At 47.7% G+C, this 57,671-nt stretch carries 38 protein-coding genes and 1 riboswitch (1 of these 39 running past the window's edge); of the genes, 27 read left to right on the top strand and 11 right to left on the bottom strand.

The features are described from left to right. The 3 genes from LHF31_RS05075 to LHF31_RS05065 form a co-directional block, all read left to right on the top strand. Positions 1-1,080, top strand: the 3' portion of a protein-coding gene (locus tag LHF31_RS05075; RefSeq protein ID WP_298008152.1) for a thiolase domain-containing protein. Its footprint begins 78 nt before the window's first position; only the last 1,080 of its 1,158 coding nucleotides appear in the window; its start codon lies beyond the left edge, outside the window; it ends in the stop codon at positions 1,078-1,080. Between the two features lie 100 nt (positions 1,081-1,180). Further along, positions 1,181-2,044 (top strand): hypothetical protein, encoded by an 864-nt coding sequence (locus LHF31_RS05070; RefSeq protein WP_298008154.1) that lies wholly within the window; start codon positions 1,181-1,183, stop codon positions 2,042-2,044. A gap of 68 nt (positions 2,045-2,112) precedes the next feature. After that, positions 2,113-5,571, top strand: coding sequence for an alpha-amylase family glycosyl hydrolase (locus LHF31_RS05065; protein WP_298008156.1), 3,459 nt, complete (start codon positions 2,113-2,115; stop codon positions 5,569-5,571). On the opposite strand, the gene LHF31_RS05060 is transcribed toward LHF31_RS05065, so the two are convergent. Then, the gene (locus LHF31_RS05060; protein WP_298008158.1) at positions 5,568-6,989 is read right to left on the bottom strand and encodes a DUF3536 domain-containing protein; all 1,422 of its coding nucleotides are present in this window, start codon (positions 6,987-6,989) and stop codon (positions 5,568-5,570) included. The genes LHF31_RS05065 and LHF31_RS05060 overlap by 4 nt on opposite strands. Before the next feature lie 9 nt (positions 6,990-6,998). Then, entirely contained in the window at positions 6,999-7,895 is an 897-nt protein-coding gene (locus tag LHF31_RS05055) for an SDR family oxidoreductase (protein WP_298008161.1), read from the bottom strand. A gap of 91 nt (positions 7,896-7,986) precedes the next feature. On the opposite strand from LHF31_RS05055, the gene LHF31_RS05050 reads away from it, so the two are divergent. Genes LHF31_RS05050 through LHF31_RS05030 form a run of 5 tightly spaced genes read left to right on the top strand, consistent with a single transcriptional unit; the run spans position 7,987 to position 11,479 of the window. Continuing rightward, entirely contained in the window at positions 7,987-9,225 is a 1,239-nt protein-coding gene (locus LHF31_RS05050; protein ID WP_303773732.1) for a hypothetical protein, read from the top strand. 4 nt (positions 9,226-9,229) lie between these two features. Next, entirely contained in the window at positions 9,230-10,348 is a 1,119-nt protein-coding gene (gene ftsZ, locus LHF31_RS05045) for a cell division protein FtsZ (RefSeq protein ID WP_298008164.1), read from the top strand. 18 nt (positions 10,349-10,366) lie between these two features. Beyond that, complete coding sequence (locus tag LHF31_RS05040) at positions 10,367-10,582, top strand: hypothetical protein (RefSeq protein WP_298008166.1); 216 nt, start codon at positions 10,367-10,369, stop codon at positions 10,580-10,582. Between the two features lie 27 nt (positions 10,583-10,609). Beyond that, positions 10,610-10,819, top strand: coding sequence for a hypothetical protein (locus tag LHF31_RS05035; protein ID WP_298008168.1), 210 nt, complete (start codon positions 10,610-10,612; stop codon positions 10,817-10,819). Positions 10,820-10,831: 12 nt separating this feature from the next. Beyond that, positions 10,832-11,479: a hypothetical protein gene (locus LHF31_RS05030; protein WP_298008170.1), complete on the top strand. Its 648-nt coding sequence runs from the start codon at positions 10,832-10,834 to the stop codon at positions 11,477-11,479. Here LHF31_RS05030 and LHF31_RS05025 read toward each other — a convergent pair. After that, positions 11,469-12,485: a LacI family DNA-binding transcriptional regulator gene (locus LHF31_RS05025; RefSeq protein ID WP_298008173.1), complete on the bottom strand. Its 1,017-nt coding sequence runs from the start codon at positions 12,483-12,485 to the stop codon at positions 11,469-11,471. The genes LHF31_RS05030 and LHF31_RS05025 overlap by 11 nt on opposite strands. A gap of 117 nt (positions 12,486-12,602) precedes the next feature. Here LHF31_RS05025 and LHF31_RS05020 point away from each other — a divergent pair, with 117 nt between their 5' ends. Further along, positions 12,603-13,283, top strand: coding sequence for an HAD family phosphatase (locus LHF31_RS05020; protein WP_298008174.1), 681 nt, complete (start codon positions 12,603-12,605; stop codon positions 13,281-13,283). Here the strand turns inward: LHF31_RS05020 and LHF31_RS05015 are convergent. Next, positions 13,280-14,140: a DegV family protein gene (locus LHF31_RS05015; protein ID WP_298008176.1), complete on the bottom strand. Its 861-nt coding sequence runs from the start codon at positions 14,138-14,140 to the stop codon at positions 13,280-13,282. The two genes, LHF31_RS05020 and LHF31_RS05015, sit on opposite strands and share 4 nt — an antisense overlap. Positions 14,141-14,335: 195 nt before the next feature. Between LHF31_RS05015 and LHF31_RS05010 the strand changes: the two genes are divergently transcribed. The 3 genes from LHF31_RS05010 to LHF31_RS05000 all read left to right on the top strand — a co-directional run bounded on the left by LHF31_RS05010 (position 14,336) and on the right by LHF31_RS05000 (position 18,966). After that, complete coding sequence (locus LHF31_RS05010) at positions 14,336-14,992, top strand: hypothetical protein (RefSeq protein ID WP_298008178.1); 657 nt, start codon at positions 14,336-14,338, stop codon at positions 14,990-14,992. An 80-nt stretch (positions 14,993-15,072) separates the two neighbouring features. After that, a complete protein-coding gene (locus LHF31_RS05005; protein ID WP_298008180.1) occupies positions 15,073-16,488 on the top strand; it encodes an ABC transporter substrate-binding protein in 1,416 nt (471 codons plus the stop codon). A gap of 66 nt (positions 16,489-16,554) precedes the next feature. Next, positions 16,555-18,966: a hypothetical protein gene (locus tag LHF31_RS05000; RefSeq protein WP_298008182.1), complete on the top strand. Its 2,412-nt coding sequence runs from the start codon at positions 16,555-16,557 to the stop codon at positions 18,964-18,966. Between the two features lie 58 nt (positions 18,967-19,024). Here the strand turns inward: LHF31_RS05000 and LHF31_RS04995 are convergent, their stop codons facing one another. From LHF31_RS04995 to LHF31_RS04985, 3 genes are all read right to left on the bottom strand, one after another. Further along, on the bottom strand, positions 19,025-20,320 hold the full coding sequence (locus tag LHF31_RS04995; RefSeq protein WP_298008184.1) for an O-acetylhomoserine aminocarboxypropyltransferase/cysteine synthase family protein: 1,296 nt from the start codon (positions 20,318-20,320) through the stop codon (positions 19,025-19,027). 17 nt (positions 20,321-20,337) lie between these two features. Continuing rightward, the gene (gene metA, locus LHF31_RS04990) at positions 20,338-21,258 is read right to left on the bottom strand and encodes a homoserine O-succinyltransferase (RefSeq protein ID WP_298008186.1); all 921 of its coding nucleotides are present in this window, start codon (positions 21,256-21,258) and stop codon (positions 20,338-20,340) included. Positions 21,259-21,365: 107 nt separating this feature from the next. Continuing rightward, a riboswitch (SAM riboswitch) is annotated at positions 21,366-21,469 on the bottom strand. 74 nt (positions 21,470-21,543) lie between these two features. Further along, positions 21,544-21,918: a nitrous oxide-stimulated promoter family protein gene (locus LHF31_RS04985; protein WP_298008188.1), complete on the bottom strand. Its 375-nt coding sequence runs from the start codon at positions 21,916-21,918 to the stop codon at positions 21,544-21,546. Between the two features lie 150 nt (positions 21,919-22,068). Here LHF31_RS04985 and LHF31_RS04980 point away from each other — a divergent pair, with 150 nt between their 5' ends. Beyond that, complete coding sequence (locus tag LHF31_RS04980; RefSeq protein ID WP_298008191.1) at positions 22,069-23,649, top strand: PfaD family polyunsaturated fatty acid/polyketide biosynthesis protein; 1,581 nt, start codon at positions 22,069-22,071, stop codon at positions 23,647-23,649. 22 nt (positions 23,650-23,671) lie between these two features. Here LHF31_RS04980 and LHF31_RS04975 read toward each other — a convergent pair whose 3' ends face one another. The 4 genes from LHF31_RS04975 to LHF31_RS04960 all read right to left on the bottom strand — a co-directional run bounded on the left by LHF31_RS04975 (position 23,672) and on the right by LHF31_RS04960 (position 36,570). Beyond that, positions 23,672-24,412 carry a 4'-phosphopantetheinyl transferase superfamily protein gene (locus LHF31_RS04975; RefSeq protein WP_298008193.1) on the bottom strand — a complete coding sequence of 247 codons (741 nt, stop codon included), beginning with the start codon at positions 24,410-24,412 and terminating at the stop codon, positions 23,672-23,674. Beyond that, entirely contained in the window at positions 24,409-32,844 is an 8,436-nt protein-coding gene (locus tag LHF31_RS04970; protein WP_303773725.1) for a type I polyketide synthase, read from the bottom strand. The genes LHF31_RS04975 and LHF31_RS04970 overlap by 4 nt, the downstream gene beginning before the upstream one ends. Positions 32,845-33,113: 269 nt before the next feature. Beyond that, positions 33,114-33,533, bottom strand: a complete 420-nt coding sequence (locus LHF31_RS04965; protein ID WP_298009226.1) for an META domain-containing protein — start codon at positions 33,531-33,533, stop codon at positions 33,114-33,116. Positions 33,534-33,543: 10 nt separating this feature from the next. Further along, complete coding sequence (locus LHF31_RS04960; RefSeq protein WP_298009224.1) at positions 33,544-36,570, bottom strand: glycoside hydrolase family 38 C-terminal domain-containing protein; 3,027 nt, start codon at positions 36,568-36,570, stop codon at positions 33,544-33,546. A gap of 152 nt (positions 36,571-36,722) precedes the next feature. Here LHF31_RS04960 and LHF31_RS04955 point away from each other — a divergent pair, with 152 nt between their 5' ends. The 14 genes from LHF31_RS04955 (at position 36,723) to LHF31_RS14615 (ending at position 57,510) form a co-directional block, all read left to right on the top strand. Beyond that, positions 36,723-39,191 (top strand): glycoside hydrolase family 3 C-terminal domain-containing protein, encoded by a 2,469-nt coding sequence (locus LHF31_RS04955; protein WP_298009222.1) that lies wholly within the window; start codon positions 36,723-36,725, stop codon positions 39,189-39,191. Between the two features lie 235 nt (positions 39,192-39,426). Next, positions 39,427-40,227 carry a Nif3-like dinuclear metal center hexameric protein gene (locus LHF31_RS04950; RefSeq protein WP_298009220.1) on the top strand — a complete coding sequence of 267 codons (801 nt, stop codon included), beginning with the start codon at positions 39,427-39,429 and terminating at the stop codon, positions 40,225-40,227. Positions 40,228-40,471: 244 nt separating this feature from the next. Continuing rightward, positions 40,472-41,473 (top strand): DUF4007 family protein, encoded by a 1,002-nt coding sequence (locus tag LHF31_RS04945; RefSeq protein ID WP_298009217.1) that lies wholly within the window; start codon positions 40,472-40,474, stop codon positions 41,471-41,473. After that, entirely contained in the window at positions 41,463-44,777 is a 3,315-nt protein-coding gene (locus LHF31_RS04940; RefSeq protein ID WP_298009215.1) for a hypothetical protein, read from the top strand. The genes LHF31_RS04945 and LHF31_RS04940 overlap by 11 nt, the downstream gene beginning before the upstream one ends. A gap of 95 nt (positions 44,778-44,872) precedes the next feature. Next, complete coding sequence (locus LHF31_RS04935; protein WP_298009213.1) at positions 44,873-45,682, top strand: phosphoadenosine phosphosulfate reductase family protein; 810 nt, start codon at positions 44,873-44,875, stop codon at positions 45,680-45,682. Between the two features lie 13 nt (positions 45,683-45,695). After that, complete coding sequence (locus LHF31_RS04930) at positions 45,696-46,493, top strand: DUF4007 family protein (RefSeq protein ID WP_298009210.1); 798 nt, start codon at positions 45,696-45,698, stop codon at positions 46,491-46,493. A 24-nt stretch (positions 46,494-46,517) separates the two neighbouring features. Continuing rightward, entirely contained in the window at positions 46,518-46,982 is a 465-nt protein-coding gene (locus LHF31_RS04925) for a hypothetical protein (RefSeq protein ID WP_298009208.1), read from the top strand. A gap of 28 nt (positions 46,983-47,010) precedes the next feature. Further along, positions 47,011-51,210 carry a hypothetical protein gene (locus LHF31_RS04920; protein WP_298009206.1) on the top strand — a complete coding sequence of 1,400 codons (4,200 nt, stop codon included), beginning with the start codon at positions 47,011-47,013 and terminating at the stop codon, positions 51,208-51,210. Position 51,211: 1 nt separating this feature from the next. Continuing rightward, positions 51,212-53,368: a hypothetical protein gene (locus LHF31_RS04915; protein WP_298009204.1), complete on the top strand. Its 2,157-nt coding sequence runs from the start codon at positions 51,212-51,214 to the stop codon at positions 53,366-53,368. Further along, entirely contained in the window at positions 53,365-54,795 is a 1,431-nt protein-coding gene (gene brxL, locus LHF31_RS04910) for a BREX system Lon protease-like protein BrxL (RefSeq protein WP_298009201.1), read from the top strand. The genes LHF31_RS04915 and brxL overlap by 4 nt, the downstream gene beginning before the upstream one ends. Positions 54,796-54,806: 11 nt before the next feature. Beyond that, positions 54,807-55,937 carry a cysteine desulfurase family protein gene (locus LHF31_RS04905; protein ID WP_298009199.1) on the top strand — a complete coding sequence of 377 codons (1,131 nt, stop codon included), beginning with the start codon at positions 54,807-54,809 and terminating at the stop codon, positions 55,935-55,937. A gap of 299 nt (positions 55,938-56,236) precedes the next feature. After that, positions 56,237-56,947, top strand: a complete 711-nt coding sequence (locus LHF31_RS04900) for a transposase (RefSeq protein ID WP_298009197.1) — start codon at positions 56,237-56,239, stop codon at positions 56,945-56,947. Further along, positions 56,919-57,071 carry a transposase gene (locus LHF31_RS14620; RefSeq protein ID WP_363324792.1) on the top strand — a complete coding sequence of 51 codons (153 nt, stop codon included), beginning with the start codon at positions 56,919-56,921 and terminating at the stop codon, positions 57,069-57,071. The genes LHF31_RS04900 and LHF31_RS14620 overlap by 29 nt, the downstream gene beginning before the upstream one ends. A 103-nt stretch (positions 57,072-57,174) precedes the next feature. Further along, on the top strand, positions 57,175-57,510 hold the full coding sequence (locus LHF31_RS14615; RefSeq protein ID WP_363324791.1) for a transposase: 336 nt from the start codon (positions 57,175-57,177) through the stop codon (positions 57,508-57,510). Positions 57,511-57,671 lie beyond the last annotated feature (161 nt).

Here is a 57,671-nt window from a genome sequence, read left to right as displayed (position 1 = left end):
GGAGAAGCAGTTCTTGCCGCTATGCTGGATGCGGGTATTACCAGAGCAGATGCTCTGTATGTTGGAAATATGATGAGTGGCTCGGCAAATCACCAACAGCATTTGGGAACTTACATTGCCGATTGGGTAGGCATAAAAAACGCTGAAGCCCTGCATATAGAAGACGCTTGCAGTTCGGGTGCAGCGGCATTCCGCAGCGCAGTCATGGCAGTTGCCTCTGGAGCCGTTGATGTGGCAATAGCCGCCGGGGTAGAAAAAATGACGGACTCCCCGGGGAGTGAGATCACCGCTGAATTAGCCACAGCCGCCGATCAGGATTGGGAAGCCAGCCAGGGATTATCATTCGTCGCGCTGAATGCGCTGATCATGCGCCGTTATATGTATGAATACAAATGGGAACGGGATCACTTTGCGGGCTTTTCCATCAATGCGCATGCCAATGGAGCCCACAACCCCTTTGCCCGATTCCAGGAACCCATCAGTGAGGCTCAATATCGTAAGGCACCCATGATTGCTGAGCCGATTAATCTGTTAGATGCTTCTCCGATGGGCGATGGCGCTGCTGCTGCAGTTCTCGTGCCGGCTGAAATGCTGAGAAGAGGAAACGGCAGGAAAGTTATCCGCGTGGTAGGATCTGCTGCCGCAACAGATACCATTGCCATCCATCACCGGAAAGATCCTTTGTGGCTTTCTGCGGCTGAAAAATCAGCCAGACAGGCATACAGCCAGGCTCAAATTGAACCCAAAGATATTGATTTATTCGAAGCCCATGATGCCTTTACCATTATGGCTGCACTTTCTCTGGAAGCCTGCGGCTTTGCAGAAAGAGGGCAGGGACCACGCCTTGCCATGGAAGGGGAAATCCGTCCCAATGGAAGAATTCCAATAGCAACACGAGGTGGTTTGAAAGCCCGCGGGCATCCTGTAGGTGCAACAGGAATGTATCAGATTGTGGAGGTGGTTCAACAACTCCGCGGAGAAGCCGGAGCCACTCAGGTAGAAGGGGCACGGTACGGCATGGCTCAAAACATTGGCGGCAGTGGCTCGAACATCATTACCCATATCTTAATGTGCGAATAACTTTTTCCCATTCGCTGGAGCCGGCATGAGCATACTCTCAATGCCGGCGTTTTGTTTTCATCCCTCAAAAATTGGGTTATAAATACTTCTGGAGCGCAACATGAAGCAAATCACCCGGGCAGTCCTTCAGGAGTATCGTCAATACACTTTTCGGCTTCAACCAGATCATCGGTTAAAAAGCCCTGAGGTAGCGCTTGATTATATTCAGGAAAGAGGATATATCTTATTCTGGCCCTGCCGTGGAATTGAATTCCCCAGTCTGTGGACTGCAGTTGCGGGAAACCGTCCCGTTGCCGATGAACACGATGACCCGGGGCACATCACCTGGGGATGGAAGGATGAATGGCTGGGAAAACACCTCGTGTATTATGGCAGGGTGATCCGACGAAAAAACACTTTCATTTCTTTAGACCTTCTCCCTTATTTTTATGCTTTATCGCCAAACTATGGCAACCCGTATGAGGATTACCTGATTGACTACACTGCAGGAAAACTTTCCGCTGAAGCAAAAGCAGTATATGAAGCACTGATCAAAGAAGGTGCACTGGATACCCTATCCCTGAGAAAAGCCGCTCGCCTGGCAAGCCGTTCCAGCGACTCTGCCTTCAACCGCGCTCTTGAGGAACTCCAGATCACCTTTCGCATTGTTCCGGTTGGGGTCGCGCAGGCAGGTGCATGGAAATATGCCTTTATTTACGATCTAACCGCCCGGCATTTTCCAAATTTAATTGAGGATGCGCACCCTATTTCCGAATGGGATGCACGAAGAGTTATTGTGCAGAAAGCCATACAAAGTCTAGGTGCTGTCCAGTTGTCAGATCTGGGTCGACTTTTTCCCTGGGAAAAGCCCCTGCTGGAAAGGACCTGTCTCACTTTAGTAGAAAGAGATGTCATTGCAGGGCAAATTTCGATTGATGCGTCGCAACCCGATTATTTCTGTGTGCCAGATCTGTTGAAAATTTAATTCGGTTTCATGAAACTGCCCAGACAATTGAAAGGTATAATCAAATCAAACCTAAGAGAGGGATGGATATGGAATTTCATGTTTCCCGTCAGGCTCGTGATCGCTATCACTTTGACTTAAGTCTTTTCGGATATCATGGCAATGTCATTTTTGCCAATTTCCACGCTGCCCGTTTATTTGCTCAAAAGATTAATCAGCACCGGGACCTGGTCAATTACCCGGAGCAGGCAGTAAAAGCGGGGCAAATTAATGCCCTGGGGTTGATGGATGAAATTTTTCATCATGTTACAGCCCTTTACCAGCAGCAAAGGAATCCTCAGACTTTTACCAAAGCGCTCCAATTCCTCACAGAACAATTTGGAAGTTCTGAAGTAGAACATTTATTGCTCAATTTTATCCAGGAGTTTCCACCCCTCTCCGTCTATCTGGGGCAAGTGACTCCCGAGGAGTATTTAGAGGGGGAAACGGAAGGGGTTCCCAACCGGGAAGCCCTGGTTGAGGAACTGATGATGCTCTGGATCACCAACCAAAATCCGGCAACAAATCCTTTCGTGGAATTGTTTGATGACGACAGACTTGCATCTACCACAATTTACAAACCCTTTATCCAGTCTCTGCATCAGTTTTTTGAAACCCAACCTCCCTTTGGACCGGATCGTCAAAATTTGATAGATTTTTTACGCAGTCCAGCCATTGCTGTACCTTACTCATTGACCGGACAACTGGAGTACATCCGGGAGCGCTGGGCTGAACTTTTAGGCAGGTTCCTGTATCGTCTTTTATCCAGTCTGGACCTTGTAAAAGAAGAAGAAAAAGCCTCGTTTTTCGGTCCTGGTCCTACTCTGATTCCGGTTTATGACCGGTATCAAATGGGTGAACTTGAGGTTGAGGCGTTCAGCCCGGATCGAGAATGGATGCCTCGCCTTGTCTTACTGGCAAAGAACACATATGTATGGCTCTATCAACTCTCCCAAAAATATCAACGTCCGATTCAACGACTGGATGAAATTCCTGATGAAGAACTGGCAGAACTGGCAAGCTGGGGCTTTTCCGGGTTGTGGCTGATTGGATTATGGGAACGCAGTCGGGCATCCGCTCGAATCAAACAACTTTGTGGTAATCCCGATGCCATTGCCTCGGCTTATTCTCTCTATGACTATGAAATTGCCGCAGATTTGGGTGGAGAAAGTGCTTATCAAAATTTGAGAGACCGGGCATGGAAATATGGAATCCGGCTGGCATCGGATATGGTTCCTAACCACATGGGGATTGATTCGCGATGGGTTGTGAATCATCCCGACTGGTTTATCCAGCTGGATTACAGTCCGTTTCCCTCTTATACCTTCTCAGGTCCAGATTTATCGAGCGATCCTTCTGTAACCATTCAAATAGAAGATCATTACTACGACCGCACCGATGCCGCCGTGGTCTTCAAATACTACGATCATCGTGATGGACGCACCCGTTATATCTATCATGGAAATGATGGCACGAGCATGCCCTGGAATGACACTGCGCAGTTGAATTACCTCATCCCGGAAGTCCGGGAAGCCGTCATTCAAACCATCCTGCAGGTAGCCCGACGGTTCCCCATCATTCGATTTGATGCCGCAATGACCCTGGCAAAACGGCACTATCAGCGCCTCTGGTACCCGGAACCCGGCACAGGCGGCGCCATCCCATCCCGTGCTGAACATGGTTTGACTCGCGAACAATTCAATGTTGTATTTCCCAAAGAATTCTGGCGCGAAGTCGTTGACCGCGTTGCTCAGGAAGCGCCCGATACTCTTCTGCTTGCTGAAGCCTTCTGGTTGATGGAGGGATACTTTGTTCGCACGTTAGGAATGCACCGTGTTTATAACAGCGCTTTCATGAACATGCTTCGAAACGAGGAAAATAACAAGTATCGAGCATTGATTAAGAACACCCTGGAATTCGATCCGGAGATTCTGAAACGTTATGTTAATTTTATGAATAACCCCGACGAACGAACAGCGGTCGATCAATTCGGGAAGGGAGACAAATACTTTGGTATTTGCGTACTGATGTCCACTCTCCCCGGTCTGCCTATGTTTGGACATGGACAGTTGGAAGGGTATTCCGAGAAATATGGCATGGAATTCCGGAAACCGATGTGGAACGAACAACCCGATCAGGATCTGATGGAGCGTCACCGCCGGGAGATCGCACCTTTACTCCACCGTCGGGCATTGTTTGCAGGCATTGACAACTTCCTTTTCTATGATTTTGTCACCCCGAATGGATGGGTGGATGAAAATGTTTTTGCCTACACCAATGGAATTGGAAACCAGAGAGCCCTGGTGGTTGTGCATAACCGGTTTGCCAGCACCGAAGGATGGATCAGAACCTCCACCCCATTCCTGGTGAAAGGACAGGGAAACCGTCCTTTAGTCCAAAAGTCGCTTTCAGAAGGGCTTGGGCTTCATACAGAAGAGGGCTGGTATACCATCGCCAGAGATCAAGTAACCGGTCAGGAGTACCTCTTCTCAAACGCAGAAATTGCTCACAATGGCTTGCACCTCTCGCTGAACGCCTATGAATATCATGTGTTCATGGACTTTCAACAGGTGAAAGACGACGAATGGCAATCCTACAAACAACTATACGAATATTTGAATGGGAGAGGAGTACCCAATATTCAAGAAGCCATTCGCGAACTGGTTCTGCGACCCGTTTTAACAGCATTTCGTGAGATCATCCATCCGGGATATATCCGGTATCTGGTAGAGAGTCGTCTGAAAACTCCCCAGCAGACATTATCCGTTCATTTGTTAGAAGAAGCAGAAGGAAAATATAACCGTTTGCTGGATGGTGCATCGGCAATCAGCGGATATAACCTCAACCGAAAAGAAATGCTCTCCAGCATGAAGCTCACCCTCCAGACAGCGCTCTCCATCCAAATCTTAAGTAGCCGTTATCCATTACCAGGCTCGAAGAAATACGCTCAGGCAATGAGTTATCTGGGAAGCGGCATCTCTCAAAATCCCGATGCTCACTGGCTGACTCTGATTGGTTGGATCTTCACCGCGAATTTAGGGAAAATTGCCGGCGTTGAGGATGTATCGGGCTTGTCCCGTTCCTGGTTGGACGAATGGCGGCTTTCAAAAGCCATCTTTGACAGCGGGCTGGGACTTGGGCTCAACGAACAACAATCCTCACGGGCTGTTTCCATGGTACGGATCTTAATCGAACAGCAAAACTGGTTCGAGGAGAATCTGAAAATCCCGGTGCGTCAGCTCATGCAGAAATGGCTGGAAAACGATGAAATTCGCCGCTACCTTGGGGTAAATCGCTACAAAGAGATCCTCTGGTTTAATCAGGAGGCGTTTGAGGAATTTGTCTGGTGGATGTATCTGTTATCTGTATTTGAGACTCTACTCAGTCCCAATGCCAGCGCCGGATTCTTTACCGAACGAGCCATTTTAGGCTTTGAAGTTGTTCAGAAACTGTTGAAAGGATTGAAGGCTTCCCAATATCAAGTCGCCAAACTGCTCGAAGCACTTTAAACCTTCTCTTTCCAGAATTCCCGGGCGCGCTGGAGATGCCTGCTGAAAACCTCAGCGGCAGTTAATCCAGTGCGCCAGGATTTCACCTCTTTCAATTTTTTCAATACCACATCCGAAAGGTCTTTTTCACAAGCCATTTGGGTAAGCCAAATGGCTTGTGCGGCATAAGCCACATTGTTTTTCGGTTCGATTCGGTCAAAGTCATCAAAAAACCAGCCGCAGGATGTAAACATCCGCTGGCGTTCATACTGAGCCCGAAGGAGAAGGTGCAATTTTTCGCGTCCCACCGAATCCAGAGTCTTACCCGTAACCTGCTCGTATAACATGTCCAGATGCACTTCCCCAAAGACTACACGGATATACTGATGGCGGAGTTCCCAGGGATCTTTTCCATCATTCCCCACCCAATCCAGATATGCCTGGTCAACAACTTCAGCAATTTCATTGAAGGCTTCTCTTAATGGGGCTTTCCAGGATGCATGTGGCGTACAGGCACACTCTCCAGACCAGCGCAACACCCCATGATGACAGGACCAGGATGAGGGTTCAATGATTTCTACGGTGTCGGTAACTGGAAATTCTTTCAGCCAGCGAGCCGGGTACATCAGTTCAATGGGCTTATCCTGAATGGCACCATCTACTAAATAGGCTAAAAATTTATCTCGAAAGGCTTGATGATGCCCGTACAGTTCTCCATCGGATGCCAGCAAAGTTAATGCAGGCATGCCCCCATTTTGATTTACCCATTTCACTTTGGGAAGAAGAAATTCCTGCACAAAAGAATCGGCATTGACGGTTGCACCAGGGTCAAAACTCAAACGAGTGCTGATCAATTGGTCATAAAAGAAAATGGCTAACGATTTTCCGCCAGGTAATACTACCCTGTACGGGTGGGCAGGAGAAACCGGGATGCCTTTCCCCTGCCATGGAGCCAGAATGGTAAACTGAATGCCGTTTTCTGCCAGGACTTCGAGAGTTTCGATATCCACAGCCGTTTCTGGCAGCCACATCCCCTGAGGAGAATGTCCAAACCGCATTTCGAAATCGTAAATTCCCCAGCGTACCTGGGTGATTTTATCCGAACGGGTAGCCAGAGGCAAAATGGTGTGATTATAAGCCTGTGCCATTGCATTGCTGACCCCATAACGTTCTACATTTGATTGGGCCTGTTGAATGATACGTTTGAGGGTAATGGGGTCATAATCAAACATCCACTCCATCAGAGTAGGACCCATGTTGAATGAGATTTTTTCAAAATTATGCAGGATAGCATTGGGATAGTAACACTGAGCATGAATCCTTTCGTTCCAGTTACGAAAGGGAGCAGCCCCGGGTTCAACCGGAATCACCCCGGTCAAAGGATCTTCGCGTGGAGGCTGGTAGAAGTGAGCGTGAACACAAAAATATAATGGCTTCATGCCATTTGATTATCCTGCAGTTTTCAAATAATGTAAACGATGGGTAAAGCGTTCTGGCATGATACCCAGAAATCGAGGCAACGTATCCAGGGTAGTGATTCTATCCGTTGCCAGATAATCAAGCAAATACGTCGGTAAAAACATGGATGGTTTGTGTCTGGAATACCTCTGGGACAAAAGACGCAAAATACCCGGTGACATCGGCACAAACGTTCTTCGCAAGCCCAATACCTCTTTAATCGATTGACAAACCTCTCGAAAGGTCAAATATTCTGGTCCTCCCAGAGAAAACAACTGGTTTTCAGCGCGAGGATCTTCCAGGAAGAGGGGCAAAGCCATCACCAGATCACCAATCCATAAGGGTTGTACAGAAGTTCGGCCCTCTCCCGGAAGCAAGAAAAAACCCGGAGATTTTCTCATGGTTACCGCAATTGGCAGGGTGAAATGATCGCCCGCACCAAATATCATGCCAGATCGAATGATAGTAAATGGTATACCCGACCGCAAAATAACTTTTTCCACCAATCCTTTGGCTTTGAGGGAGGGGAAAGCAGATAAACGATCTGCTCCTAAATGACTCAAGTACATTACTCGTTGAACCTTAGCACGAGCAGCAGAATGGAATAGCACTTCAGCAAAAGTTTTCTCAAAGGATAAATGTGATTCTGGATTCTCTGAGTGTTCTGCACTTGCAAGATGAATGATCTGGGTAACCCCTTTCAGTGCAGACTGAATTCCCCTCTCATCGTCAGGATTACAAATAACCGTTTCCACAGAAACACCTTCCGGAAGAAGCGGGGTAAATGGGGATGGACGCAAAAGGATACGAACAGAATATCCCAGTTCGACCAGGTGCGGGACTAAATGACGGCCAATGAATCCTGTAGCGCCTGTAATCAGTAGCATCGAAAGAATTATAGCAGATCAGGTTCTGGCATGACTCTTGCTCCGAAATGAACCAGAAAGTCTTTCAAGTCCAGTGGAGGCAATTATCAGCATGGAATCCATTACAACAACCCCGCAACTTGGCGTTCACTACTTTCTTGATAATGAACATTACCGGCTACAAGATGCCATCACCTTCCTCCCCCTGATCAAGTCAGCAGGCAGTCACCTGTTGTTTTTGTCGGTTCATTCTACTACGGCCATTCCAGAATATTTTCTATCTCAATGTATAGCAGAAAATCTTTGCCCGGTTATTCATCTGCGATTATCCGTTGAAAATGCCTCCCAAAACAGAGACCTCTACCTGCTAATAGAAACATATGCAAAACAAGGGGTAAAGCATTTGATCTTTTTTGACCGGCCCAATATGCGCTCATCCTGGTCAGCGCCGGTCTGGGTGCTCCCGAATCTGGTCGAACGATTCGTAGATCAGGTTTTTCCTCTGTTTGAGTTTGCCAACCGATTCGATATCCTCCCAATCTTACCTCCCCTTGAACCCGGCGGAGATTACTGGGATACCCTCTTCCTGAAATCTACACTACAAGCCATGCAGCGGAGAAATCACGAGGTCCATTTTGGCATCAGCGCTTATGGATGGACCTGCGGACATCCTCTGAACTGGGGCACAGGTGGTCCAGAACGCTGGCCGCTTGTTTTGCCTTACCACCTGAACCCGGAGAATGAAGACCATCGGGGAGTGAACATTCACGAATGGTATTCCTCTATTGCCCGTTCGGTTGGTTTTGAGAACCTGCCATTGTTCATCCTTGAAACAGGGAAACCAGAGGAACCTTCAACAGATCTGGAAACATGGCAAGGACTGGAAATTCTCAAAGCCTTTTTCACCCCCAAAGAACAGAAAAATCAACCATCAGGCTCTCATTCGGTTCAGGCAATGGGATTGTGGATACCTGGTGAACCAGACAGCACAGCCTTTCAGCAAGCCCTCGAACAAATCAAAGCATGGACGGATACACATCAACCAAAACAGAGTTTCCAGAGCGTAAATCCCCCCGCCATGCCTGTCATCGCACATTATGTGCTGGTTGGCACCAGTCACCCAGCAATTACAGACTGGCGGGTGAGAGCCTCTTATCCCTTTGTCATAAAACACAAAGCCACCTTAGGCTTTTCCCTTCAAGAAGCAACACAAGCCAGACATGTGACGGTTCTTGCCACTGAGGAAGAAGTGCCAGAAGCAGATTTGAGTTATTTGCGTCACATGGGCATTCTTGTAGAACGGATCAGTGAGACTGGCACAGCCCTTGCAACAATCCTGAGAGAGAGGTGAAACCATGTTGACAAAACCTGCACAAAACAATTCCCATGTTCATCTTCCAAATCTCAAGGTTCTGGGGTTGGGAGGAGGCGGATCGAACGCAGTCAATCGGATGATTGAACTGGATCTGAAGGGGGTGGAATTCATTGCCGCCAACACCGATTTACAAGCCCTGAAACAATCCCTGGCACCCAAGAAAATCGTTCTGGGACCTCGCACCACTCGCGGGCTGGGTGCGGGCGGCAACCCCATTCAGGGAGAACTGGCGGCAGAAGAAAGTTTCAATGTGCTGTGCGACGCACTTCGCGGAGCGGATATGGTCTTCCTGACTGCCGGTATGGGAGGTGGAACCGGCACGGGCTCCATTCCTGTGGCTGCCAGAGCGGCGCGTTCGGTTGGTGCGGTGACCGTTGCCATTGTGACCATGCCTTTTGGGTTTGAGGTTGGAAAACGCCAAAAGAATGCCCGTGAAGGGTTGATGAAACTTCAACCTCATGCAGACACCTTAATTACTGTGCCTAACGATCAATTACTGAAGATTGCCTCTCCGAATTTACCGCTGGATATGGCTTTCCGCCTTGCAGATGATGTCCTCAGACAAGGGATTCAAGGAATTTCTGAATTAATCACCCAGCCTGGCCTGATCAATGTGGATTTTGCTCACATTCGGCAAGTGATGCAACACGGCGGTGGCTCGCTCATGGCAATTGGCATTGGCGAAGGCAATTCCAAAGCCCTGAAAGCCGTTGAACATGCCATTCACCATCCGCTTCTCGATTCCATCAGTCTCGATTCCGCCACGGGAATCATTGCCAACTTCACCGGAGGCGCCGACCTGACCTTCATGGAACTAATGGAAGCCATGCAATATCTTCAGGAACAAACTCATGGGCGGGCAGACATCATCCCGGGTGTGATTACGGATGAACGCATGAGAGACCGCGCTCAGGTCATCTTAATCGTCACAGGTGTAGGCGCAACCCCGGTGGAGGCCATCCAGAGAGTGACGCCCGTCCAGCAGGAAACCAGGTTCGAGAAACCTGTTCAACCGGTAGAGGTTCGCGAACCTCTACCTGCTGAGATTTCTTCAACGGATCTGGACATCCCGGCGTTCATGCGTCGAAGATTACACTAAATGAGGATTCGTGCGGCTATGGAAACTCACCTCCTGACGTCCATTTGTAAAGAAGTCTACCGGCAATTTCCGGAAGTGGCTGGGGTTTCGCCAAAAGTTACGAAACGCCCGGACGGTCATCTTTTGATCTTCAAAGCCAGCGTTAAAACCGCAGATGGGCATCCCCTTCCCAGAACTGTTCGGGCTGTTGTTGATCAAAATGGAAAAATCATCAAATTAACCACCTCAAAATAGCGTATTCATTGCCTCAGGAGAGCGTTTATGAAAGCCAATCTACACTACCACCTGGAATTAATGGCCTGTAATATCGCCATCACCGCATTAAGCCGTTCTTCTTTTGTCCGCGCTCTTGTCCGATCTACACTGACAGGTTCTTATCAGAGCAAAGAATGGTTATGGCTGGTGGGTCTCCTTTCATGCGGTTTCACCGGCTTCGTTTTAGGTTTCTGTCTGATCATTTTCCTTATTTGAGACACCAAGACTATGAACAAGCATCCATGGGCTATTTTCTTCATTGTCGCTTTTACCATCTCAGCATGGTTCGGTTTCCTGTTTGCCATTCGGGTGGAACAATTAGGGCTGTTGAACTTTTCTTCCCCGTCAGCGGTGCATATCAGCAACTCACAAGTGAATTACCTGGTCATTGAGGTGGATTCGCTTTCCTCCAGTAAACCATCTTTCCAATCTGCCTGGATGGTACTGCGTTACCAGTCTTCCAATCAATCGGCACTTCATTTGATGCGAATCGACACCTCAGAAGACCTGCATAAGGATTTACAGAGCAATTTCCAGATCAAGCAAGATAAACTGGCTCAAAAGTTTACCCGACAACTCAGCAAGAAAGGCTATCAGTGGGCATATTTTGTTGTCGTGGATCAAAAAGGGCTGGAAGAAATTAAATCGGCGTTTCCCAAAGAAATTTCCGACTCTACAGGCAAAGACTTAAAGGGGATATTGAGCGCCACCTGCCAGGTCTTAGGCAATCGCCCGATTCTGTCTTATCCTCTGAATGTTGATGCCCTGAAAGAGCACGTAAGCACCAACTGGTCAAAAGACCTTGCCATAAAAGAATGGGAGAGACTGACAGCCTCTCCCAAACCAACCCGGTGCGAGTGGTATCCTACCCATTAGCCTTACTGGTACTGGAACGAATGATCAGTTGAGGAGAGATGCGTTTATGCTCAATGGTGAAATCCTTCTTGTCAATCCGGTTAATTAAGTATTCAATTCCGATTTGTGCCTGTTCATCATAATCTTGTTTGACGGTTGTAAGTGGAGGTTCAAAGAAGGAGGAAATCAACTCATCATCGAACCCTACCACAGAAATATCATTTGGTACCCGGTACCCACATTCATGAATTGCGCGTAAAGCCCCTAAAGCCATCAAGTCATTGCCACATATGAGCGCCGTAAAGCGCTTACCATTTTTCTGAAGCAATTGACGGGTTAATCGGTAACCGCTGGGGACAGTGAAGTCACCTTCCAACCAGGCAACCAGTTCAAGCCCATATTCCCCCGCAATCGCTTCCACAGCGCGATGACGCATTCTGGCATCGTAGTTCACCATCAACCCGCTGATTTCGGCAATTTTGTGATGTCCTAATTGAGCCAGATGTCTAAGCACTGCACGCATTCCCTGTTCCTGATCAAACAGTACAGCAGGCACGTGATCTACTGGCTCACCACCCAACTGAATATAGGGTACGCCTCGACAAAAGCGGTTGAGTTCTTCTGCAGTATAAATTCCCTGAGGATCAATAAAGAGAAATCCGTCCACAATTCTGGAAGAAACTTCATTCAATAATCCCTGTAACTCTTCCCGAGAAACAGGTTCTTTGATCATGGAGAGTCCTACTCGATATCCATGAGAATCTGCATGTTGAATAATGGCAGGGAGCGGGGTCAGGAAACGAGGATTAAGGTGAACCAGGTAAAGGGTCTGGGAACGCCCTGTAATCAGGCTTCGCGCCGCTCGATTGGGGTGGTAATCCAGAATTCGAATGGCTTCTAAAACCCGCTCACGGGTATCATCGGCTACATTGGGGCTGTTGTTAATGACACGAGAAACCGTTTGATGGGATACATTCGCTAAACGCGCAACATCATGTAATGTTGGATGACGATTTGCCGCTACCACCAGAGTTCACCTCTGAGCCATAAATTTTTCTAATTATAATCCTACATTCTCATGCTGCTGTGAGGAATATTTTCTCAATTGATTTATAATCACACCATCTTTGGAACGGAGTAGAGAATGACCATTCAGGCATTAATATTTGATCTTGATGGATTACTCATCGACTCAGAACGGCTCTCTCAACGGTCATGGTCTGAAGTCATGGCTCATGCGGGTTACACTTTGAGCGAAGAAATTTACCATCAAATGATTGGTAGAACTGAACAGGATGTCAAAGCCATTCTTAGACAAGCCTATGGAATGGAATTTCCATTTGAGGAAATGTATCAAAAACGGGAAAAACGCTTCTTTGAAATCATCGAGCAGGAAGGTATGCCTACAAAGGCGGGATGGGAGAAGTTAGCCGCTCATATTTCCCGTACCGGTTTGAAAACCGCAGTTGCGTCTTCAACCTATTGCCGTCTGGCAGAGAAAAAATTGAAAGCCGCAGGACTGTCTAATTTCTTCCAAGTGATTGTCACAGGGGACGAAGTGGCACGTGGAAAGCCAGCGCCTGATCTATTCCTCACTGCGGCAAAAAAACTGGAAGTTTCTCCTTCCAGTTGTGTTGTGCTTGAGGACTCTGAAGCAGGAATCCAGGCAGCCTCCGCAGCGGGAATTCGATGCATTCACATTCCGGACATTCAACCCATTTCGCCACAGGCCTTAAGTCTGGTATGGCGTCAGGTAAACACCCTGGCGGATGTGGTTGAGATTCTGGAAAAGGAGTGTGACCGCTCCCCAATACATCCCGATTAATCCGGCTCCGAATAACCACATAGCGCAATTGCTTTGGGCCCGGTATGGGCTCCCAATACAGGGCTGACAATTGTGATGAAGAGTTCGGCAGGATGGAACGTCTCTTTTACCCGTTCAGCAAGAGCCTCTGCCTCGTCTCTGGCAGCGTTGTGTAAAACTGTAATATGCATCGGCTTGCTGGTATCCATGTGCTTAAAAAATTCCTTAAACAGTCCATCAATAGCGGCATTGCGAGAACGCGCTGGTATAGAAGGATGGACAACACCAGTGGCGGGATCTACATAAATTAAGGGTTTAATTTGTAATAATGACGCAAGAAATTTGGTTGCCTTCCCAATCCGTCCCCCTTTTTCAAGGTACTTCATGGTATTTAGGGACACATAGTAAACCATTTTTTCACGAACTTTTGTAGCCACCGCCATCATTTCCTGAGCATTTGCGCCTTTTTCACGCGCTCGCGCAGCAGCAATCACCTGCCAGCCCAATCCCATCGAGTTGTTTTTACTGTCCACAATGTGAATGGGTACAGGAAAATCCTGCGCGGCAAGGCGAGCCGACTCAATGGTTCCACTCATTGCGCTGGAAATAGTAAAAACAATGATTTCCTGCGCACCTTCGGCACGGACTTTCTGATATACATTCAAAAAATCCTGGGGAGATGGTTGGGATGTAGTTGGATGAACGGCTTCCCGTTCCAGCCTTTCGTAAAAGGCTTCAGGGGATAAGGTAACCCCATCCAGAAAAGTTTCATTCCCGAAGTGAATTGTTAGAGGAACAACGGAAATTTCGTTTTCTTCCCGCCAGGCTTGAGGGATGTCACAGGTGCTGTCGGTAATCAGTGCAATGGGGTATTTCATATATATATACGCGCTTTCTTTATTAGGAATTTTGGAAATATTATACTCTTCCCGATTTCACCTGAAGGGTGACTGCAGTCATATTTCCAGGCACATCTAAAAGGTTCACAAATTGGTTGTTTCCATAAAAACCCTTTGGGAACTTTTTATCCTTTAAACCGTCTGGTTTAGTAAGTAAAACAATTGGAGGTAAAAATGCCAAAATCCTGGATCATAATGATTATCATTTTTGGGCTACTCATTTCTGCATGTCAGCCACAGAGTTCATCTTCCGTTACACCCTCTCCTTATCCATCAGGAGATGTACCCAATGGATCCACAGAGCCCTATCCAGCACCCGATACAATCACTGAAGAAAAGGCAATGGAGAATACCCTTCAAAAGGCATCTGAAGTGCTCAATGTCCCCAGAGAGAAACTCAAAATCCAAGAAGTAGAAAAAAGAGAATGGGCTAATGCATGTCTTGAATTACCTCAACCCGATGAGGTTTGCGCTGAAATGATCGTCAGTGGTTACCGCATTCACCTCCTGGTTGATGGCAAAACCGTAGTGATTCATACCAATCAAGATGGCACAACCATACGAGTTGTTGGAGACGTCCCTATGGTAGATATATCCGAAAAAGTAAAAACATTTTTGATGGAATCCTTTGGCGCAAATGAAAGTCAGATTAACATCCTTCAAATTCAGGAAGTAGAATGGCCCGATTCCTGTCTGGGTATCTCCCAACCGGATCAAATGTGCCTGCAGGTGATTACGCCAGGATATCGTATTCTCGTCGAGGTTCAGGGAAAGAAAGTTACACTGCACACGAATCGAGATGGATCTCGAATCCTTCAAGCGAAAAGATAACCCCCGTTTCTAATAAGAAATTACACCAGAGAACCAACTGGCTCTGGTGTAATTTCTTCGTATCCAGTAAACTATCTCCTATGAACAGGGTTTACCCCAAAAGAATTCGTTTATTTCTGTTTATTGTGATTCTGGCAGTCATCTCTGGCTGTACAACTCCAACGGTCAATCCGCCCTCCATCACCCGGGAACCCAGCCCAGGAGCCATCACCCCTACCCCCCAACCAACCCCTACGTTTACCCCTGAAGTTCCGCTGGAGTACCGTGTCGATGTGAATACACTCAAGGGGAGTGAAATCCTGTTTTTACATCCCTTTACTGGGGCTCTTGCCGGGCAATATGAAGAATGGAGCATGCGGTTTAACCAGGAAAACCCCTTCGGGATGAAGGTCAGGGTTTTGAGTTCTGGCGGTATGGATTCATTGCCCGCTTTGATACAATCCGAGAACCCCCAGGTCATTTTAGCCCCACCGGAATACCTGTCTTTCGGACTGAATGTAGGATGGATTACACCATTAGATGGATATCTCTCTCTCCATGAGTGGGGACTTTCCGAAACAGAACAGCAGGAAATCCATGAAATGTTCTGGCTTCAGGATCGGTTTTCAGGAGCGCAAAGTGGTTTTCCGGCACTGCGAACTGTGTATGGGATGGTTTATAACCGCACCTGGGCAAATGAATTGGGCTATCCGGAAGCGCCCACAACCCCCCAGGAGTTGCTCGAGCAAGCCTGCGCTGCCGCGCGTCAGAACAATCGAAGCGTCTATCTGGAAAAACGAGGAACTGGAGGATGGTTGTTATCAACTGAACCATTCCATGACCTGGTATGGTGGTACGCATTCAATGCCAGAGTATTACCTGAGAAACCCGGTGAACCCATTCAATTTAATCAAACCGAAGTGAACGACACCCTCAAGTTCCTGCGAAACATGCAAGCCCAGGGATGCCTCTGGCAGGGGCTGAATCCTTCTCCTTACGGATATTTTTCAGACCGCTACACGTTGTTTTATATCGGTTCTCTTCAAGACCTTTCCTTTCAACAGGGATATCAACAGAGTACCGAAAGCAAAGATGAATGGTTATTGATCCCCTTTCCACAAGAGGATGGAAAACCGTTTTACCTGACCACCGGTTACTCATACGGTTTGTTGAAGAATGACCCTCACCTTCAAATGGCGGGATGGTTGTGGATACGATGGCTCACGGAAAATACCAGACAGATGGAAATCACCAGAGTTTATGGCGGTATTTCTTTGGAAAACCCATTCAAAGACTCTCTCCTTCTCCCAGAACTGCAAAAGCACTTTGAAGGAGAAGCCTCCCTTATTCCTTTACCTGGCAATCCGGATTGGCTGGTGATTCGTCGCCCGATTCAAGATGCATTCTGGCAAGTTTTTCACCTGGCAGAAGGTCAATCGGTTGAAGATGTCGTGGCTGAACTCAAAACGTTAGCAGAATATGAGCTTTTCCGCTCCCAGTCCACCCCCACTCCCTAGGTTGATACAGGCATTTGGATAACACCCCAAAAACCGCTATAATCCTGTACAGGATCAGAGTCAATCATGTTTGGGTCTTTAAATGTTCCCTTGCGTGGGAAATCGGAAGAATTCATCCGACTGTATCATCATACAGTTCAGGAGGTATTCCGATACTTCCTTGCCCGGTGTGGGGACTGGCAAGAGGCTCAAGAACTCACCCGATTTGTCTTTTTGCAGGCGGCAAGGGCGTGGAGCCATCGAAAGGACTCAAAGACATCCCATCAGGAATGGCTTTTTCAGATTGCTGTAGCCACTCTCAAACGGCATCCTGCTTATGAACCCCCTCCAGAGAATGGGCTTTCTTTACCCACACAACAACAATTGACCTTCTTTGCCCGCATCCAGGAGCATGCTGAGCAGTGGAAACAACTTCCTCGAAAATACGCAGATGGGCTGGCAATGGCTTTATTTACCTCACTGGAGGTAGATCAGATTGCGGCTGTGCTTGGCTGGCAACCCATTGATACGCAAGCCAATCTTTCCAGACTTATTTCTCAATATACCCATCTGCGCACACTTCAAGATTTATTAATGCCGGTAGGGTACTTCACCCAGCATCTGGAACAAGAAATTCGCTCCATCCTTGCCCAGAAACCCTCAAATGAATTTCTGTTCACTTTCAGGTTATTCTTCTGGCGAGTTGAGTACCTGCATGAAAAAATATTTGGTTTCCTCTCGAGGGCATTACCCATAATTCTTTTCGTAATTATTCTCTTCTGGACCATTTTGCGCTTAAGCGGTCCATCTGGAGCCTTTTCCCCCTTCAGCCCTGCATCCACACCAATTTTCATGAACGAAGTCACACCGACTGTTGAACCAGAAAAGTCTACCATTCCTCCAGCCGGGTCTTCAGAAGATCGAGTGCTTTACGTGGGATGGGATGGAAGCATTCGAATACTAGATCTCGCAACAGAAACAGAAACCGTTCTCACCGAGTCCGGTTTTTTTCAACCATCGGAGGAATTCACTCTCACCCCGCCAGTGCTTTCCCCAGATGGAAACTGGCTGGTTGTGAATTGTCCTCAAGATCAAACTTTGTGGCTGGTTGCTACCGATGGTAGTAAGACAACCATTCCCATTGCGTCTTCTCCAGTACCCCTTTCATGGTCAAAAGATGGAAAACACCTCTTCCTTGCGGGGATTGATGCTCCTCGCACCATCAGCGATTACTCTATTGAACGCGGTAACACGGTTCCATTTGCCAGACTCCCTGGTAAGGTTCTAAGTATATCCCTGTCTCCCAATGACAAATGGATGGCAGTGTTGTACCTGTCTCCCTCTGGTTTACCGTCAGGTGAAGTGTATTTGGGCTTATTAGATCGCAGCGGAACAAAACGGATTGTATTGACTTCAAAAAACGAAACAAAGAGCAATTCACTGCCTGTAATGGGTGATTACCGGTTACTGTGGACAACCCGGAGCGACCAACTGTGGGTGCCGAGATGGAAACTGGCTTATTCCATAGACGACACTCTCCTTGCCGAACTCGAGCCTTCTGAAAGTGAGATACCGGTTGGGAAATATGTCTCTTCCCGGGAAATGCCTTTATGGAGTCCTCCAACATTCCATGAAGAACAAACGCTTACCACCATGCTGGCTTTGTTTGGAAGCAGTTATCTGAATAAGGCTCCGGTTATCTCCCATCAAAACGAACGAATTTTCTTATCTCCTGATCATTACAGGGTACTGATTTCTCGCACTGTGCGAGAGGATCTCAAAGAGGGTTTTTTGATCCTGAAAGACACTACTGACTGGGAAAATAACCTCTGGACAACAGAGTTTCCCTCCATCCAGAAGGCTGATTGGACAGCAGAGCAAAATCTTTTGCTCCTCGGCGAAACGTTTCACACCCCCGGAAGAATCTGGAAATTGCCTGTGGAGGATCCACAGCAAGTTGAAGTGCTTGTTAATGATGGCATTCTTTTGGGGACCTTTTCATCCATTCAATCTCAGTCACAAAACCTTGCACCTGCTTTTCCGGTTGAAACCATTTTTGCCTCAAATCCGGTGCGGATCCCAGCCCCCGGAGTGCCACTGGGATCTTTTTTAGTGCCTTTTGGATGGCAAATCTGGATCTATGATACCCCAACTCCTACTTTGTCTATAACCAACTTTTACCGCTCTGGCCCGGTGGGTTGGATTGCACTGGATTCTTCAAAGGTCTTGATCAATATCCGTTACAGCGAATTTCTCATTTCCAGTCTTATCCAAAGTCCGCCTGCTGATTTTCAAACTGTTTCCGGAATTCCCGTGTATCACCTCACTACGTTCAAAGATACCGACCAGACAGTTCTCAGTGATACGTACTGGATCCATTTGAAGGAGGAGGGAAAAGCGCTCAGTATTGATTATTTGCCATCAAATACCCAGCAAAAAGCGTGGGTAGAAAAGATCATTCTCTCCTTCCAGATTGAAAAATCCCCTCAATCCCCATAATAAACAACCCTCTGATGTTAGATAGAATCAGAGGGTTGTCCTGATAGGGTACCACACCTTAATCAGACAGGGCTTGATCCAGATCCCAGAGAATATCTTCAATATCTTCTATCCCGATGCTCAACCGAATGAAATCAGGGGTGACCCCGGCACTTCGCTGGGCATCAGGGTTTAATTGACTGTGGGTGGTGCTGGCTGGATGAATCGCCAGGCTTTTGGCATCGCCTACATTTGCCAGATGACTGAATAATTGTAAGCGATCGATAAACCGCTTGCCGGCTTCCAGACCGCCATCAATTCCAAAACCAAGAATTGCCCCTGCTCCTTTTGGGAGATATTTCTTTGCACGATGGTAATCAGGATGATCGGGCAACCCCGGATAGGTTACCCACCGAACCTTTGGGTGTTGGGCTAAGAACTCCGCCGTTTTCTGAGCATTCTGTACATGACGGTCCATTCGCAGGCTGAGGGTTTCCACCCCTTGAAGGAACAACCATGAATTAAAGGGAGACTGGCACGCCCCAATATCTCTGAGAATCTGCACCCGCGCCTTAAGAATGAATGCCCCAAGACCAGTTTCTGCGTATACCAGTCCATGGTAACTCTCATCTGGCGTGTTGAAATTGGGGAAACGTGGATTACCTTTCCATTGGAAATTTCCCCCATCTACAATAATGCCACCAATGGAAGTGCCGTGCCCGCCAATAAATTTAGTGGTGGAATGGGTGACAATATTGGCACCCCATTCAATCGGTCGGCATAAATAAGGAGTAGCGAACGTGTTGTCAATCATCAGCGGAATCTGATATTCCCTTGCAATGGCAGAGACTTCTTCAAAAGGAAACACGTTGATACGTGGGTTTCCCAGAGTCTCTCCGTATATGATTTTTGTATTATCCCGAATGGCTCTTCGAAAGTTTTCAGGGTCAGATGGATCCACAAAGGTCACGTCTATTCCCAGACGCGGGAATGTATAGGCAAACTGGTTATAGGTTCCGCCATATAAAGTAGAAGCAGAAACGATATGATCCCCCTGCCCGCAAAGGGTGAGAATCGCCATGGTTTGAGCCGCATGGCCGGAACTGGCAGCCAGAGCCCCCACTCCCCCTTCCAGGTCCGCGATGCGTTGTTCCAGAACATCGGTGGTGGGATTCATAATCCGGGTATAAATGTTTCCGCTTTCCTGTAGGGAAAATAAACGAGCCGCATGGTCGGTATCCCGGAAGACATATGAAGTAGTCTGATACAAAGGTACAGCACGAGATCCGGTCACCGGATCAGGAACCTGAGCGGCGTGAACCTGACGGGTGGTAAATCCAAACTGACGACGACGCGATGACGTTTGTTGAGACATGTTTCCTCCTTTGGCAATTATCCGGCAAGGTCATCCAGATTAAATGGCGTGACCTGATAAACGTAGTAATTCAACCAGTTCGCAAACAGCAGATTGGAATGCCCTCTCCAGCGCACCACAGGCTGACGGGAAGGGTCATTGTCAGGATAATAATTCAAGGGAATATGAATCGGTTTTCCCAGGCGAACGTCCCGTTCATACTCGGCCTGTAAGGTCAGCGAGTCATATTCCGAATGACCGGTGACGAATATCTGGCGTCCATCCTTTCTCATCACAATGTAAATTCCCGCCAGAGGTGACTCTGCCACAATTTCCAGATCGGGAACTCGTTGAATATCCTCTCTGCGGATTTCGGTATGTCGGGAATGAGGTGCATAGAACACATCATCAAATCCTCTTAACAAAGGAATGTGACTTCTCAATACTTGATGTTCAAACACCCCAAACATCTTATGAGGCAAAGGATATTTAGGAATACTGAACTGATGATACAGCCCTGCCTGCGCTCCCCAACAGATAAAAAAGGTGCTGGTTACGTACGAACGGCTCCAGTCAATAATTTCTGTCAGTTCTTTCCAGTAATCAACCTCCTCAAAGTCAAGATGTTCCACAGGAGCCCCGGTGATGATCAAGCCGTCAAATTTCAGATGGCAGAGTTCATCAAACGTCTGATAGAATGCCAGCAAGTGCTCCTCAGGAGTGTTTTTTGATTGATGAGACGATGTTCGCATCAGAGTGATGTCCACCTGCAGAGGGGTATTCCCCAACAAACGCAATAACTGCGTTTCGGTGGCTATTTTTGTAGGCATAAGGTTAAGAATGGCAATTTTCAGCGGGCGAATATCCTGATGGTCGGCACGTTCTTCGTCCATCACAAAGACATTTTCTCGTAACAGAATCTCCCGAGCAGGGAGATTGACCGGAATTCGGATCGGCATCTCCAAAAACCTTTCTAGATTGGAATTGTGTCAAGTGGAGGTCTTTACCAGACAAAAAAAGACCTCTTCTGTCAGTAAGAAGAGGTTAGCAAGTCTGGCTAAATCTCCTCTTATCTTCCAGAAATACTTCTGCAGGAATTGGCACCATGCCGCATATCGGCTGGTTGTCGAGGTTTCATCGGGCCTGTCCCTCCACCTCTCTGGATAAGAGTGCTTTTATTTAATTGTTGGCGTTAATATACCATGTTTTGTCTTAATTTCAAGTCCCTAAAAACGGGTGATTTTTCAGCGCATACTGGTCTCATCAAGTACCCGTTTTGAAACAGATTTGACTTTGCCAGGCGGCAGAACTTTCTTTCTCCCATCCAGTAGATGCGCAACAGCCAGAATGGGATGCCGAAGGAGCATTCGGGGTCCTGCATACCGCATCATGGCTCTCACCCGTTCGCGCATTTCGGGTTTGTAGCAATGGATCGGACAATTGGCACAGGTAGGTTTGTTTTCCTGATAGGGACACTTCTCCAACCGGAAACAGGCATAATCTAACAATTCCTGACATGCTGAGCAAAGACTCCCATGAGGTAACCCATGGTGATCCCTGCAATAAATTCTGGACATTGCTGCTATGGTTTTTCTCTCTCGTTCAAGTCTCCGATGCATGCAATTCCTCCAACTCTTGGAATAATCATACCAGATAAGATCTCAAGAGGCTTTGTTCTACATCAATAAATCATCTTCACCCCCATTGCGCATCGGTCAGAGCCTCACAGGGTTATATTGAGTGTATTCCACCAAATTGATGAGGTTGGTATGATTCATCCCTCTTCACCGCACGAACACCCGAAATTAACCACATTGGATTCAACAACCGCGTTGAAATCCTATCTGGAATCCCTGGATACCCCATTCTGGATAATTCAGGAGTCAGGAACCTGGAAAATTGGCTCCGATACCCATCTACCGTCAGGTGAGCCTGGTGTTTTTGTCCCGGCAGTGCTTCCGGAATCCTTAGGAGACCCCGGTTTTAAGAAAACCTACGGGGTGAGACTGGCATATTACGCCGGTGCTATGGCAAACGCAATTGCCTCAGAACGCCTGGTCATTGCCCTGGGCAAGGAAAAGATACTGGCGTCTTTTGGGGCGGGCGGATGCTCACCTCAACGAGTCGAAAGTGCAATCCATGAAATCCAGCAAGCCCTCCCTCAGGGACCTTATGCCTTCAACCTGCTGAACAGCCCCAACGAGCCTTATCTCGAACGAAAAGTGGTTGAGTTGTATTTGAATTATGGAGTTCAGGTCATCGAGGCTTCCGCTTATCTCGATATCACTTACCCGCTGGTATGGTACCGATTAAGTGGATTATCACGGGATTCAAACGGCAAAATCAGGATTAAAAACCGCATCATTGCAAAGATATCGCGGAAAGAGGTGGCTACACGGTTTCTCTCTCCTGCTCCGGCAGATCTCGTAGCGCAACTATTGAGCGAAGGCAAAATCACCGATGAACAGGCACAACTGGCATCCAAAATCCCAATGGCGGATGATATTACTGTAGAGGCAGACTCCGGGGGACACACCGATAATCGCCCTCTGGTGGGATTGATCCCCACCATGATAGCCGTGCGGGACGACCTCCAGTCCAAATACCAGTATGAAACCCCTGTGCGTATTGGTGCTGCCGGCGGAATCAGCACCCCACAGTCAGTGCTTGCCGCATTCATGATGGGAGCCGCGTACGTTGTCACCGGATCGGTAAACCAATCTTGCGTGGAATCTGGAGCCTCGGAACACACCCGCAACCTGCTTGTCCAGGCGGATATGGCGGATGTTGCCATGGCTCCAGCGGCAGATATGTTTGAAATGGGGGTAAAAGTCCAGGTTCTCAAACGCGGTACCATGTTTGCCAGTCGTGCCTCCAAATTATATGAGTTGTATTCCCGGTATTCTCAATGGGAGGACATCCCCCAAACAGAAAGGACTCGCCTTGAAACCACCGTGTTCAAACGGAAGTTTGAAGAAATCTGGCAGGACACAGAAAAATTCTTTGCAGAAAGGGACCCCAGACAATTAGAACGAGCCCGGCAGGATCCCCATCACAAAATGGCTCTGGTATTCCGCTGGTACCTTGGGCTGTCTTCAAGATGGTCGAACACAGGCGAAAAAGGAAGGGAAATGGACTATCAAATCTGGTGCGGACCTGCCATGGGGACATTCAACGATTGGGTTCGTGGCAGTTATCTGGAAAAGCCGGAAAATCGTCATGTGGTCGATGTTGCCCTACACTTAATGAAAGGGGCAGCGTATCTGGCAAGGGTTCGCTTTATTGAGATCCAGGGAGGGCAGATCCCCCACTCCTTGAAGGATTATAAACCCGCAACCCCTCTGGCTTAAATCTGGCCCAATCAGAAAGGAATTAGAGCCTGATTTCTTGAAGCGAAACAGGCTCTTTTTGATTCACACAGCGACAAGCCAGAGTGATGATGAATTCCTCACGCTTTTGCCAGAAACCCACCCAGTTTCCATCCATCCCTGAGACCTGGCAGGAAAAGGCTAACCATCCGTATGGAGGTGGAGATGGGACCGTTTCACGTTCAAACTTTTGTGGAAAAACTTCTATTTTTTGCACATCTATGCGCAATCCAGTTTTAAGCGCTTTCACCACAGACTCTTTTGCACTCCAGAGAAGGGTAAAATATGCTTCCCTGGAAAGAGGGAAAAGTCTTTCACCCTCAATTTCCCGGTCTGAAAAGTAATCTGTGTAGAAAGCGAGTTCTCTCTTTTCCACCTTCTCGACATCTATGCCAATGTGGAAATTCCCACTGGACGAGAAAGCCACGCATGCCCAGCCCTCACGATGACTGATTGAAAGATCACCAGAGACTTCCTGATCCTGCGTCATAAATATCGGGGAACCATCCAGGAGATTATCAATGACCATGTCTGATAAAGGCAATGCTTGAAAAGAAGGACAAACCCGTTTCAACAGTTGTTTGGCAACCCAGCGTCCGTGCAACCATTCATTCCGTCTTTTCTGAAAACGTAGAGCAGTCAGGCGTTCTTTTTCTCGAGGAGAAAGCCAGGTATCAAACCCGGCTTCTTCCCAGAACGCCTGACTGTCCTCAATCGTATGGATCAGAACGTAGATGGTGCTCACCTCTCTGGCATCTGAACCCACTGGGTCAAAGTGGAGAGCAGTTCCGGTTCAACAGGATAAGGGAGCGGTTCAGTCTGGTAACCCTTCAATTCCAGATACACCTTTCCTTTACCATCTACAACGCGAGCATCAAACCTCATTGGATGATCCCCGATTTGAACAGGCTCAACCTCAGCAAATAAAGATGATTGTCTCGGTATAGAGGTACGGTAAATATCCAACCGTTCAATGGATCTTGGCAAGGCAAGTACTCCCGTCTTTCCAATCTCCCACACCCCGGCAGTTTGCAGACAAAGTTCAACAAGCATTGGCAAAGTAGCCCATTCGGTCATGGAATCTGCAACAGGGGGTAAATCTTTCCTCCACTTTCCAATCAATTTGCCATCTTTTCTCTGAACGCCCTCTATCACCTGGAAGGAAGGACCGTGGAAATACAACCGGTATACCTCTTCCGCAGATAATTGATGGGAACCGTTCCAGTAAGGTGGATTGCTCCGAATTTCACCCTTTCTTCCCTCATCTGGCACAAGGAATACCCGGGCAGTGAAATGCACCATGGTTTCCGGGTCTCTACCATAACGCTGAATGGTCGATTCCAGGCTCACATCCCCTACCAGTTGATTGTCATGATAGGTCAGTTGGGTTTTCCAAATCAACTTTCTTGCCTGATTCCGGTAAAACTTTAAGGGCATGAGGAAGTGAATGCTGGCAAGCGAAGCAATCCTATAGTCTCTATGATTGTAAGAAAACAGGTTCGCCATCTGTTGAGACACTACTGCCAGACCTTCGATTCCCATGACACCCGGCAACAAGGGAATTCCATTCAATGCATGATCATGCAAAAATGGATGCTGGCCAGGATCAAGTTCTCCCTCAAATGTCAGCCCCTCTCCCAATTTGAATCCTGTAATGCGCTCAAATAAGAAGTGTCTCCGGGCAGGATTTGCCAGCAATTGATTGGCTTGCTCAAGGTTCAGACATTCCTGTTCAAGCCTCTGGGTTTCCAATACACCCAGCGAACCGGCAACGACCACCTCACCTTTTTTCTTTTGTGCCAGCAGGTAACGGACTTGTGGAGCGGCAATCTCTGGGGAGAGCATTTCAATTCCGGCCCGTTTCATCAGTTCAGGCAAAAATCCCCGACTTGCCATGCCAACTTCTGCCCACGCTCCCCAATCTATACTCACACAATTCATCTGAGGGTATTCCAGTGAGAACACACCTGCCAGTTTTGAAAGAAAATCATTTGCCGCGCTGTAATCCGTCTGACCGGCGTTTCCAAATCGCCCGGCAACGGATGAAAAGAACACAACCTGGTGGGGTAAAACTCCCCTGGACTCAAAGGCTTTGAAGAGATTGTAAAAGCCATTGACTTTGACCGAAAGAATCTGGGCAAATTCCTCAAAGGGCTTGGTCTCAATTTTGCGACTTTTCTCAATCCCCGCGGCGTGAAGAATGACATCAATACTGGAAGTATCTTTCAAGATTTGATCAACCGCTTCTTTAACCGATTCAGGTTGGGTGACATCACAGGGGAGATAATGCACCTTTGCTCCCAAAGACCGCATTTCTTCAATGATTTTGATGGCTGCCAAACCCCTCTCCAACGCTGCAATTTTCTGCTCGACTGCGGATGGGGTAGCCCGTTCTCCCTGCTGATACAGTCGCTCAGCCAGGGCTTTTCGGAATGCATTGCGGTCCCGGGCAAGTGCCTCAAGATCAGGATCATTCGGATCGGGCAAAGAGGTACGGCTGAGCAAATAGAAAGTTCCCTGAGTATATTTCGCCAAATCCAGCAGGATGGGACCTACGATTCCACCGGAAGCACCGGTAACCACAAACGTATGAAGATGCTCCAGATTGTTCAGCGGGGCTGATTCGGCTTCTTTCAGGATGAAAGTAAAACGCTGATTTTCCTTCCAACCCACCTCACAGGTAGAAGCATCAAAGAGGGTTTCCTCAAGCAACCGTTCGGCAACCCAGTGGTTCTGTGCATCCTGCTCAAAATCCACTACCTTGATGAGCGCACTGGGACGTTCCATGCTCAAGGCTTTGATGAAACCCGAGGTTAATCCGCCAAAAGCGCCACCGGGCAGAACATCTTCCACACCATGAAGACCTCCCATCCGAGTGGCAGCAATGACGAAAGGTTCTCCATTCAACGAACGAATAAGGGTAAACAACCAGTGCGCATGGCTCTCCACCATTTCCTGCCATTTTTGAGGTTCGAAGGTAGCCAGAGATGGCTCGTGATCCAGCGCTGGCAGGAAATACACCCCGTGGACCTCCCCTTGAGAGGCAAATCTAGTCACTGCTTCGTTTATTTCGCGCATCGATTCAGGATGGAAACGATAGGTCTGAACGCCTTTGCTTTTAAGGAGTTCTTCCAGCGCTTCTCCTGCGCCTTCCTTTCCATCCAGAATCAGGATGCGGGCATTTTCATTCAATAGCACACCTGATGGAATGCTCAGCGCAGGATGAGGAATGAGAACCGGAACAGGGATGCGCACCTGAAGAACGGATTGTTGGGAAAGATCCTGTTTCTCGGCAGAGGGTTCCTCCGATTGAGGCATCTCCTGACCGTTCTCCGCAACCCCACAGAGAGAATCGGGGGACGACTGAGCAGGAAGTACTTTTTCCGCCCCCCCTGTATCGTTTTCCTCACTCCCATTTGACGGTTTTGATGCGCCTGACTGCTCTTCCAGTGCTTCTCGCATAAATGCGATGACTTTGGCAAGTGTGTTGTAATCCGATAGCCGCAAGTCCTCTCTCCGGGGAATGTTGTAGTGGGAACGGATGGTTGCAAACAGTTCAGCCTGTTTAACCGTATCTATCCCCAAATCGGCTTCCAGATCTAAATCCAGATCCAGCATTTCGATTGGATAGCCAGTTTTCTCGCTCACCACATTCAAAACAAACTGTTTTATGGACTCCTCATCCAGCAAAGAGGAACTGCCGGATTCCGGTCGCGGTTGGGCAGGCTGCTTCTCCTGATCTGGATCGGGTTGAAAATGCCCCTCGGACTGGAGGAGAGCCTCTTTCATGAATTGAATCACCTTTGCCAGGGTATTGTAATCAGCAAGGCGCAAATCTTCCCGTCTGGGAATGTTGTAATGTGTGCGGATGGTGGCAAAAAGTTCTGCCTGTTTGACGGTATCTATTCCAAGATCGGCTTCCAGGTCCAGGTCTAAATCCAGCATCTCCTGAGGATAGCCTGTTTTTTCGCTGACAACCGCCAATACAAACTGTTTAATTTCTTCTTCCAATCCCGGACGCGAACCTCTAGACTCTGAACCTGAGCCATAATCGGCTTGGGCTATTTCCGGCTCTGTCACCTTCTCCGGGACAGGATTCTGGATAAGCGGTTGTGGAATTGTCTGTGGGGAAGGAACCTGACTTTGTCCCGGAGATACTGCCCACATGGTAGGACCAAAGCCATACTGCCAGAGCGACTTTCGTGGGGGTTTTACCGGGGGACCGTCATGTCGGATACGCAAAGTGCGATGTTCTACTTCCAGCGTCACCTTTTCATAACCGCTAACTTCCCGCAACCAGTTAATGTAAGTCTCTTTTTCCACACGCTCCAAAACAGGGATCTTCCTCAACAATACCATTGCCAGTTGAGAGCCGAACCCTGCTCCAAGCCGGAGTGCATAGATGGGGTTGTATTGCCCTCCTTTGGACAGATTCAAATCGCCCAACTCAGGGTCTGGTTCAAAGTCATCATGAATGTTTGCAATGGGTGGAACCATTCCGGTTTCAAGGGACTTCACTGCCACCACATCCTCAATGCCAACCCCCATGGAGTGACCGGTGAAGCCCTTGGTGTTGGCAATGATGATCCGGGGGGCATCAGCACCGAAGACCTGCCTTAAAGCGCGTATTTCAGCCGAGGCACTTCCTCCACGTGCGGGGGTATAGGTCTCATGAGATACAAAAACCATTTGCTCTGCAAGATCCGTCCGCCGAACCCCAAAGCGTTGTTCAGCCTGCTGTATCAAGCGCTCCATCACGAAGGCAACATGCTCAACATCCAGGCGGGTGCCATGGTACGCACTGTTGGCAATTTGAGATGCCAGAATTTCCGCGATGCCATGCATACCACGTTCTCGAACAGCATCTTCGGATTCAATTACCAGCGCGGCGGCACCCATTCCCATAATCATGCCATTACGCCGGCGATCGAATGGCAAAATGGCTTTGCGAGGATCTCCCTCCACCGTTGCCGCACCGCTCGCCATCAGGCTGGTGCCAATCCATTCTGAGAGAGGCCCAGAGGTAACATCATCCCCAGCAATAATCACCACCCGCCGGGCTCTGCCGGAGCGAATCCAATCTTCCGCGATGGCAATGGCATGGGTTGTGGTTGCACAGGCAGCGTTGACATGGGTATTTGGTCCTCGAGCACCGATATACTCTGCAAACTGCGAGTGCCCCATGCTCAGTACCCGAAAGACAAACCTCCGGTCAAAATGATAATCCAGGGCATGGTATCTTGCTTTCAGCGTATCGATCCGGCGTTGAATCTCTTTATACGCATCAGAGTCGGGTGGCAAAAGGTTTTGCACATCCTGAAGTTGATTCATTTGCGCTTCCAGAGTCTGGACTTCATAGAATCGCTGTGCCTCTTCTGCCATTCGATCCAGACCGGGAAATGCAGATGCGAAGATCACTCCGGTTTCATCTGCAAGGGCTTCAGGAAGTTTCCAGCGATCCGGCAGATACGTTCCTTTACTGGTGCGGCGATATGCCATCACAAGTGGGATACCGGCGTCCCGCAGGGCTTCAATCCCTGCAGCGATTGCCAGTTGAGTGCTGATGTCAGTAGCCTCCACCCGGTCAGTCGGGACACCAAATTCCTCAATCAAATCAAACGTGCCCCGTTGTCCACCCAGTTTCACCGTCTGGTCTATCCGATCAATCACTTCCTGAATGGCGCCGGCTTCACTTTTCACCAGCCGGATCGCCCGTTTCTTTGCCATGCGCTCTCTCAGTTCTTCAGGAAGCGGTTCAATCCGAATCTCTCCCCGGAGGATGCTGGAAATGTTGGCATCATCGAAAACCCGACGGTTCTTACCGGGCAAACCTAAACCAGCCCCACTGATAACAACCGATCCGGTAAGCGGAAGCCTGCCATCCCCGCCTGAAGGAGTCGCAACCGTCTCCCGGGGGAATGCCCCCCTACTCATCTCAGGGAGAGAAATTTGTTTTTCTGCTTTTTGTTGAGCCACCGGGAAAGCCGCCTGGCTTTCCTTTTGCCCTTCAGACACCTGTGCCAGGGCTTCAGCCATAAAATCAATGACTTTTGCAAGGGTGTTGTAATCAGAAAGGCGCAAATCCTCCCGTCGGGGGATATTGTAGTGGGTACGAATCGTTGCAAAGAGTTCCGCCTGCTTGACCGTATCAATGCCCAGATCGGCTTCCAGGTCAAGGTCAAGATCCAGCATCTCCACAGGGTATCCGGTCTTTTCGCTCACCAGATTCAGGACGTACCGTTTTATCTCCTCTTTATTCTGTGGTTCGGACACCCGGGATAAAGACAGCGGCTGCGATTCAAACTTTTGGACTACAGATGCTTCTTGAACCGGTGCAGAGGAAATTACGGTCGAATCAGTATAAAAAGGTCGAGCGCCTTTTGGTTTGACCCCAGCCGCAAGGAGTCCGCAGAGTGCTTTGTTGAAACTGACCACCGCACCTTCCCGGGGATGATTGGTGGCTAAGATCGTCACATCCGGCTTGCCTTTGAGGATATCCATTGCCAGGGCATTCAAAACCCGTTTGGGACCCACTTCAATGAAAACCCTGGCGCCTTCGCGATACAGCGTTTCAATTCCCTTAATGAACTGGACAGGAGAAGCCACCTGTGCGGCAAGCAAGTCCAGTATTTCTTCTCTTGTGTTGGGGTAAACCTCTCCGGTTACGTTGGCAGCAACCGTGAGTTGAGGAGGCTGGATGTTCATACGAGCAATCACTTCCCGCAGTGGTTGACTGGCGGGAGCAACAATGCGGGTATGGAAGGCGTGAGAAACCGGAATTTTTGTTCCCTGATACCCTGCCTGCTGGAAGGCTTCCAGAGCCAGGTCCACTCCTCGAGTTGTCCCACCAATGACACACTGAAGAGGACTGTTAATGTTGGCAATGACCACATAATCGGGGATAGTCTCAAGAATTTTCTCCACTTTTTCAATAGGAGCAGAGACAGCCGCCATAGCGCCGTTATCTTCCATGGCTACCCGTTTCATCTCTCGCCCGCGGGCAGAAACCACCTCCAGAGCCTCTGCAAACGTCAACACCCCTGCAGCGACCAGCGCGGCATATTCACCCAGACTGTGACCTATCACCATATCGGGAGCAAAGCCAAATTTGTTGAGCAAGCGCATCATGGCAACGTTGGCTGTCAACATTGCCGGCTGGGTGATTTCAGTATTGCGCAGGGCTTTTTCGGCTTCCGCCAGAGAGGCTTCATCTCCTGAGACGTAAATATATTCTGTAAGAGGTTTGCCCAGGATTGGCTTCATGATTTGATCTGCTTCCGCAAAGGTTTGAGCGGCAACTGGTTCCACCTCACACAGGTCTTTGAGCATGTTCACGTATTGAGAGCCCTGTCCGGGGAACAGAAAAGCCACCTTTCCCGCCTGTCCACTGCCCCGGAAGACACCATGCGCTACAAGCGCCTGCCATGGATTGTTGTCCGAGGCGCTTTCAAAGCCTTTCAACGCACGCTCAGCGCGTTTGATGAACTCATCCCGATCACTGTAATCAATGGCAATACGCTCAGGCCGTTCCAGTTCTTCTACAGAAGGAATGCGGCTCTCGGGTAACATCCCTTGCTGAGCCTGACGAAGCGCTTTTTCCACTTCGTGTTTCAATCCTTCTCCCGTATCTGCGCTGGCAAAGTACAACCCACGATAAGGGGCTGGCAAACTCTCCTTAGCCAATGGAACCTCAACCGGGACCGACTCAGATCTGTAAGTTATATCCACCCCCGAGTACACTTTCTTTTCTGCCTGTAAAATTCCGGGAATATATTCATCCACAACCAGATGGAAATTTGTCCCTCCAAATCCAAAGGAACTGACCCCGGCACGTCGGACTTCACCCTGTTTAACTTCCCAAGCACGCAAGACAGTATTGGGATAGAACGGGATATGGGCAAAGTCAATATTGGGATTTGGACGTTCCACATTCAATGTAGGGGGAATTTCTTTGTGGTGTAAGGCTAAGACAGTTTTCATTAACCCAGCAGCGCCTGCGGCACTCTTCAAATGTCCAATGTTCGATTTTACAGAACCCAACGCCACACTACCGGGTTTCAAGTCAAACTGCCCAAAAATTGCGGTCAAACTGTTCACTTCAACAACATCTCCGACCCGCGTTGAAGTACCATGCCCTTCAATCATGCTCACAGTAGCCGGCGATACTCCGGCATTTTTCCAGGCGCGTTCAATGGCTTGCTGTTGTCCAGTCGGGTTGGGTGCTGTGATGCCCTTCCCCTTTCCGTCACTACTGCTTCCAACGCCACGAATGACAGCATAAATACGATCACCATCTTTTTCTGCATCTTCAAGCCGTTTGAGCAAGAAGATCGCTGCACCTTCCCCCTGAACAAAGCCGTTCGCGCCATCCGCATACGGGCGAGAACCATCAGGGCTTAATGCGCCAATCTTACTGAATTTCACATACCCTTCGATGCTCATACTCCGATCCACACCGCCAGTAAGGACAGCATCAAAGTGATAATTGTTCAATCCATCCACTGCTGCCTGAATTGCCGCCAGCGAGGAAGCACACGCCGCATCCGTAATAAAATTAGGACCCTGGAAATTAAAAACGTTTGCCACTCTACCCGCAATGATATTTCCCAATTCTCCGGGCATGGTATCTTCAGTAATATCTGGAACTGAAGCGCAGAATTGTTTCCGAATGCCCTCGAGAATGGCTTCCTGTACCGAAGGAGGCAAAGATTTGAATTCCGGCACTGCTGTCAGCGTCGCCTGGTACTCTGCAGCGCGAATACGCATACTGGTCAGGTAGTGTCTTTCTCCCCCTAATGCGTTTCCCAGTATCACCGCTACTCGCTGAGGGTCCAGAGGTCTCTGTGGGTAACCAAAATCCATTAATGCCTGCCGGGCAGCGGCAATTGCCCATTGCTGGGTCTGGTCCATTTGCTCAATCACACGCGGTGGAATGGCAATTCCCCATTTATACGGTTCGAATTGAAAGTGGCGAACAAATGCGCCAATTTTTGAGTAGGTTTTATCCGGTGCTTTTGGATCCGGGTCGTAATATAGATCAATTCGCCAGCGATCGGGTGGCACTTCACCGATGGAATATTTTCCCGACTTCAGGTTGTCCCAAAAAGTCGGTACATCTGGCGCATCTGGCAAAACCACCCCCAAACCAACTACCGCTACAGGTTTTGTGACCGTCATGATTCCTCCTGTTATTTTCAGTAATTTTTTAAAGGAATATCCCTCAATCGTAACGATTTAATTAGGTGTTAACCAAACAGGTTAATATGACAGGATTAGCCCTGATTGAAATTCTTCTGTGCCTGAAAACACCCCAGGAGGAATGGAGTTACGTAAAAAGCGGGTGATCTTTCCACATTTTTTCCTTTGTCGTCTTACCCCTTAAAAACTCAGGTGGAGGGCAACTTTCTCGCCCTCCACCTGAAACTCGTTTCACTAATTTTTCGAGATTAATAACGTCTCAAGATCATGAGCGTTTCCCCATACTCATCCAGCAACTCCAGCATATTCCCATCTGTACGATACGAGCGCGCCAGTTGCAAAGCATTCAAAAAAGCGTTTTCCTGAGCGTTTATAGCTGGCTCCTGACATGCCATCATTGTCATAGAAATATCCTTAAATTCAATTGTCTCTTTTTTAATACTGTATTTCCCGCTGAAATTGTTACATCCGGTATTGCCCTGGACTTCCCCATCACCGAAATCGATGATCACATCCACACCCGGATAAGCCGCCGATTCTCCCAGAGTTTCCAATGCCCATACCGTCCCCTTCAGCGGATTTTGTTCGCCAGAATTTCCGCTACAGGCAGAAAGAACAACACTGAGCAGGATAAGGCAAATCAAGCACAGTACAAATAGTTTTTTCATTGTGCATCTCCTATCTCATCTTCAGACGAAGGGTTTTAATTTCAAATGGACGGAATTCCAGAAGCAAGGTATTCCCCTGTTGCTTTACAGGATTCGCTCCTTCCTCCAGCAAATTCGTTTCTACAGCCGTATGGAAAGGAATATTCACCTCCACCTGACAACAAGTTCTGGTGCGCATGGCTTCATAAAACCGCAAAATGACATCTCCCGATCCGTCCTCTGCGAGTTTAACCGTTTCCAAAACCACATTTGAGCAACTGGTCTGAAGCAAAGAACCTTCACCAGCACTCCCTTTGATCACCATCACCGGTACATTCAGATCATAGGCTTCTTGAATCAACTCACTCTCCAGAAGGCTTCCATTCCAGAAATAGAGAGAATACGTGAAAGTCTGCAATCCCTTGTCAGCCAGCATATCCGGAGCGAGAGGGGATTTCAGGAGAGTCAAATTAATGCTGTTTCCCTTCACGCTGACGCCATATTTGCAGTCATTCAGCACAGCAACGCCACGCCCTTCTTCCGCCAGAGCCGTCCATTTATGTTGACTCACTTCAAACCGGTCAGCGTCAAATTGCCGTGAAGCATGATTGGGACGACGAATATGCCCAAATTGAATTTCGTGAATGGCTTCGTTTGAGTGAATGTTCACCGGGAAGTTTACCTTAAGCAGTTTATGACTTTCCTGCCACTCAATGCCGGTGAGGAAATCCATGCGTCGGCTTCCTTTTCTCAATCGGATGATTTGAATCAGTTCTGAATGATGAAGCGTTCGCCTGACCCGTAACGATGCCTCCAAAGGCGTGTTCGAGTAAACCTCAATGGTCGAAGGGCCATGAAGTTCAACAGGGATTTCTTCAGTCATGCTGTTTAAATCCCAGGCATCCCATACATCAGGAACGTCTTTATACATGCGGAAGACATTGGCTTTCCCAACAACCTGATCTCTACCAGTGGATTTATCGATGAGAGAAACAATCTCTCCCTGGGAATTAATTTCTGCGCGTAAATGTTCGTTTTCCAGGAAAGCCCCTCCTTGAGGAAACATTCCAGCCCGAACCCAAAGGGATTGATCAGCAGGAGTTACCCCTGGGCCCGTCACTGTAACCCATCCGCAAGGGGGTACTTCAACCTCAGTCAACTGTCCCTGTACCTCTACCCACGCCTTTCGCTTCCAGTTCAGTGAATTGAACACAGTTACTTCTTCATTGGAAGGCTGAACGAGTGTGGATAAGGCTCGCTCTGTCACAGAGTGAGACTCCTGCAAAACCTCACTGTAGAGGGCTTCTGCCTCTTCGTACACCCGGTGGATCGAAGAGCCGGGAAGGATATCATGAAACTGGTTCAGCAACACTTTCATCCATGCGTTGCGCAGAGTATCTGCCGTAAAATCATACCCCCGGAGAACGCGAGATACCGTACCCCAGAATTCCGCTTCTCGTAAGGCAATTTCGCTTTTCCGATTACCCTTTTTCGTCTTTGCCTGCGAGGTGTAGGTTCCACGATGAGCCTGAAAATACAGTTCACCAACATATTTCTGACGGGGTAACCCTCGCTTTTTCAAATCTTCAAAAAATTCTGCCGGGGAAGACATCTTTACTCTGGGGAGACCCTCCAGGTCCCTTTCGCGGCGAAGATACTCTAAATGATTCCGCTCCGGACCGCCACCACCATCCCCCCAGCCAAAAGAGAGAATCATGGTTTGAATTCCATTTTTCTGCAGGCGAGTGTTCCAGCGCTCAAAAATAAAACGAGGACTGGTTTGACTGTTGTATTCGGTAAAAATATGGGCAGGGATGGTTGTGCCATCAATTCCTTCCCACCAGAAGATATTGTAGGGGAAAGGTTCGCCACCTCCATATGCCCAAGTGATCTTCTGGGTAGCAAAACCTTTCATGCCACATCCATGCAGAATTTGTGGCAAAGCCCCCGAGTATCCGAACACATCTGGAAGCCACAAAATATCACTTTTAACCCCTAACTCTTGCTCAAAGAATTGTTTGCCGTACAGAATCTGCCGAATCAGGCTTTCTCCACCGCTAATGTTAGTATCGGCTTCCACCCACATTCCACCATCGGCAATAACGCGCTTCTGTCGAACGGCTTCTTTAAAACGCTCATAGAGTTCTGGATAATGTGTTTTCAACATTTGATACAACTGAGGTTGACTTTGAAGGAAACGATACTCAGGATATTCCTCAATCAACTTCAACTGGTTAATTGCCGTGCGGGCAATTTTTCGTTCCGTTTCCTGAAGGGGCCAGAGCCAGGCAACATCAATATGGGCATGTCCAAATGCATGCAATTCCGGAGCAGTATCTCCATTACGGCAATCCAATAGCGGTTTCAAAACAGCGCGGGTCTTACGAACCGATTCCAGGAGTTCCTCTTCTGGTAATTCAAGGTCCAGGATGCGGGTGGCTTCCATCAATCCCTCATCCACTTCAGAAGCCCGTAGAGACAATGGATCCAACCCATCCCTGAGTTCTCTGAGGGTGGTGAAATCCAGTGCTAATTGATAAATATCTTCACGCCAGACTCCCAATGTGCTTTGGCCAACTTTTGTCTGCGTTGCCGGAGGTTCCGGCACGGTTTGTACTCCCCAGAGATTGGGTCCATCGCCTACTGTAATTCTGCCATGACCCGCATACGCCTCAATGAGAATATCATACGCTGCTCCTTTCTGAGCAGAGGCGGCAAGTGTAAACTGTGGATGCCCCCATCCAATAGAGGCTTCAATTCTTCCATTGACCCATACGAGACTTTCTCCCCCGGGATCGAGCCGCAGGACAACCCGTTTGCCATGGAGGGACTCGGGAATGGTCACTTTTGTTCGAAACCAGCCGTATTCCCACTTGGCTCCCCAGGGAGTTCCAGAAGGCATAGGGGTAAATGGACCTTGAACAGCCTCCTCATAGGTCAACCGTAAGGTGGTCGTAAATCCTTCGAGAGGAACTTCCTCAACCGGCAAATAAATTGCATCCCAGAGAGTACGCTCCCAGGATTTAATACGATGTTCCCATTCTGGTGTAAGCGCCATTTTTTCTTTCTCCTTCGAGGTTTGTTGTGTTTGAATTGGAAAAATTTATCCTGGTTCAGAAAAATGATGAGAGATTCTTATGAGGCAAATTTTCTCACATGTGATATGATAACCCTAAATTTCCCTCTCGTCACTTTTTTCAGGAGTAAAATATGAACGTTCACAATCAAGATCCCATTGAGCAGAAAATTTCCGATCTGATAGCCCAAATGACATTGTCCGAAAAGGTATCACTTCTCTCTGGAAAAGATGCTTGGCGGACCATGCCCATTCCCCGATTAGGCATTCCTTCCATCACCATGACGGACGGTCCTCACGGCGTGAGAGCAAGTTATCCGGACGCCGGACGAAAAGCCGGTCCTACTACATGTTTCCCGACCGGGGTAAGTATGGCGGCAACATGGAACACAGAATTGATTGAGAAAGTCGGAATGGCACTGGCAGAAGAAACCCGTGCCATGGATTGTGATATTCTGTTAGGACCCTGTGTGAATATTGTGCGCCATCCTTTAGCAGGGCGGAATTTTGAATCGTATTCAGAGGATCCCTATCTCAATGGAAAGATGGGCATAGCATGGGTCAAGGGATTACAAAGCAAGAAGGTGGGAGCATCCCTAAAACACTTTGCCGCTAACAATCAGGAATTTGAACGGCATCGTGGTTCTTCGGAAATCGATGAACGCACACTCAGGGAAATTTATCTCCCCCATTTTGAGATGGTGGTGAAAGAAGCCAAGCCGTTCACGGTGATGTGTTCCTACAACCGCATTAACGGGGTATATGCATCTCAAAACCGGCACCTCCTTCGAGATATTTTGAAAGAGGAATGGGGGTTTGACGGTGTAGTGGTTTCGGACTGGGGAGCCAATCACACAATCTTCGAATCGGTCGAAAATGGTCTGGATCTGGAAATGCCCGGTCCCGCCCGGTATTACGGGAGATTCCTAGAAGACGCTGTAAACACCTGGCAAATTGAGGAAAGCGTCATTGATGATGCCGTTCGCCGAATCTTGCGCATCCTGTTCCGTGCGGGGAAGTTCGATGATCCTGCAACTCTCCCACCCGGCTCTGTCAATACGCCCGAACACCAGGCTCTGGCACTTGAGGTTGCCGAAGAAGCGATAACCCTCTTAAAGAATGAAGGCGACCTGTTGCCGCTGGATGCAGAGAAAATTCAATCCATTGCTGTGATTGGACCCAACGCGGCAGAGGATCGCATTGGAGGTGGCGGTTCTTCTTACGTAGATCCTCCGTATCGGGTTTCTCCATTGCAAGCACTGCGCGCTCGATTAGGTAATCGGGTACGTATTGAATATGAACAAGGATGCGATAATTATCACCAACCGCCCGTCCTGGGTGCTGACTGGTTGGGAGAGAAGGGGTTGAAAATTGATTTCTTTGACAACCCGTCTCTGGAAGGTCAACCAGCCGACACCATCATGGTCCCAAAGGCTGAAATGTGGATGTGGGCAAACTCCCTGCCGGCTCCGCATGTGACTTCGTCACGCTTTTCTTTCCGCGCCCAGGGCACATTTACGCCCCTGGAAAGTGGGACGTTCACCCTGTTCCTTTACAATACCAGCGCCTGCCGCGTCTTCATCAATGGTGAAAAAGTCTTTGATCAGGTCTCAAAACCGCGAGAACATCGCGCAGAGGGAGAAGCACAATGTCAGATGGATCTGGAAGCAGGCAAATCGTATGACCTGGTGATTGAATATTTGAAAGATAACGAGGATGAATTTGCCTACTGGAAACTGGCATGGATGCGCTTCTTTGCTCCAGGAGAAGATCATCGCCTTCAGAAAGCCGTGGAATTAGCCGCCAGGAGCGATGCGGCACTGGTGTTTGTTGGGATGCCAGAGGGATTTGAAAGCGAAGGTTACGACCGTCCCCACATGCGTCTGCCGGGGGCACAGGATGAACTGGTTCAGGCAGTGTTGAAAGCCAACCCCAATACTGTGGTGATTCTCAACACCGGCTCACCAGTTGAGATGCCATGGGCAGATGAAGTCCCCGCAATCCTGGAAGCCTATTATCCCGGACAGGAAGGCGGCAATGCGATCGCTAAAATTCTCTTCGGGGAAATCAATCCCTCCGGAAAACTAACCGTCACTTTCCCCCGCCGTCTGGAGGATACACCCGCATTCATCAATTATCCGGGGGACCGCAAGGTGTATTATGGTGAGGGCATTTTTGTCGGATATCGCTATTACGACAAGAAGAAAATGGAACCCCTCTTCCCCTTTGGGCACGGGCTTTCCTATACCACCTTTGCGTATGAAAACCTGACCGTTCCAACGGAAGCCACAGTGGGGCAACCTGTTCGCGTACAGGTAACTGTGAAAAACACCGGAAAACGCGTCGGTAAGGAAGTGGTGCAGATTTACGTGAGTGACCTTCAATCCTCACTGCCGCGTCCGCCAAAAGAACTGAAGGGATTTGCCAAAGTGGAACTCCAGCCCGGTGAAGCCAAAACGCTTTCGTTTGAGTTAAACGAAAGAGCCTTTGCTTATTACGATCCCTATCAATCTCGATGGGTGGTCGAGCCCGGTGAATTCCAGATTCTGGCAGGCTCTTCGTCCAGGGATATACGGGCAACGGCATTAATCCGACTGGTGTAACCTCAAAAAACCTGAAGCCTATCTTTGAGGTTGACATGGGGGGCATCCACCAAACAGATCTGAAAATTTCTCCTTTTCGGGAGGATTTACGAAATCTGTTTGACGGGGGATGTCCCCCAATCTTTTCCGGAGGTGGGGAAAAATCGGCTGAATCCTGGCAATTCAAGAGCAAATTCACTATTCTGGGAAACACTGGCAATGAGAAAGTGTGGCATTTTGTCAAAGGGAGTAAACCATGAATGTCAGAGATGTAGTTGAAGCCATCATCCAAAAGTGTCAGATCCCGCCTTTTGAGAAAACCTGCGATCAATTGATTGCCGGGGATTGGTATCGGGAAGTGACAGGCATTGTCACAACTTTCATGGCTACTGTTGATGTCATTCAGGAAACTGCTCAAAGAGGCGCGAATCTGATCATCACTCACGAGCCTACTTTTTTCAATGGTCCGGATGAAACCGGCTGGCTTGCAGAGGATCCTGTCTATGCGAAAAAGATGAGTCTTATTCATAACCAGGGCGTCAATATCTGGCGATTTCACGACCACATGCACAGAACCCAACCTGACCTGATATATGCCGGGTTAATCAGAGAACTGGGATGGGAGAACTATCAGGATCCAGATGAAAAACATTGCTTTACCATTCCTCAAATTCCTGTGATGGATCTGGCAAAATTCCTGAAAGAAAGACTGGGGGTGGAAATATGCCGTCTGGTAGGTGCTGTAAATGGACAGGTAGAGCGAACTGGTGTTCTGGTTGGCGGGGGCAGTCTGGGTTTAGGCAGAGAAGAAATGCCGATGGAACTCATACATCGAAAAAACCTGGATACCATCATTTGCGGGGAAATTCTGGAATGGACTTTGCCAGCCTATGTGCGTGACGCCGCCCAACTGGGGATGAACAAATCTCTAATTATTTTGGGCCACAATCGTACTGAAGAGATTGGGATGAAATACCTGGTAGACTGGCTGCAACCTTTATTTCCCACAATGCCGATACAGTTTATCGAATCGGGAGATCCTTTTATTTATCACTAGCGTGATTTCAGGGATTGAATTCAGGAAGAGCCCATTAAGAACCGCCTCAGGAGGTAAATTTTTGGTGTATTATTAATCCTTAAGCCCAGCCGGTGGATGCAGCGAGGCTGGAAAGGCTACACGTACACGGTGCTGGCGCGTTGCGGCAAATTGAGCATAGCGAACTTTTACTCCTGGGCGAAAGGGAACTGTCAGTCTTATTCGTTTTTTTTATAAAACGCATTTCATTAAGGGACAACAAAATATGCCTCTTTACAAACGTCACCGCCGTCACATTAGCAATTTGCCCGATCATGGGCAAGACCTACCCATTGACTACAACACATCTCCTTCCCATCAGAGTACAAAGAGTCTTTCTCGCTTTTCTTTTGGTGGACATGAGAAATTTACTTTTCGAGACGGTTGGCTCAAGAAGGCAATCGATGCTATCCTGGAAGACCCCTTTATCTTTAGCCGAGATGATGCATTTATCATTCTTGGTGTTGGGAAGAATATGGCCACCTCAATTCGCTACTGGGGATTGAGATTAGGTTTGTTTAAGCCTGCTGATGACAATCCACGTGCCATGACGACATCCAAACTGGGGGTTGCACTGCTCGCTGATAATGGTTGGGATCCGTATCTGGAAGATATTGGATCACTATGGTTGTTACACTGGCTGCTCTCCAGCGATCAAGAACGCGGAATAGTATGGCACCTGATATTCTCTCGTTACCATGATGTTGAATTTCGCAAGTCGACGATGTTGGAATTTCTTAATACCCAGTTGACCCAGCGAGGTATAAATACGACTGAAGGAATGATTGAACGTGAATTTGATGTTTTCATTCACACCTATGTTCCGCCACAAGTTAAAAAAGGGGAAAGCGAAGAAACGTTGAACTGCCCATTGGTAGATTTGAACCTGATTCGCTTGACGCCAAGCGATAGTGTATATCGTTTTAATGTTGGGGCAAAGACATCTCTTCCGGTTGCCGTTTTTGGATATGCATTACTGGAATTTCTAGTAGAGAAAATGGCTCATCAGCGAACCGTTACACTTGACGAATGTGTCTATTCGCCCGGAAGTCCAGGTCAGATTTTTAAACTGGATGAGAACAGTGTAATGGCATATTTAGAAGAATTGGAAACAATTACGAGTGATGCTATAGCCATCCAGGAGACTGCTGGCCAGCGCCAAGTGTACTTGCATGCTGCATCGCCAGAGTTAGGCTGGGATTTATTAAGAGGGTATTATGCAGACTGAACTACTGCTGAACAATATTGTCCGAGTTCGCTCTAATCGATTGCGTGCAGTACGTTTGGAAGATTATTCATCAAATGGCAACTCGCTTAGCGGATATACCCTAACTGCTCAGGCTCTGGTAGCACTGGGGCGCATTGTGGACGGTCTGACCACCAATAGCAAAGCATGGACACTAACAGGCCCTTATGGTTCTGGAAAATCATTCTTTGGTTTGTTTCTTGCGCACTTATTAGATAAGCAGCATCCAGGCCATCCGATAGCCTTGGAAATACTTACAAAGGCTGATCCTGAACTGGCAAAGCGCCTGGGTCAAGTAATTGGAGAACGCGGGTGGTTTGAAGTCGTGACTGTCACAGGAACACGCGCTTCTCTTCAACAATGTCTGGTTCGCGGTTTCTCTCGTGCAATGGAAGCCAAAGAATTTCCCAACTCCTTGAAGGAAGAATTAAGAACACTCAGCGAAGTAGACAGCCGTATTTTCTTGAAGTGGGTAGAAAAGTTTCTCGAAACGGCTAGCAGACTTGGGTACGGTAAAGCTGGCACACTAATCATTTTTGACGAAATGGGCAAATCTCTGGAATTTGCATCCTTCCACCCTCAAGAAAGCGACGTTTATCTACTACAAGAGTTGGCTGAATTTTCTGCACAAAATAAAACCCCTTCTCTCGTCTTCATCGGAATCCTGCACCAATCTTTTGAAGGGTATGCTGCTCTATTGGATCGAGCAACCCAGCGTGAATGGGCAAAAGTTCAAGGGCGTTTTGAAGATATCCCCTTTCAGGAACCACCTATCCAACAAATGCGTCTGCTGGCAAGCACATTTGTTGATATTGACCCTCAGATTGTTTCTGATTTAACCGTATCAAGGGAATCCTTGCAGAAATGGTGTCCTGCGATAATAAGTATTGAAGAATTTGAAGCCCTTAGCCGTAGAGTTTATCCGTTACATCCTAGTGTCTTTGTTTCTCTCCCCTATATTTTTCGTCGCCTAGCACAAAACGAGCGCTCGCTTTTTGCGTATCTCTCCTCACAGGAACCCTTTGGCTTTCAGGAATATTTAGCCACTCACTCATTGGGTGAGATGTTGTGTTTGCCTTATATTTTTGACTATCTTGTAGCCAACTATCAAAACATTATCTACGCCACAGGCCGAGCACGTCCAATTACGGAAACACTGGAACGACTAGAAAATGCCCCCCACCTAAAGAAAAGTGAACAAGATATTTTGAAAACCATTGGGCTTTTGAACTGGTTGGGAGAGATTAGTCCCCTCCAGGCAAGAGAGAACCTAATCTTGAGTGCGCTATCACCAATTTATGATGAGAATGAATTACGCAATGGTCTGAAGTCGCTTCAGCATCGCTCTTTTATTGTATACCGCCGTTTTAATGATATGTATGCCGTATGGCAAGGTAGCGATGTGGACATTGAAGAGCGTTTACAGGCTGCCCGTGCTACTCTGGAAACAACTATCAGTGTGGCTGAGGTCTTGCAAAAGTACCTGCCTCCACGTCCCTTAATGGCGAGACGTCACAGTTATATAACGGGTGCTCAACGATTTTTTGATGTTCGTTATGTTGATACGCATAACCGAGAATCTGTTTCTTTGACTCCATCAGAAAGTGCCAGCGGAGTGGTTCTACTTTGCCTGCCAGGAACATTGGGAGATCTAGAAGTTTTCGAACAATGGGCACAGAGCGAAGCTCTGGCTTCTCGGTCCAACGTGGTAACCGGTGTGGCTGGGCGTGCTATTCGTTTGAAGGAACTGGCGCAGGAATTTCGTGGCCTTCATTGGGTATATGAAAACACTCCCGAATTACGGGATGATCCCGTCGCGCGACGCGAATGGCGAACTCGTCTCGCAGCCATTGAACAAGCCATACGCGTTGAACTGGATGAGGCTTTCAATCTATATCAAATATCCTCCTTGCGTGCCTGTAAGTGGTTTTATGGTGGCACAGACATTTCCCACAAAGTCCAGCATGGTCTATCGTCTCTCCTTTCAGAGATCTGCGACGCTCTCTACCGGGACTCGCCATTATTGCGAAATGAAATGCTCAACCGTCGCGAATTGACCTCACAAGCAGCAGCAGCACGCCGCACTCTCATTGAAGGCATTCTCACCCGAGCAGACCAGCCCTTACTGGGTATTCAAAAATTTCCGCCTGAGCGCAGTATGTACGAGACATTCCTGCGCCGTGGAGGATTGCATCAGCAAAATGAAGAAACATGGGTTATTGTCCCACCACCAGAAAATGATCCTCTTAAATTAAACCCTGTTTGGAAGGCAATGACAGAATTCGTTTTTGAAGGACTGCCCGAGCCACGACCTTTGCCAGACCTCTATGCCCGTCTGTTTGCGCCTCCATACGGTGTTACAGCAGGATTGGCTCCCGTTCTCCTTGCGGTTTTCTACAAGGTTCATCAAAACGAAATGACATTGTATAAAGAAGGAACATTGCTGGTTGATCCCACCATCGCGGATTGGGAAGTGCTGTTGCGCCGTCCAGAATTATTCGCGATAGCCGGTTGCCGAGTAACCGGCCTGCGTGCAGCAGTGATTCAACGAATGGCACGGGGATTACAGGTTGTGCCTTATGTCATGCCAGTGGTTCGCTCTTTGATTGGCCGCTTGAAAGCCCTCCCGGAATATGCCTGGCGAACGCGCAAATTACCAGAATCCGCCCTCAACCTGCGCCGCGCTGTAGATACAGCACGCTCACCAGAACGTTTTCTTTTCGTTGAGGTCCCCGAAGCGCTTGGAATGCCTCCCTTCGATACTGAAGAATTCGATTCCCAACGATTTGACCTCTTTTTTGAACGATTGAATCAGGCGCTAGATGCTCTCGCCCAGGCGACTCCGCGCCTGATGATGTGGGCACGCGATACATGGCTTATTGCCTGTGGATTGCAACCGGATGAAACCGGCTGGCAGTATTTCTGTCAGCAATCCAGTAACCTTATCCACCGGGTGACCCATCCCCATCTGCTTCCTTTACTCAAGCGGGCTGCTGAAGCCCCAGATTCGCGCGCTGCTCTGGAAAGCGTTCTTGCTTATATAGCGAATCGACCTTTACGGTCATGGACTGATTCTGACGCGGAGCGTTTTCAGGCTCAAGCCAACTATTTGGCTACTCTATTGAGAGAAGAAGCAGATCTTTCCGACCCTTCTACTCTTCCGGATGATGTCCTAAAAAAGGCTCAAAAATTAGCAGAAGACCTGGAAGTTTCGCTTAAAGCAGGCGGGGTTTCCCCTGAAATAGTCAAAGTTGCTTTACGCCTTTTGCTTACAAAATTGAAATGAGAAAACGTTGAGACTTTTCAATGAAATGAATACAATACTTAAAGTGTGGGGGGCTTTCTTTGTCTTATTTGGTACAGTCGTTAATGGAGGTCTTTATGTCTAATAACGAGCAACCTGCTCGCCATATTGTCTCGCTTTCCGGCGGCAAAGATAGCACGGCTCTGGCAATTTACCTGCGCGATCGTATCCCTAACCTGGAATACGTTTTCTGCGATACTGGTGAGGAATTGAGAGAAACTTACAGTTACTTGGATAGGCTTGAGGTTTTTCTAGGTAAGGAAATCAAAAGACTTAAGGCCCGTCAGTCCTTTGATGATATGCTCAAGGCGCGTGGTGGTTTTCTACCTTCAGGACAAGTTCGTTGGTGTACAGAATATCTTAAAATAAAACCCTTTGAAGAATATATAGGTGACAGCATTTGCCATAATTACATCGGAATCCGGGCAGATGAAACTTACCGAAAAGGGTATATCTCCACAAAACCAAACATCATCGCACATTATCCTTTTATTGAAGAGGGTATACGAAAAGAAGATGTTATACGAATATTAGAAGAGAGCGGTCTAGGATTACCTGAATACTACCAATGGCGTTCGAGGTCTGGATGTTATTTCTGCTTTTTCCAACAAAAAATTGAATGGCTTGGTTTACTAGAACATCATCCTGATTTATATGAGAAGGCAGAAAGTTACGAAAAGGAAAATCCAGAAACTGGCGAACGTTATACATGGTCACAAAAAGAAAGTCTCAAAGAGTTACGCTCTCCAGAGCGCAGAAAAGCAATTTTAGAAGAGTATGAGCGACGCAAGGATCACCCTTTGAAATCAAGGGGTAACTTAACTCTGGCAAATATCTTCACCCCAGAGGAATCTGAGGATGAAAGTTGCTTGATATGTCATCTGTGAAAGGAATTGAGAAATGAGCTTAACTTTCCATCGAACCTTTTCCTTATCGCGTTCTTCTATTACAAAAGTTCTGTTTGTAGCTCAAGAAAAGCCAGAGTTTAACCAGTCTGATATTGCCAATAAAACTGATTTAGGCACAGTTTATCAGGAAGCCATGCCACGTTATGCCTATCGGGCGGGTTTGTTGGACGAGAAAAAACATCTTACTCTATTCGGGCGTTTTGTTGCCGAGCATGACCCCAATCTGGAAAAAACGGGTACCCAGTGGTTGCTGCATTATCACCTGGCTGCGCCACATGGTCCTACGGCTTTCTGGCATTATTTGGTGACTCACTGGTTTGTACCGGGCAACACTTTCACGGCAGATCAACTTGCTGATGATTTGGCTGGGTTTTTACAGCGAGAGAAGGGTAAAGCCCCTTCTCCACATTCAATCCGAAGCACCATCACAATCTTTACCGGCACCTATCTTAAAAGAGACGGATTGAGTCGACTGGGTTTGCTCGAGGAGATTGAAAAAAATACTTATCATGTACAGAGAGTGTCCCAGCCTCCGATCTGGGCGCTGGGGTATGCACTGGCAGATTACTGGCAAGCGCACTATGGGGAGCGGTTAACGGTTAACCTGGATGACCTGAGCGGAGACCGGTTTGCCGGGCTCTTTCTGCTTGGAGAAAGTGGCTTCACCGAATTGCTGCTACAACTGAAGCAGGAAGGTATGATTGACCTCTACCGGATTGCGCACCCCTATCAAGTTGTGCTGCTCCAGCCTAGCCTAGAATACGCTTTGGACAAACTGTACGCTATTTAATTCTTGGACTAAAGAATACAGGGGATGGATATCTACGATTTGCTTCAAAAGATACGTCAACCTGGTGCCCGGTTGGGCATAGGGATTTGGTTACTACCCAGGCATTTATTAGGACAAGAAGAAATCCTTGCCTTGCGTTTAGATATGCAAGCCATAGATGCGCGCCAGTTTTTCTTACAAAGCCTGCCACAAGGTGCCCGTTTTTCTGGCCTTACCCGGCAGAATGGTCATTTCAAATTGGTTGAAATGGTGCGTCAATTAACCGAGAGGGATTTCAAGCGTTCTTGCCTGCTAGTGCACACTCTTGATTTGCTTCTTTTGGGGATGGAAGTAGATGAACGCAAACGTTTTTGGCTAACCGTTCTTGAGGGTATACCGTATCCGAATACAAAACTGGTGCTGACTATTCCAGAAGGTGCCAATGAATTGTTACCTCTTGAGCTTAAACACCACTATGCGATGTATATAGCCGAAGGTGGAATCAAATAGTTTTTTACCATTGGGAGGATTTAGCATAATGAAGATCGAAGACCTGGTCAAAATGGATTTCGAAGGAGAATTTCGCTCTGATGTTCAACTGAGCGATTATGAAAAACCTGACCTCAACAAACAATTGCTCCGAAACTACATTTTCACCACTCATGCTCCCACCACAATCGGTTATGCCCAAAGGGATTACTCCGCCAAAGAAGTGCTGGATCTTTTGAAAACTGTTTACTCAGTAGATAGGTTTGAAAATCGCTTTGTCCTGACAGCGAATTATGGACACGGGAAAAGCCACCTGGCGTTGACGTTGGCTAATTTCTTTTCTCGGCCGGCCGATTCAGAAGAGGTTCGAATTATCCTGTCTCGTCTTGAACAGGCGCTTAACAATCCCTCACAGCTGGCTGGGTATCGGGAGTTTAAAAAAAGCAAAGGCGAATTCCTTGTTATTCGCTTACAGGGAGATGTCATTAATGATTTACAGGAGGGTTTCATCCTTGCATTGGAAAAAGCCCTTTCCGAACACGAAGCCACTCGCTCTATCCAAATTCCACTTTGGACCCATGCGGCTGAAAAATGGCTCAGAGGGCTCGAAGGATTAATGCGAGAACGCGCTGAAGAATTCCTGGCGCAAGAAAACACCGATTTACCTTCTCTAATTGAATCACTAAAACGGGAAGGATCACATGAACTAACCCTGGAACTCTTCAAGCATCTTAATGGCGTCTATCCCAACTTTGGCCGTGAAATAAATTTAAAAGACCTGGTCATTTGGGCTGTGAACGAGGTTTGCAAGCCCAAAGGATTTGGCGGCTTGCTGATCTTGTTTGATGAATTTAGCCTGTTTCTACGCAAGTACATCCAGAGCCGTTCATCGGGCAAATTACAGGAATTGCTCAACGGCATCAGTGATTGCCCTGGCAAAAGCGCATTTGTGGCTTTTTCTCAGCATGATGTGGAGACTATCTCAAGTACCTACGCAACGGGACAACAACTTGAGGATGTAAGGAGAGAATTACAACGTTTGCCTAGAGACAGACGAGGGCGGCTCTTCTCGCTCATGGAAAGTGTTTTGGACGCTTACTTGAAACAGGACGAAGTTGCGTGGGAAAAATTTCAGGAACAACAATCGGTGAGAAGTGCATTTGCCCAGGCACGGGAAATTGTTTTGGAGCATTTTGGGAACCATTATTCTCAGGAATTGCATTGGGATGTGGGATCTTTTGGAGAAAAAGTAATTAAGGGTTGTTTTCCTCTCCACCCGTTAACCACCGCTATCTTATCCATCCATCATTTTGAAGCAGGGGCAAGCGAAAATCCTCGTACTGCACTGCAATTTGTGCGTGAGTCTTGGTCTCGCCTGCGCACACAGCCTGCCCAGATAGATGGAAGGCCAAACTTTATCTATCCTATTGCTCTGGCTGATTTCTTTGGCGAGCAATTGTCTAAAAAATGGTACCAGGCTTACCACAATGCACTTCAAACTGCACCTCAGGCACTGGACGATGAACACCAAAAAGTATTACAAGCCTTGTATGTTCAAGCAGCAGTTAACTTGAGGGCAAATGCGGGAGCACAAATTGAACTTTTACATCATATTAGCGGTGTGGACCGAGAAAGGATCAAGCAGATTCTTAAAGAATTGGCTAACGCCAGAGTTATTCGTTACGACCCTGTAAACAGAATATCTTCCCTCTGGCCCGCCAGCAGCCGTCCGCAGGAAGTGGAAGAAATCTTGCAGCGTGCCATAGAACAAACGCCTGTTGATGATGACTTGATGGAACTTATTGTTTCGATTTTTGTTCGCGAGCCAATGGAGTTGAACCTTGGATTTGGACATGCTGCTGATTGGACTCCCTATCATACCGCTATGACAGCGGAGATGTTTAACACGGAAGCACTTCGGTCACTAATTCAACCTTATCGAGCAAGTCTTAATAGTATTGAGGAAGGAAAACGTGGAGTTGTTATTTGGCTAATTGCGCAAACTGAACAAGAAAAGGAAACTTTAAGGCATACCGCTCAATCAATTTTAGAGGAAGCACTGGAAGGCTCCAAATTTCCTATTCCGGTAGTTATTGTGCTTCCAAAGAGACCTGTGCCTGACCTCATTTTAACTGCACGCCGCCTGAAGGCGCTTAAAAACATGAATAATACCGACCGTGAAAAAATCGGCTCAATGATGTATGAGCAGGAAAAAAATTTGGCCGAAGCCAATTTTTCTCACGCAATTACTGGTTTGGTCGAAGATATTCAAAATTATGCTGATCTGCCCGTTCATCTATCGGATTACGCCATTCCATCAGTTTATCGCCCTTCGATCCAGGCACTCAGACGTTTATCCCTCAAATCCATCATAACAGAGTGTTACCGCCAGGCATATGCGTACCGAGTGGAATTTTATACGCAGTATCAGGTAATCGGGAAAGGTAACAATCAATTACGCAATGCGGTTCAAAATGTAATGCTCGGGTTACTAAGCAATGAAATCGCTGGAAGTCTACCTACTCTCCGAAACAGAGATATCCAGTATCAATTAATCACCCATTACCTAATCCAAAAGTGGGGGTTGCTTTCTGCGGAAGATTACATTATTCAGCCTCCCACCAATAACGCCTTAAGAAACGCCTGGGAAGCCCTTAACCAGGCTTTTCCTCCCGGTTGCAATGAGGTTCGCGTTCAGGAAGTTTTGTTGCAATTGTTTAATCCTCCTTATGGACATGATTACAACACTTTAGCGCTGTTGTTCGCGTCATGGATGGGTTATCACCGCCATGAATTCTCACGCATTTCATTAGGCGGAAGAGTAGTTTCATTCAGCGAGCTAAGAAATATTTTGAATCAGAACAACTCTCTCCTAAAATTCTTCACTTATATCACTATCTCAACGCCCCTTGCTATCAGTCGCGTTAAAGCCGATGAAATATATCATCAAACAGATCTCGTTTTAGATCAGATTCGCCAGGGGAAACCTTTCACATTGATTGAAGCACACGACGCCCTAAACACTTTGGCACAAACATTGAGTTACCCGCGACTACCCGATAGCAAACGAGAAGAAATTGAGCGATTGAAATCTCGCCTGGAGGAGGAAGTGAAAATAGCCCAAACTTATGATCACCAGGTAACCGAATGGTTAAAAGAACTCGAAAGAAGCGATTTTGATGGTCTGTTACGTTTACAAAACACTCTCAAAGAACTTCAATCCCCATCACTGGTACAACCAGGGCAAGCGACCATTCACGATCTAAAAAACCACTGGGAAACGACTTTGCAACAATCTCTTACACAGTTTTGCAACAAATATTCAAAATTGGAGGATCTGGCAGACTATAGATCTCACGAAGATCACCTCAAACGTGCCCGCAAGAGCCTGTCCGACTATCCTGCTTTGGCAAAAGAAGTGGATAAAGCACTTGAAACTCTCAATCGTCGGCGCGAGGAGTTGAAACAGCGAGAGAGTGAAAAGAGTATCATTGAGCAAATTATCCAAATGAGTCCTTCAGCAGGGTTAGCAGACCTTTATAAATACCAGGACCGTCTGGGCGAATTTAAGAATCTTTCCCCACAAACCGAAAAACTTCGGATGGAAAAAATTCATCAGATTGAGGCGAAAATCAGTCAATATGAGACGATAGCAAAATCACTCCCTGAAGCAATTGCTGAGGCAAAGTCATTGTCCGATTTACGCAACAAACGAGATACGCTATTACGCAACCTGAATGCTTTCCAAGGAACGCAATTTGAGGCCATTTTGCTCGAATGTCAGCAAAAGATCGAACAACTTGAGGCATTCTTTGAAGCCCTTCAATCGCTTAGCCAGTTACCCAGCAATAGCCCTAAGGATTTGGAATATTTTGAAGCAGAGCTTGAAGCGATAGAAAATCGTTTCAATTCCTGCCTCAACTTAGCGCAGAAAGATTTGTTACGCTCAAAACGAGAAGAAATTATCCGGTTACGGCAAAACAAAATCTCAGAGGCTCATGCTTGGCTAGATGATCTTGCAAGACGTTATAAAATCGGTGAACCCCCTGCTAAATTGCTTCAAATTCTGGAAAATCCACCCGCTTTTTTATCAGAAGAGGATCTATATCGCGTTTATCAACTCAAACAAGCACTGCAACAGCGGATGGAGGAAGACCTTGTCGCCCAAATTGAAGAACGTTTTATGCGCATAAGTGATCTTGCTACTCGCCGTCGATGTTTGGAACGATTACAAAAACTGGTAGATTGAGATGAATGGCAAGAAGATTTTCCTTGATCGTCAAGGCAATTTGCCTGCTACCCCCAATGTCCATATTATAAAAACTGAGGTAGATTTTTTGCAATGGGCTACCGATGATACCCCTATTCTGATTCAGGGTGAAAAATTATGTGCTTGGGCGGAAGCGTTTTACCGTCTGCGTGGCCAATCGTTTGAATATCTTGAATCGTCCAGCGATGCACTTCGCAAAGTGTTCCCCGGGCTTACTAGTTTACAGGCAAAGGAACTGACAGAGAAATTAGAGCAAACGACAATTTCACCTGATCAAATTACACCCGTCTTTATTCTCAATCACTGCTATCCTGACGATTTGTGGCTTTGGAAATATGAGCCTTCGCCTGAACACGCCGCGCGCTGGCTGATCTGGTTGCTGGAACACACCCCCACCGAAGCCGAAGCCGTCATTTTAAAAAAATTTGCTTCCGATATGGAAATGCAAGCAGGCGAAGCACCTATCAAAGAACTATATCGTGCTACCAATGCCGCACAGGCAGAAACACTGCTCTTGCGCTGGCTTGGCGCGGAGGAAGGTGCAGATCATGCCTGGGATGAATTCCCGCTCGAACTGCCCGCTCGCTGGCTAAGTGTGGTGAGAGAAGTCTGGATGAAGCGCATCATTGCAACAAATGGCTTATTCTTTGCCAAGATGTTACCCTTCCCCCTGCCGTTGAAATTGCGGCAGGAATTGGCGCGTCAAACGGCAGATTATTACCGTGAACACTCCCATGCACTTACCCGCGAAGTGCTTTGGCAACTTCAACCCTACCTCAACCCCTCAAATTTGGTTGACCTAGAAAAGCATCTACCGCCGCCTGTGCCTACTGACCTGCCAGAAGACGAAAACGCTGTTCTGGAGTGGTTCGAGCGTGAGTACCTGCCTTACCGCCGCTGGCAGGCGCAATTTGGGGACGAAACTGCCCGCCAGACTGCGGTCAAGCTTGCGCAAACCTTTGCCCGCTGGTTGCTGCGGCGTTACCCGCTCTGGCTGCTAGGGGGCGAACATCTGTCTTTCCAAAAATCTGCTCACCTGACCGACCTCAACACCCTGACCCTGTGCGTAATCCTGGATGGCTTACCCGCCTGGGATGCTGAATGGCTGGTTCAGGAACTTTCTGCCCGTGCCCCGCGATTAACTTTGTTACGAAAAATGTATTGCTTTACTGCCCTGCCTACTGTCACTGAGTTTGCCAAAGACGCCCTTCTGAAAGGGGTGCCGCCGCTTAACGCTCCACAGACCACAACTCTGGGAAAAATTTTGCCAGACAATCAATCCCCAAAGAAACACCTACAGCAAGCCGCCGCCGGAGAGGTCTGGTTTTGGCGCGTGGAACAGCCAGATAAAGCCTATCACTTCGAGAAGGAAGATAAACGCGAGCGGGAAGTTCAGGCAAAACTAATATCCATCCTAAGCGAAATCGAAGAAGTCGCCCAAACCATTCCTGCAAATATTCCCTTAAGCATCCTGATCACCAGCGATCACGGGCGGCTATTGAATCCGCGTTCACCGCACCAATTACCTGTTGAAGAGGGAATGGAGGCTCACGGACGTGTCGCTTGGGGAAATTTCCAGCGTAACTTTCCTGAGGCTGGGTTTATAGTAAACGAAAATGATGGTTGGGTTGAATTGTATGGTGAACGCTTTGGCATGTCGGAAAACCTACGCATAGCCTGGGGCGAAGCAAGTTTTACAGTCACCAATGGTACAGAAGCCTATCCTCATGGGGGACTATTCCCAGAGGAAGTGATTGTCCCATGGTTTCTCTTCCAGCGTGATGTGACGCACCCCAAGTTGGAAATCTCTCTGACCGGCACAGGTGAAGCCGATATGAATGGAGATATATTTGTCTATATTGTTAATGGTAGTTCATTAGAATTAGAATGCCAATCGATAGAATTTTCTCATGGAGCTAAACTAAACGTTAAGTGGAAGATCCCTCCCCTGAGTCAGCGTAAATTTCAGGCATCGCTCACTCCCTGGCCACCAAAATCTTCAAAGGGAAAAGTCGATGTTTCATTGCTGTTTTTACAGCCTAACGGTGTGACCTTTACACGAAAGACTGAAGCCGCATTAGAAGTGAAGGTTCTTTACGATCAGCCAGACGACTTACTCAAGGAATTAGGATTATGACCATTACTTTCACTCCTGAAACACTTAATAAAAAAGTCAAAGAGGTCTTTGGCCGCCTGGCTATTGACAAACGCCGTCTTCCAAGTAGCCAGTTGAACCGACGTAATGTGCCCGCTTACGTAGCAGAATGGATTTTAGATAGTCTTGCTCCTGGAGAAGGTCCAGTTTCTCCTGAAGAACTGGAAAAAATACAAACCTGGGCAAATCATTTTTTACCCTTACCCGAAGATGCCAAAATCATTCGGAATCGCCTGCTGAACGGAGACGTTGTCAAAGTCCTCACACCTGTGGAAGTGGAAGTCGTTTTGACCAAACACAAGCGCGAACGTGTAGCACAACTCAAGTTATTAGGACTACCTGAAGTTCAAATTGCTGATGGAATTGTCGAACAGTATCCCGACCTGCTTAAACAAGGCATGTGGGGTGTGGTGGAATTGATGGATACAAAGGAAGGAGTTGCACTGACCTCCTTCAAACCGATGCAGGCCTCGGTGAATCTAGAAATTTATAAAGAAAAACGAGCGCTTTTTACCCTGGATGAATGGCGAGCACTTCTCCTGACCTCAATGGGCTACAACCCTTGGAATTTCACCGAGCATGAAAAAACCTATTTACTCTGCCGCTTGTTGCCCTTAGTGGAGAAAAACATGCACCTGCTTGAACTTGCTCCCAAAGGCACGGGAAAGAGCTACTTGTATGAAAATATCAACCCGCGGGTTCGGCTGGTCAGCGGTGGCAATGTATCTCCCGCCGTCTTATTTGTCAATAACGCTAGCGGACAATGGGGGCTGCTGGCGCGTTTTGCCGTGGTCGTTTTGGATGAAGTCCAGACCTTGAAGTTCGAAAAACCGGAAGAGATCGTCGGTGGTCTGAAAGGCTTTCTTGCCAATGGGAAGCTGACGCGCGGAGGCTTGTATGAAACTTCCAGTCCAGCCAGCCTAGTGATGCTTGCAAATATCCAACTCGACAACGAACAACGTCCCATCAACACACCTATTATCAAGGAATTGCCCGAGTTCTTAAGGGAAACCGCCTTTTTAGACCGTTTGCGTGGCATCATCCCCGGTTGGAAAGTGCGCAAACTGAGTGGTGATTCGTTTGCTCAAGGAATCGGGTTGAAATCGGACTTCTTCGGTGATGCTCTGCTTGGGCTACGTGAAGACATCACTGCCAATCAATATGTCCAAACGGCTATCACTCTCGCAGGCGAAAAACGATACAAGCGAAATGAAGACGCCGTGCGCCTGATAGCCAGCGGGTTGATGAAATTGCAATTTCCACACGGAAGAATTACGCCTGAAGAATTTGAAATTTATTGCCTTAATCCTGCTATTGAATTACGCCAGCTGGTATGGGATCAGTTATATATGTTAGATGCAGAATACCGGCAGTATGATGAAGAAATTAAAGTCACACAAAACTTTTAGATAGCCATCTTATGAATATTTACCTTGATTACAACGCCACCACTCCATGCGATCCTCGTGTTGTCCATGCTATGCTACCTTACTTCACAGAAATCTATGGTAACCCGGCTAATGGGTTGCATATCTTGGGGCGCAAGGCGGCACGAGCGATCGAAACCGCCCGTGAGCAGGTAGCTGCTCTCCTTGGCTCACTCGGCGGTGAGATTTTTTTTACATCAGGCGCAACCGAAAGCAATCATTTAGCAATTCTTGGCGCATCCGAATATGCTCCTTCAACGCGTCGTAAAATCATCACATGTGCCATCGAACATAAATCAGTGTTAGCGCCATGCAACCGTTTGCGGGAAAATGGCTTTGACGTGATTATCCTTCCGGTAGATGAAAATGGTCTGGTGCGTTTAACCGATCTTGAAAATTTCCTTGATGAAAATACTTTCCTCGTTTCGATTCAAGCCGCTAATAATGAGATTGGGACTATTCAACCAATCGCAGAAATTACAGCGCTTGCTCATCGGTATGGTGCCCTAGTACACACTGATGCAGCGCAAGCAGTCGGTAAAATACCTGTAAACGTCGAAACTTTAGGGATAGATTTACTCTCCCTCAGCGCCCATAAATTATATGGACCAAAAGGTATTGGTGCGCTTTATGTGCGGGGAGGCAAGCGAAAAATTGCTCTCCGTCCTCTCTTAGAAGGAGGTGGACAAGAAAATGGGTTACGAGCAGGCACATCCAATGTTCCAGGTATCGTTGGCTTGGGGGCCGCCTGTGAAATAATCGCCGCGGAAATTGGTAATGAAAGTACTAGAATTCAGCATTTACGGGATGAGTTGGAGGAAAATTTATTAGCCAAAATTCCCAACCTTCGAATTAATGCCCGATTTGCACCTCGTTTGCCCAATACCAGTAATTTAACATTTAACGAAGAGGCAGATGCTTTATTACTTCGTCTACCCTGTCTTATGATGAGTACCGGGTCTGCCTGCAATACAGGAGCGCCAGAACCTTCTCATGTTCTACAAGCCATTGGACTTACCCGCCAACAAGCCTCTTCTTCAATCAGGATATCGCTGGGACGAATGACCAAAGAGGAAGACATTCAAGTTATTACAGAACAAATCTTTTCAGCAATTTCAACTTAAACCTGCACTTAACTTATCATAAGGTCACAACAGAGGGGCTGTCCAAAAAGGCTTGTTTTCTCTTTTCAGACATCTCTCCGAGGGAAACATTAGCAGGAAAAAAACATCTGGTGAGGCTAAAATAGGCATTTACCTTATGAAACCAGGTGTCAAATGGTAAATGTAAAAAGACTGTCTTCTTTCCAGACAGCCCCTTTATCTATGTTAGTGTAACATTGTTTCTACAAAAATCCGAACCTTAACAAAAGTGGTGAGTCAGAAGTATCCTGTAGGTTCGCAAAACAAAATAGGAGACTGACATGACTCACCCAACCGATTATACCTCTCTGGAAGAACTCACGGATATTTTATCTCAACAGGGCTGGAGAGTCATTCCCGAACTGCTGCGCATCCTTGTCAACCAAGCAATGGCCGAGAAGCGGGCAAAGTTTTTACAAGCGGAAGCCTATGAACGCAGCGCCCACCGCACCGGTCATATCAATGGTTACAAGCCGAAGACCGTCAAAACGCGGGTTGGGGCGATTACCTTCGCCGTTCCGCAAGTGCGGGAAAGCGGTTTCTACCCTGCGGCTTTGGAGAAAGGCTTACGCAGCGAGCACGCGGTGCTCATAACGTTAGCAGAGGGTATTGTTCAAGGCGTTTCCACTCGCAAGGTGAAGGAGATCACCGGGCAGTTATGCGATTTTGAAGTTTCAGCAGAGGCGGTCAGCCGAGCCACAGCCCAACTGGATGCCGTTTTGCAGGCGTGGTGCGAGCTGCCTTTAGGCGAAATCACTTATCTCTATCTGGATGCCCGCTACGAGAAGGTCAGAGAGGCTGGGCAAGTCCGCGACATGGCTGTTTTACTGGCAACAGGTATCTCACCAACCGGTGAAAGGCAGGTTTTAGGAGTTTCCACCTCGCTCAGCGAGCACGAAACGCACTCCCTAAAGGGATGCTTCGCAATGGAATACCTTCCTGAAATCGCTGAAGGAACGCGGTATGCATGGAGTTCGCCTGGTAATCAGTGACGACCATCACGGGCTTGAGGCTGCCCGTAAAACCGTTTTGGGCAGTGTTCCATGGCAGCGCTGCCAGTTTTCACCTGCAGCAGAACGCGGGCGCGTATGTGCCCCGCCAATCCATGCCCGCTGAGGTGGCAGCCAATATTCGAGCCATCTTCAACGCCGCTGACCGCAAAACAGCCCAGGAACATCTTCAGAGGGTCATTTAAAAGTTTTCGGTCATTGCCCCGCGGTTGTCCGCATGGCTGGAAGACAACTTGCCGGATGGTTTTACGGTATTTGACTTTCCCTTGGAACACCGCCGCCACATCCGAACTACCAACAGTCTGGAGCGGGTCAACAAGGAGATTCGGCACAGGACTGGAGTTGTTGGTATCTTCCCAAACGAGGAATCCTGCCTGAGGCTGATTTCTGCCTTATTGATGGAAATCAGTGAAGAATGGCAGAGCGGTAAGCGATTTTGTGCTACCAAGCCGATCGAATGTCAAAGAACTGTGGTTACTTTTCGCTCAATTTTACAGAAAAAGGTTTGCATAATCGATGTTTTTGGTTCTGTTATTTTTATATAACTGTCCCAAATCTGGTGGGTTTTGAAAAAAGAGCAAACCCGGAGTAATATGGGAGTTGCAAAACCTCCATAAACTCGGAGCCTGCCATGTCAATGTCACCCTACATCTTCCAGAAGTCAAGTACTGCCAGGAAAACCGACCGGAAAAGTGCCCGTATTGTG

Source organism: Anaerolinea thermophila (assembly GCF_020723905.1).
GTDB lineage: Bacteria > Chloroflexota > Anaerolineae > Anaerolineales > Anaerolineaceae > Anaerolinea > Anaerolinea thermophila_A.
The sequence above is the reverse complement of the archived record's forward strand: the minus strand, read 5'-3'. Positions and strand labels throughout refer to the sequence as shown.

Excerpts from the sequence above, each read along its gene's own strand:
- LHF31_RS05070 (WP_298008154.1), top strand. The coding sequence starts at position 1,181 with ATGAAGCAAATCACCCGGGCAGTCCTTCAGGAGTATCGTCAATACACT.
- LHF31_RS05065 (WP_298008156.1), top strand. The coding sequence starts at position 2,113 with ATGGAATTTCATGTTTCCCGTCAGGCTCGTGATCGCTATCACTTTGAC.
- LHF31_RS05060 (WP_298008158.1), bottom strand. The coding sequence starts at position 6,989 with ATGAAGCCATTATATTTTTGTGTTCACGCTCACTTCTACCAGCCTCCA.
- LHF31_RS05055 (WP_298008161.1), bottom strand. The coding sequence starts at position 7,895 with ATGCTACTGATTACAGGCGCTACAGGATTCATTGGCCGTCATTTAGTC.
- LHF31_RS05050 (WP_303773732.1), top strand. The coding sequence starts at position 7,987 with ATGGAATCCATTACAACAACCCCGCAACTTGGCGTTCACTACTTTCTT.
- ftsZ (WP_298008164.1), top strand. The coding sequence starts at position 9,230 with ATGTTGACAAAACCTGCACAAAACAATTCCCATGTTCATCTTCCAAAT.
- LHF31_RS05040 (WP_298008166.1), top strand. The coding sequence starts at position 10,367 with ATGGAAACTCACCTCCTGACGTCCATTTGTAAAGAAGTCTACCGGCAA.
- LHF31_RS05035 (WP_298008168.1), top strand. The coding sequence starts at position 10,610 with ATGAAAGCCAATCTACACTACCACCTGGAATTAATGGCCTGTAATATC.
- LHF31_RS05030 (WP_298008170.1), top strand. The coding sequence starts at position 10,832 with ATGAACAAGCATCCATGGGCTATTTTCTTCATTGTCGCTTTTACCATC.
- LHF31_RS05020 (WP_298008174.1), top strand. The coding sequence starts at position 12,603 with ATGACCATTCAGGCATTAATATTTGATCTTGATGGATTACTCATCGAC.
- LHF31_RS05015 (WP_298008176.1), bottom strand. The coding sequence starts at position 14,140 with ATGAAATACCCCATTGCACTGATTACCGACAGCACCTGTGACATCCCT.
- LHF31_RS05010 (WP_298008178.1), top strand. The coding sequence starts at position 14,336 with ATGCCAAAATCCTGGATCATAATGATTATCATTTTTGGGCTACTCATT.
- LHF31_RS05005 (WP_298008180.1), top strand. The coding sequence starts at position 15,073 with ATGAACAGGGTTTACCCCAAAAGAATTCGTTTATTTCTGTTTATTGTG.
- LHF31_RS05000 (WP_298008182.1), top strand. The coding sequence starts at position 16,555 with ATGTTTGGGTCTTTAAATGTTCCCTTGCGTGGGAAATCGGAAGAATTC.
- LHF31_RS04995 (WP_298008184.1), bottom strand. The coding sequence starts at position 20,320 with ATGTCTCAACAAACGTCATCGCGTCGTCGTCAGTTTGGATTTACCACC.
- metA (WP_298008186.1), bottom strand. The coding sequence starts at position 21,258 with ATGCCGATCCGAATTCCGGTCAATCTCCCTGCTCGGGAGATTCTGTTA.
- LHF31_RS04985 (WP_298008188.1), bottom strand. The coding sequence starts at position 21,918 with ATGCATCGGAGACTTGAACGAGAGAGAAAAACCATAGCAGCAATGTCC.
- LHF31_RS04980 (WP_298008191.1), top strand. The coding sequence starts at position 22,069 with ATGATTCATCCCTCTTCACCGCACGAACACCCGAAATTAACCACATTG.
- LHF31_RS04970 (WP_303773725.1), bottom strand. The coding sequence starts at position 32,844 with ATGACGGTCACAAAACCTGTAGCGGTAGTTGGTTTGGGGGTGGTTTTG.
- LHF31_RS04965 (WP_298009226.1), bottom strand. The coding sequence starts at position 33,533 with ATGAAAAAACTATTTGTACTGTGCTTGATTTGCCTTATCCTGCTCAGT.
- LHF31_RS04960 (WP_298009224.1), bottom strand. The coding sequence starts at position 36,570 with ATGGCGCTTACACCAGAATGGGAACATCGTATTAAATCCTGGGAGCGT.
- LHF31_RS04955 (WP_298009222.1), top strand. The coding sequence starts at position 36,723 with ATGAACGTTCACAATCAAGATCCCATTGAGCAGAAAATTTCCGATCTG.
- LHF31_RS04950 (WP_298009220.1), top strand. The coding sequence starts at position 39,427 with ATGAATGTCAGAGATGTAGTTGAAGCCATCATCCAAAAGTGTCAGATC.
- LHF31_RS04945 (WP_298009217.1), top strand. The coding sequence starts at position 40,472 with ATGCCTCTTTACAAACGTCACCGCCGTCACATTAGCAATTTGCCCGAT.
- LHF31_RS04940 (WP_298009215.1), top strand. The coding sequence starts at position 41,463 with ATGCAGACTGAACTACTGCTGAACAATATTGTCCGAGTTCGCTCTAAT.
- LHF31_RS04935 (WP_298009213.1), top strand. The coding sequence starts at position 44,873 with ATGTCTAATAACGAGCAACCTGCTCGCCATATTGTCTCGCTTTCCGGC.
- LHF31_RS04930 (WP_298009210.1), top strand. The coding sequence starts at position 45,696 with ATGAGCTTAACTTTCCATCGAACCTTTTCCTTATCGCGTTCTTCTATT.
- LHF31_RS04925 (WP_298009208.1), top strand. The coding sequence starts at position 46,518 with ATGGATATCTACGATTTGCTTCAAAAGATACGTCAACCTGGTGCCCGG.
- LHF31_RS04920 (WP_298009206.1), top strand. The coding sequence starts at position 47,011 with ATGAAGATCGAAGACCTGGTCAAAATGGATTTCGAAGGAGAATTTCGC.
- LHF31_RS04915 (WP_298009204.1), top strand. The coding sequence starts at position 51,212 with ATGAATGGCAAGAAGATTTTCCTTGATCGTCAAGGCAATTTGCCTGCT.
- brxL (WP_298009201.1), top strand. The coding sequence starts at position 53,365 with ATGACCATTACTTTCACTCCTGAAACACTTAATAAAAAAGTCAAAGAG.
- LHF31_RS04905 (WP_298009199.1), top strand. The coding sequence starts at position 54,807 with ATGAATATTTACCTTGATTACAACGCCACCACTCCATGCGATCCTCGT.
- LHF31_RS04900 (WP_298009197.1), top strand. The coding sequence starts at position 56,237 with ATGACTCACCCAACCGATTATACCTCTCTGGAAGAACTCACGGATATT.
- LHF31_RS14620 (WP_363324792.1), top strand. The coding sequence starts at position 56,919 with ATGCATGGAGTTCGCCTGGTAATCAGTGACGACCATCACGGGCTTGAG.